Raw genomic sequence first — 54,930 nt, 5'->3', positions numbered from 1 at the left:
CGCCATCGCCGAGGCGGTGGGGGACCGGCGCCTGACCGCCATCGTGTGCACCCACGCCCACAACGACCACATCGACGCCGCCCCCGCGCTCGCCGAGCGCACCGGCGCCACCATCTGGCTGCACCCCGACGACCTGCAGCTGTGGAAGCAGACCCACCCCGACCGCGACCCCGACGCCTGGCTGGCCGACGGCCAGGTGATCGAGGCCGCCGGCGCCGACCTCACCGTGCTGCACACCCCCGGGCACGCGCCGGGCGCGGTCTGCCTCCACGACCCGGGGCTGGGAGCCGTGTTCACCGGCGACACCCTCTTCCAGGGCGGTCCCGGCGCCACCGGCCGCTCCTTCTCCCACTTCCCGACGATCATCGACTCGATCCGGGACCGGCTGCTGACCCTCCCGCCCGAGACGAAGGTCCTCACCGGTCACGGCGACTCCACCACCATCGGCGCGGAGGCCCCGCACCTGGAGGAGTGGATCGCGCGGGGCCACTGAGCGGGCCCGCCCGGGCGACCGCAGCGGAACGCGGCCGCACCGCGTGAAACCCGGGCGACCCGCGCGGAAAAGGTGACAGAAGATGTCCGGCTTCCCCGTCATCCTCGAAGCGAAGAGCCGAGCAGGGTGACAGGAGGCCGTACATGTCGGAGCAGCTGAAGGGCAGGGTCGCGCTGGTGGCCGGGGCGACCCGGGGAGCCGGACGGGGCATCGCCGTGGAACTGGGCGCGGCGGGCGCCACCGTGTACGTCACGGGCCGCAGCACCCGCGCCCGCCGCTCCGAGTACGACCGCCCCGAGACCATCGAGGACACCGCCGACCTGGTCACCGAGGCGGGCGGCACGGGGATCGCGGTACCGGCCGACCATCTCGACCCCGCGCAGGTCCGCGCACTCGTCGAGCGGATCGACGGCGAACAGGGCCGCCTGGACGTCCTCGTCAACGACGTCTGGGGCGGCGAGACGCTCTTCGCATGGGACGCGCCCGTCTGGGAGCACGACCTGGACAAGGGTCTGCGCCTGCTCCGTCTCGCGGTCGAGACCCACGCCATCACCAGCCATCACGCCCTGCCGCTGCTGCTGCGCCACCCCGGCGGACTGGTCGTCGAGGTCACCGACGGCACCGCCGACTACAACCGCGACACCTACCGCGTCTCGTTCTTCTACGACCTCGCCAAGTCCTCCGTGCTGCGCATGGCCTTCGCCCTCGGCCACGAACTCGGCCCGCGCGGCGCCACGGCGGTCGCCCTCACCCCGGGCTGGCTGCGCTCGGAGATGATGCTCGACCACTACGGTGTGCGCGAGGACAACTGGCGCGACGCCCTCGCCGGCGTCCCCCACTTCGCCATCTCGGAGACCCCGCGCTATGTCGGACGGGCCGTCACCGCCCTCGCCGCCGACCCGGACGTGGCCCGCTTCAACGGCACCTCACTCTCCAGCGGCGGCCTCGCCCGGGAGTACGGCTTCACCGACCTCGACGGCAGCCGCCCGGACGCCTGGCGCTACCTCGTCGAGGTCCAGGACCCGGGCAGGCCGGCCGACGTGACCGGCTACCGCTGATCCCGCCGGAAAACGCCTGCGGCGGTGATCGTCCGGCGGTTACCGTCACCCCATGACGACGGACACACGGCGCTTCGAGGGGTACGGGGTTCTCATCACCGGGGCGGCACGCGGCATCGGCGCGGCCACCGCCCGGCGGTTCGCCGAGGAGGGCGCCGGGGTCCTGGTGGCCGACGCGGACCCGGACGCGGCGCAGCGGACGGCATCGGCCCTGCGGGAGCGAGGGCTCACCGCGGAGGCCTTCACCTGCGACGTGACCGACCGCGCCACGGTCGACGCGGCCGTGGCGCACGCCGTGCGCGCCTTCGGTTCGCTCGACGTCCTGGTCAACAACGCCGCCCACTGCACACCGGACGCGCCCCGCTTCGAGGACGAGCCGGACGAGGAGTGGGCCGCGGACCTCGACGGCACCCTCACCGGCGCCTACCGCTGCTGCCGCGCCGCTCTGCCGCACCTCGCCGCCTCCGGCAGGGGAGCCATCGTCAGCGTCGGCTCCGTCAACGGCCTCCAGGACTTCGGCAATCACGCCTACAGCGCCGCCAAGGCGGGCCTGATCTCCCTCACCCGCACCCTCAGCGGGCACGCCGGGCCGCGCGGTGTCCGGGTCAACCTCGTCGCACCGGGGACCATCCGCACCCGCGCCTGGGCCGGGCGGGACGACGACCTCGAAGCGCTCCGCCGCGTCTACCCGCTGGGCCGCGTCGGCGAACCCGAGGACATCGCGGCCGCCGTCACCTTCCTCGCCTCCCGCGACGCGTCCTGGATCACCGGGACCACCCTCGTGGTCGACGGCGGGATCACCGCGGTGAACACGGGATTCGGCCGGGCGGTGCCCCGTCCCTCCGCTCCGGGCCGTACAACCGAATCCCCCGATGGGTCGTCTACCTGAGAGAGTGCGCCGGCCATGCGCACACCCACTGCGGAAAGGCAGGAACGACCATGGGGGACATACGGAGACGGAGTGCCGTCGTCCTGGGGGTCACCGGGCTGGTGGCCCCGCTCACCCTCGCGATCGGCGCGACTCCGGCGCAGGCCGCGAGCTGCACCACCTCGACGGGCCCGTATCAGAAGAAGGTGGAGAAGTTCCTCGGCCGCCCGGTGGACGGCAGGCAGTCCTCCGCCGACTGCAAGGCCATCCGCGCCTTCCAGACCAAGCACGGGATCAAGCCGAACATCGGGTACGCCGGCCCCGTCACCTGGGGCGTGATGGACCTGATGAACAAGCAGAAGGCCGTGGGGAAGAACCCGAACAAGGCGGGCAAGTGCCCCACCAACAAGGGCCGGATCGCCTGTGTGAACCTCACGCTCCAGCTCAGCTGGATCCAGGACGGCAAGAAGCTCGTGTACGGCCCCGTCCCGGTCCGTACCGGACGCAACGGGTACGAGACCCGCACCGGCCTGAAGAAGGTCTACTGGCGCAACATCGACCACGTCTCCACGATCTACGACGTGCCGATGCCCTACAGCCAGTTCTTCGACGGCGGCCAGGCCTTCCACTCGGCCGGCGTCAGCATGTGGAACCCGCCCGGCTCCCACGGCTGCGTCAACATGACCAGGACCACCGCCAAGAAGTACTGGTCGCTGCTGAAGAAGGGCGACGACGTCTACGTGTACGGCCGCAAGCCCGGCACCTGATCCCGACCCTCCGTCCCCCGGACCCGAGCGCGGGGTCCGGGGGCGGAGTGCTGTGAACTCGCCCACGTTCCACGGCAGATACGAAAGATGGACGTGATCAGCAACACTGTCGGAAATGTCCGATGCGCGTGCGATTACTCACAGCGTCTTCACCTCGGGCGCCGTATGCTTCACGGTATGTCCACCACTGTTGAACCCTCCTCCGAGCGATCGGCTGCCGAGGTCAACGAGGAGATCCGGGCCCTGTGGCTCCGGTCGGGCGGGACACTCAGCGTCGAACAGCGCGAGGAGTACCAGCGCCTGGTCCAGGAGTGGGCCTCGGCTCTCCCGCAGCCGGCCAGGGCCGCCTGAGTGATCCGTAGGCGGCCCGGGAATCGTCCGCCCGTCGCCGAATGGGTGCCCTTCTCGCACTGACCTCGGCCCTCTGCTACGGCATCGTCGTCCCCCGGTTCTCGGCTCCGCTCGAACCGGGAGGTGCCGGCGCGATGAGCGTGGTCGTTCCCGTGAGCGCCGTCACAGGTGTCGCGCTGTCCGTGCTCTGCGGTGTCCTCCTCCTCGGCGACCGCCCCGGCGCCCTGGCCTGAGCGGGGATCGCCATCACGGTGCCCGCCCTGTGGCGGGTGTCCGGCGGCGGCACCCGGCTCGGCCGCGCGGCGACCGACGGGCTCCTGGCGAGCCTCGGCGTCGCCGTGCAGTACGTCGCCCCGGGCCAGGCCGATCCGGGCAGCGGACTGTGGCCGGTCGCGGCGGGCCGGGCCGCCGCCGTCCTCGTGCTGCTCCCCGGCGCCGTCCGCCTCCCGCGCCTCCTGCGGCACCCGGCGCGGCCGGCCGCCCAGGCTCTGCTGATCGGTGCGGGCGCGGCCCTCGGCCTCGTCCTCTACCTGCTCGCCGCACAGCGGCGGCTGCTCTCCGTCGCCGTGGTGCTCGCCTCCCTCTACCCGGCCCTGCCGGTCGTCCTCGGACCGGCCGTGCTGCATGAACGCGTTTCCCGGCGGCGGACGGCCGGGCTGCCGGCCGCCGCACTGGCGACCGTGCTGCTCACCGTGGGCTGAGCGGTCCGCGCCCGCCCGGTCCGGTCAGCCCCACGTCGCCGAGTAGTGACGCCGGTACGCCTTGCGGTCCTGTTCCGCCCGTATCCACCGCGAGGCCACCAGCGCGATCAGACTGCCGCCCATCACCAGCAGGCCCGGGCCGACGTTCCGGGGGTCGGCCAGCCGCGACAGCAGCGTCGACGGGTCCGGGACGATCCCTCGCACCGGAGCCGACGAGCCCGGCGAGGCCTCGCCCGGAGCCGCCCCCGCCTCCGACGGCGCGGGGGACGGCGCCGTCGCGGCGCCGTCGGCCCCGGGCGCCACGATCAGCCGTACGTCGAGCTCCGTCAGCGCCTTCGTCACCGGCTGGAAGAACGTCGTACCGCCCGTGCCGCAGTCGCCGCTGCCACCGGAGGTGACACCGAGCGCGATCCCCTCGGAGAACATCGGACCGCCGCTGTCACCCGGTTCCGCGCACACGTCGGACTCGACGAGACCGCTGACGGTGCCCTCCGGGTAGTTCACCGTCGCGTTCAGGGCCGTCACCTCGCCGTCGCGCAGTCCGCTGGTGCTGCCGCTGCGGAAGATCCGCTGCCCGACCACCGGATCCGCCACGCCCGTGATCCGTACGCCCTTGCCGTCGCCGACCGCCACCACGCCCGCGCCCTCACCCGCCCGGCCACCGGCGTACTCGATGAGCGAGTAGTCGTCCCCGGGGAAGCTGCCACCGACCGTGGTGCCGACCTCCTGCTTGCCCGCGCTGTCGGCGAACCACACCGATCCGTCGGGCCCGCAGTGCCCGGCCGTGAGAATGAACTCCCGTTCGCCGTCGGTCACGTTGAAGCCGGCCGAGCACCGGCCGGCCGTCGACAGAATGGGCCGGGCGCCGTTGAGGCGGGTGGTGAACTCGCCCTCGGTCCGCTCCATGCGCACGAACCCGCCGATGCCGTTCGCCACTTCGGTCAGCTCGGACCAGTCGTCCGCGGACACCGTGATGTCGCCGCGGACCACCACCTCGTTGGACCGGTAGTCCATGACCCACGCGGTCCCGGGCACGCGCGGCGCCGAACCCAGCGTCTTTGTGGCGGACTTGAAGTCGTCCATGCTGTGGCGGACCATCCGCGCCTCGGCGCCCGCCTCGCGCACCTCGGCCGCCGCCTCCTCGTCGGTGACCGCGACCACCGTCCTGCCGTCGGCGCCGATCCAGCTGCCCGCCGTACGGGACGTGCCCAGCCGCGACACCAGGCCGGCGCCCGGCCCCACCGACGTCTCCTCGGCGGTGGAGAACGGCACCGCGTCGGGCACCTGCGGTTCACCGGCGACGGCGCGGGTGACCATCGTGGCCCCCAGGAGGAGTCCGCCGACGGCCGCCAGCCGTGTCACTCGCCGGACGGCCCGTCGTCGTGCGTGCCTCATGCATGGCTCCCGAACCTCTGCAGCGCGGTGCGAACACCGCGGGGCCTCCCCTGAGTCGAGTGCCCTCCGTCCATACGGGCCCGAAGCCCCGTGCGTTCAGCGCGGACGTGATCCACGGCGAGCCGGCCGCGAGCCGCCACCCACGGGCCTTTCTCGGATGCCCGCTCCCGCCGAGGCCGCCTATCGTGTGCTCATGACCAGGATCCCGCACGAGAAGTCCGGTGAACCGAATCCCCTGCAGGCCCTCACCCTCGACCGTCTGCGGCGCCGCACCAGCATGAAGTGGCGCACCCACCCCGAGGACGTGCTGCCGCTGTGGGTGGCCGAGATGGACGTGCCCCTCGCCGAACCGGTCGTGCGCGCCGTCACCGAGGCCATGGAACTCGGCGACACCGGCTACCCCGTCGGCAGCGCCTACGCCGAGGCGCTGGCCGCCTTCGCGGAGAAGCGGTGGGACTGGGCCGGGCTCGCCGTGGAGCGCACCGCGATCGTGCCCGACGTCATGCTGGGCGTGGTCGAGATGCTCAAGCTGGTCACCGGGTACGGCGATCCGGTCGTGGTGAACCCGCCCGTCTACCCGCCCTTCCACGACTTCGTCCGCCACCTGGACCGCGAGGTGGTCGAGGCTCCGCTGGGCGCCGGCGCGCGGATCGACCTCGACGTCCTGGAGGACACCTTCCGGCGTGTGACGACCGGCCGGCGGCGCGCCGCCTACCTGCTGTGCAGCCCGCACAACCCCACCGGCACCGTGCACACCGCCGAGGAGCTGGCCGCCGTCGCCGTCCTCGCCGAGCGGTACGGCGTCCGCGTCGTCGCCGACGAGATCCACGCCCCGCTGGTCGTCGGCGACACGCGCTTCGTGCCCTACCTCGGCGTGCCGGGCGGTGAGCGCGGACTGTCCCTCATGTCGGCGTCGAAGGCGTGGAACCTGGCCGGACTCAAGGCGGCCCTCGCCGTCGCCGGGCCCGGGGCCGCCGACGACCTGGCCCGGATGCCCGAGGAGGTCGGCCACGGCCCCAGCCATGTCGGCATCCTCGCCCACACCGCCGCCCTGCGCGACGGCGTCCCGTGGCTGGACGCCCTGCTCGCCGGAGTGGACGACAACCGCCGGCTGCTCGCCGCACTCCTGGCCGAGCGGCTTCCCGCGATCCGCTACCGCCCCGGGGACGCCACCTACCTCGCCTGGCTCGACTGCCGCGGCCTCGGCCTCGGCGACGACCCGGCCGAAGCCTTCCTGCGGCACGGCCGCGTGGCGCTCACCGGGGGTCTCCCCTTCGGCACGGGCGGCGCGGGCCACGCCCGCCTCAACCTCGCGGCCTCGCCCGAGGTGATCGACGAGGCGGTGCGGCGGATGGCGGTCGCCGTGGAACGCGCGGGCGGCGCCCGTGGCTGACGAGGCGTTCGGCGATCCACGGCTGGCCGCGCTCTACGATCCGCTCGATCCCGACCGCGGTGACCTCGACGCGTATCTGCGCATGGCGGAGGAGTCCGGCGCCCGGCGCGTGCTGGACATCGGCTGCGGCACAGGGGTGTTCGCGCTGCTCCTGGCCGACCGCGGGATCGAGGTGACCGCCGTCGATCCCGCCCGGGCCTCCCTCGACGTGGCGCGACACAAGCCGGGCGCCGCACGGGTCCGCTGGATCGAGGGCGACGCCACGGCCCTGCCCCCGCTGGAGGTCGACCTCGCGACCATGACCGCGAACGTCGCCCAGGCCATCGTCGCTCCGGACCGCTGGCACGGCACCCTCGAGGGCGCCCGTGCGGCACTGCGGCCCGGGGGACGGCTGGTGTTCGAGACCCGCGATCCGGCCCGGCGGGCGTGGCGGGAGTGGACCAGGGAGGAGTCGTACAGCAGGGCGGACGTACCCGGCGCCGGCACGGTCGCCAGCTGGCACGAGGTGACCGGCGTGGACGGCCCACTGGTGACGTTCCGCACCACCTACGTGTTCGCCTCGGACGGCACGGTGCTGACGTCGCGGTCGACGCTGCGTTTCCGTGAACGGGAGGAGGTCGAGGCGGACCTCGTCGCGCACGGCTACGCGGTCGAGGAGGTGCGGGACGCCCCGGACCGCCCGGGCCGCGAGTTCGTCTTCGTCGCCCGCCGCCCGTGACCGCCCGGTCCCTGAGATCGCGTCAGGGCCTAGACTTCCCGCATGGACGACGCGTCGCGGGACCGGCTCGGGGCCGGTAAGTACCTGTTGGTCACCAGCTACCGCAAGAACGGCACGCCGGTGGCCACGCCGGTGTGGGTGGTGCCGGACGGTGACGCGCTCGGGGTGTGGACCGTCGCCGACTCCTGGAAGGTGAAGCGCATCCGCGCCCGTGGCGACGTCCTCGTCGGCCCGTGCGACGTCCGCGGCAGACCGACCGGTGACCAGGTCCCCGCCACCGCCGAGATCTGCGACCCGGCCACCACCGCCCGCTACCGGCGGCTGCTCGCCCGCAAGTACGGCCTGCTGGGCCGGCTGACGCTCCTGGGCAGCCGCCTCCGGAGGGGGCTCGACGGCACGGTGGGCATCCGGATCACCCTCTGAAGCCGCGGGCCCGCCGGCGCGTCAGGTCCAGGCCCGGAACGGCTCGTCGATCAGCTGGAAGACCGGCTCGCCCCGCACCGGGTCCTTGGCCGTCGACAGCCGGACGCGGTCACCGCTGTGAATACCGATCGGCGGGCCCATGACCCGGCCGCGCACCACGAACCCCTCCGCCATCTCGATCAGGGAGATGTTGCGGGCCGCCGGTGTGTTGCGGTGCAGCACCGTGGAGTGGCGGACCGTGCCGACACCCTCGCTGCGTTCCGTACGCAGCTCGCTGCCCTGGCAGACCGGGCACAGCAGCCGGTGGTACATGGCGGTCCCGCACCAGGTGCAGCGTTGATAGACCATGGCCTCCGCGTGGTCGGTGCCCCGCGGATCGAGGACGCCCGTCGCGGAGCCGGCTGCCTGCTGAGCGACGCTTCCTGAGTGGTGGTACACGCTGGTCAACTCCCTGCGCTCGGCCGGAAATCCCACGTGCGCGGTCGCCCGGGCACGCCGGTGCCCGGTGGGCGGCGCCACCGTGCACGGCCACAGCGTATGGCACTCAGTGCCACTCGTAAAGGCACTCCGTACCCTCAATTGTGCGGGGGACCACCCGGCTCAGCCTCGGCCGAGCGCGGACTCCAGCTCCTGCACCACCCGCCACAGCGGCGCCCCGCGCCGCGAGACGATCACGACCACGTCCTCGGGGCCCCCGGTCACGGCGGGCGCCGGCTGGGCGCCGAACGCCGCCCGGACATGCCCCAGCGCATGGTCGACCGCAGCCTCCGCGTCCCCCCTGCCGTCCGAACGCAGCCAGGAGCGCAGCGCGTTGTTGTGCGCCGCGACCACGGCCGCCGCGATCACATCGGCGCGCAGGATGCCGTCCCGCAGTCCGGCGAACCGGTCCCGCAGATATCCCGCCAGGGCGCGCTCGTAGCGCCACACCACGGACAGTTCGTACTGCCGCAGCCCCGGCACCTGCTTGGTGAGCCGGTAGCGCTGCACGGAGAACGTCGGGTTCTCGGCGTACATCAGCAGCACCAGCCGGGCCGCGTCGCAGACCCTGCGCACCGGGTCCTCGTCACCGGGGCCCGCGGCCAGGAAGACCGTCATGTCGGCCAGACACCGTTCGTGGTCGGGGAAGACCACGTCCTCCTTGGACGGGAAGTAACGGAAGAAGGACCGCCGCCCCACTCCGGCGAGCGCCACGATGTCGTCCACCGTGGTCCGTTCGTAGCCCCGCTCCAGGAACAGCCGGAAGGCCGCCCCCACCAGGGCGTCCCGCATCGCCGGTCTCCCGGCCTTCCCGTCGCGGCCGAGAGCCGCACTGCTGGAGCTCATGCACGGAACGTAGCACCGGGGAACCGTCGATGGCACTCGGTGCACGCTCGCACGGAACTCAGTACCGTCGGGGTGCTCCGCGGCAGGTCGTGCCTATGATCGGGCACCCGCCGTCGCCGAGGAGCCCGTATGCCGCCCGCCCGTCCCCGCGTCCTCTACGTCACCGACCTCGCCTACCCGGCCCGCGGGCGCCGCTACTGCGACGAGGACATCCAGCTGAGCTCCCGGCTGCGCGAGCACTTCGACCTCGCCCTGTGCCACCCGCGCGACACCGTCGCCCTCATGGACGCCTTCGACGCCGTCGTGGTCCGCAACAGCGGCCCCGTCCTTGGGTACCAGGACGCCTACGACGCCTTCCGCGAGCGCGCCCTCGCCACCGGAACCCCCGTCTACAACCCGCTCACCGGGCGCGGCGACATGGCCGGCAAGCAGTACCTGCTCGACCTGACCGCGGCGGGCCGGCCGGTGATTCCCACCGTCGGCCGGCCCGAGGACCTGCACCTGCTGCCCGCCGCGGAACGGTACGTGGTCAAACCCCGGCGCGGTGCCGACTCGATGGGACTGCGCGTCGTCCCCGCGGACGAGGTGCGCGGCCTCGCCGGCGGCGACGTCCTGGTCCAGCCGCACATCGACTTCGCCTACGAGGTCTCCTTCTACTACGTCGACCACGCGTTCCAGTACGCCCTTCACGCCCCCGACCCCGGGCGGCGCTGGCAGCTGGAGCCCTACCGAGCCACCCCGGACGACCTGGACTTCGCCCTCGGCTTCATCGAGTGGAACACCCTCGGCCACGGCGTCCAGCGCGTCGACGCCTGCCGCGCACCCGGCGGTGAGCTGCTGCTGGTCGAACTGGAGGACCTCAACCCGTACCTGTCCCTCGACGCCCTCGACGACGCCGGCCGGGAGGCGTTCGTGTCGGCGATGGTGACCTCCCTGCGCGGCTTCCTCCGCGACACCGCGGCGGCGGCCGGCTGAACCCACCGGGTCCTCGGCGCGTATCTCCCTCCGTAGGCGGCTCAACTCCCCTCCACGGGACGGAAGGAGAGCGATGTGACGACACCGTCCGAGCCCGGTCGGCCGCCCGGCGGACCGCCCCTCGAACCCATCCGCGTGGTGCGCCCGCGCCGTACCGACGCGCTGGCGGAGCTGTTCCGGGAGTTCGAGCAGGACGTGCGGGGCGGCCGCGCACCGGTGCCGCCGCCCGGGTCGCAGGACAGGACCGGGGGACCCCCGCCCGTTCCCGCCGGCCGGCCGCCGAGGACAGCCCCGCGCCGCCGGGGAACGCGCCGTGCCCTGCCCGCGCTCGTCGTGACCGCCGCCGCGCTGACCGGCTTCGGCGGCGCGCTCCTGCTCACGGACCGCGGCACGGGCGAACGCGGGGCCCCCGCCCCGCCCGCCACCTCGCCGTCCACCCCCGCACCGCGCCCGCCCTCCGGCCCGGGTCTCCTCCGTGAGGGGGACTCGGGACCCGAGGTGAGCGAACTCCAGGAGCGGTTGCGGCGCATCCCGGACGTCTACCGGGCCGGCGCCACCGACGGCCGCTACGACGCCACCCTCTCGGCCGCCGTCGCCCGCTTCCAGCTCTGGTACGGCATCCGCGGCGACGAGACCGGCGTCTACGGCGACGACACCCGCCTCGCCCTCGAATCCCGCACGGACGACCCGGCGAACCGGCCCCGGACGCGGGCTGGTTAGACGTCGCGCGGCACCCGGATGTCCACCACGCACACGTCGTCGCGGCGTTCGTCCTCCAGCATCGACTCCAGCAGCGTTCCCAGGGACCCGGGGCCGGGACCGTCGCCCGGGCGGGGCGCCACGGCCCGCGCCAGCCGTTGGAGACCCGCGTCGATGATCTCCGGGGGCCGCTCCACCAGTCCGTCCGTGTACAGCAGCAGCCGGTCGCCCGGTTCCAGCCGGCACTCGGCGTCCTCGAAGTGCGGCGTGGCGCTCGCGCCGAGCAGCATGCCGGAGGGCCTGCGCAGATAGGTGACCTCGGCGTCGCGCATCAGCAGGGGCGGGGTGTGGCCCGCCTGGGCCCAGAGCAGCCGCCGGTCCCGGGGCCGGTACCGGGCCAGGACCATGGTCGCGGTGCCGCGGGTGTCCCGGGAGTGCAGCAGCAGGGTGTTGAGCCGGGAGAGGGCACCGGTGAGCGAGGAGCCGGTGATGACCATGCCCTTCGCGGTGAACCGCAGCAGGGCCATGGTGGCGACGGCGCCCACCCCGTGCCCGGCGACATCGCCGACGACGAACAGGGCGTCGCCGTCGGGCAGTTCGATGGCGCTGAACCAGTCGCCGCCGACGTGGATGCCGGACTGGGCGGGGAGGTAGGCCACCTCGACGCGCAGCCCGGCGAGGTTCACCGGCCGCTCCGGGAGGGGCAGCAGGGCGTTCTGCAGGCGGGCGACCAGGGTGCGCTCGGCCTGCAGCACGTCGTGCTGGGTGAGGATCGCCCGCTCGCTCTCCACCAGGGCGAGTTCGGCCCGCCGCCGCGCCGTCAGATCCTGGACGATGCCGTGCACCTCGGCGGGCGTGCCGTTCGCGTCGGCCACCACCTCGGCGACCAGACGCAGATGCCGGACGCCGTGCGCGCAGGGCACCCGGAACGAGACGTCGAACGGCTGCCCCTCGCCGGTCAGCGCCTCCACGGCGCGGCCGAGCGCCGGCCGGTCGTCGGGGAACGCGAGCCGGGGCAGGGCGGTGAGCGGGACCGGGCCGTCCGCCGGGTCCCGGTCGAGGATGGCGAACACCTGCGACGACCAGGAGGCCTCGTCCCTGACCAGGTTCCAGTTGGCCCAGCCGAGGTTGCCCAGCCGCTGGAGCACGGCGAGCCGCTGTTCCTGCCGGTCGGAGGAGGCGTGCCGGACCCAGGTGACGACCAGCGCGTCCTCCAGCCGGGTCACCCGTGCGGAGTAGGTGGACAGCTGGGCGACACCGTCCACCGTCTCCTGGTGGGCGAACGGCTCGCTCTCGTACGTACGCCCGCTCGCCAGGGCGTCCAGGCAGCCCGGCCACACCGGTGTGTCCGTCAGGTCCGGCCGGACCTCCAGCAGCCGCCGGCCGGCCGGGACGCCGCCGGTGCCGCCCAGCAGGTCGGCCGCCTGTGCCGTCGCCGCGTCGATCCGGAAGTCCTCGACGCCACCGGAGGGGCCGCGCAGCGGGGTCAGCAGCATCGCCGCGACCGGCAGTGCCGCGAACAGCGCCTGAACGGCGTCCGAGGGCGCGTCGGGCGCGGGTTCCGGCGGGGAGGCGAACGTCCGCAGCCGCCCGGCGCAGAGCCGGACGACGCCCCGCAGACGGAGCCGGTCGCGGGCGGTGAAGGGGCCAGGACGGCCGCGCAGCACACCGACGCAGACCTCGGAGCCGTCCCCGCCGGGCAGCGGCAGCCAGGCACGGGAACGCCACCGGTCGGGCGGTTCGCCGATCAGCGGGTACCGGGTGCCGTCGTCCTCGGTGATGTCCGCCGGCCGGCGGGGGTCACCCGCCTCCATGGCCGCCGGCACGGCGGCACCGCCGAAGGGGGGCACCCGCCGCCACCGGACGGCCAGGCGCTCGTCGATCCCGGCGTGCCCGAGCAGTTCGAGGTCTCCGCCGGCCCGGCGGGCGCAGACCATGACCGCGTCCGCGCCGAGGTCGGGTCCGAGGTGTTCCAGCAGGCAGCGGGCCAGGTCCTGGTGGGTGTCCACATGCACGAGGTCGCGGCCGAGGCGGCTGAGCGCGTCGGCGATGTCGTCCGGTGCGGACGGGGCCGCGGGGAGGTCGGCCTCGGGGAGTCGGGCGGTCGTGTCGTCCGGGTCGCCGCCGGACCGTGACGTGCCGTTGCCGGAACGGACCGGGGTCAGTTCGCCGAGGGTGATCCAGCACTCCTCGAGCAGCGTGCGGCGGGCGGCCTTGGCGCGCTGGAGCAGGGTCTCGCCGGCCGTGTCCGCGGAGCAGCCGGTCAGTGCGATCACGACGCCCTTGGCGCGTTCCACGACGGCCGAGGTCGCGGCCTGCTCGCGCAGCCGGTCCAGCTCGGCGCGCTGCCGGGCGACGACCCTGGCCAGCTCCACGAGGTCCGGTGCGCAACCGGATCCCACGGGGACGACGGGCTCCCTCTTCACGCGACGAGCATCGCACACCACTCCCGGTTCGTTGACCGGCTCGTTCCTCCCGGATTCCGGAACCGGCCGGGCCGCCGGACCGGTCGGGCGTACCCGGGCGCGGTCAGCGACCGGTCCCGGCCAGGGCCTGGGTGACCGCCCGCACGCTGCGGGCGATGTGCTGGAGCTGCATGACCTCGGCGGCGTAGAGCTTGATCGTGTGCTCGATGACCCCCTCGTGCAGTCCCGCCCGCGGCAGGTCGGCCCGGGCGGTCTGCAGGGCGGTGCGGGCCACCCGGATCTCGTGCTCGACCTGGATCTGGGCGTGCCGGCCCAGCAGAACGGGATGCCGGACGAACGCCGGGTAGCTCGCGTAGCGCGCAGGCACCAGCTCGCGCAGCCACTTGGCCGCCGAGCGTTCCCAGTCGTAGCTGCCGGGGGTCTTGACCTGGCAGGGCCAGTCGGGACTGGGGCGCGTGGACGTCAGGGACATGATCATCGCTTCCGGGTGTGCGGTGTCGCCGGCGGGGGCGACGGGGCGGGGCGGCCCCGGTCTGGGGGATGACCGGGGCCGCCACGAGTGGCCGGACCGGGGAAGCCCGGCCGAACACCCTGGTCGCCGGTGCGGGTAGGAGCCGGCGGCTTCGGGTGTTCGCTCAGGGGCCCGCGGTCCGGGAGCCGCCGGGCCGCGATCCGTGAGCAGTATTTATATATGCCGTGGGCTTGGCGAGACGTATGAAAACATTCATGCGCGCTTTGAAGGGGCCGTCCTCGGCGAGCCGGCCGGGCCGCGTACTCAGTCCCTGAGGAAGAAGTGGTGCTCGTCGGCCACGTGCTCGTACTCGTCGAGCCGTGCCTGCGTCCGCTCCGGATCCGCGTCGGTCATCGCCTGGAGCAGCGCCGCGCACATCACGCCCGGGGCGGCGTAGGAGTCGAACACCAGCCGCGAACCGGTCCCGGTGGCGAAGGTGACATCGGCCTCGTCCGCGACCGGCCCCAGCGCCAGGTCGGTGATGAGTGCGACCTTCAGGCCCGCGCTGCGCGCGACCCGCACCGCCGTCAGGGTCTCCTGCGCGTGCCGCGGCATGGAGAACGCCAGTACCCAGGTGCCGCCCGCTTCCCGCGACTGCAGCAGCGCGTCGTAGGCCACGCTGCCGCCCCGCGTCACCAGCCGTACGTCCGGGTGGATACGGCGGGCGGCGTAGGCGAAGTACTCGGCCAGGGAGACGGAGATGCGCAGTCCGAGCACGGTGAGCGGTGTGGAGGCCGACAGCCGGCGGCCCACCTCGATGAACCGGTCGGCGTCGGCGAAGTCCCGCCGCAGGTTCTCCAGGTTCTCGATCTCCGCGTCCACCGCCGCCTGGAGCTCGTTGCCGCGGATCTCCTCGGCGGGCCCGCCGGCCCGGGTGCCGAGGGTGATCGACTGGAGCCTCTCCCGCAGCGCGGGGTAGCCGCTGAAGCCGACCGCCGAGGCGAACCGGGTCACCGAGGGCTGGCTCACCCCGACCCGGTCCGCGAGATCCGTGATCGACAGGAACGCCGCCTCGGTGATGTGCTCGATCAGGTACTGGGCGATACGCCGCTGGCCGGGGGAGAGCCGGGGCCGGTCGAACAGCGTGCGGAGCTGGGCCGTCGGGGACACCTCCGAGTCCTGGCCCGCCTTCCCCGAGGTGATCGCGGATGCCTGTGCGCGTGCCCGCTGCGGCGATGGCACCGGTGCGCCTCCTTCGTCTCCCACGAGGGTTCAACATAGCCCACGCGGCGTGGCCGCCGGACGCTCCGCCGGAGCACACCGGCCCGTCCCCCGGGGGATATCCGGGCCTCCTCAGGGAACCCGCCGACACAGCGGAACAGGTGAACCACAGGAAACACGAGGAGCCACCGGACATGACCGTCCCCGAGGAGAACCGGCCGAAGACCCGGGACACCGACGAGATCATCGAGCAGCGGGAAGGCGACGAGACGCGAGCGCAGGGCGGCACCGGCCGCACGATGCGCGAGGCGCTGGAGGAGGCCGAGATCCGGCCCGACGACTACGAGGAGCGGTAGGGAGTACCGCTCGGACCACGCCGCGGGACCGGCGTCCCGAACGGGGCGCCGGCGTCACCCGCGGCCTGATCCGAACAGCATTCCCCGTGGCACCCGCCCGACCCCGACGTGACCATGTTTCGGCAGGTGAAAGCATGAGCGCCCTGAGCGCGCTGGAAGCAGCACTGGAGAACCGATGGGATGCGCTGTGGGCGCGGATGTCCGGCCGTGATCCGGTCGAACTCGTCGACGCCCTGCGACGCGAGTGCGACAGCAACGCGGTGGTGTGCCGGGCGGGCCGGGTGATGGTCCCCAACGCCTACGACGTGGAACTGGCCGACCCGGTCCACGAGGAGCTCACGCGCCGGGACGGCGGCGTGGGGCAGATGCTCACCGACCGGCTCGCCCGGCACGCCGCCCGCCACGGCTACGAGTGGGCCGGCCCGCTCGCCGTGCACGTCCGGCGCTCCGCCGAAGTGCCCAACGGCCGCTACCGCGTGGCCAGCAGCGTGATGCCGCACGTGAGCGCGGACGGCTTCCAGCGGGCGGCGGCACCGGGCAACGACTGACGGCACACCCGGGCGGACGCCCTCACACCGCCGCCGACGGAACCACCGCCCCTCGGCGCCGGGTTGGCCGGCAGCCTGCTTCTACGGGCGGCGTGCGAGGCGGTGTTGATGGGCGCCGCTTCGGGTTGCGCGGGGGAGCGGTGCTGTGGGGGCTGTGCGGTGGCGCCGTTCCCCGGCCGCCTGCTTCTACGGGCGGAGTGTGCAGCGGTGTTCAGCGTGGCCGCATCGGAACACGCGGGAAAGCGGCGTCGTTGGAGCCGTGCGGAGCCGCCGTCTCCGGTCGGTCCGGCAGCCGTGCGTACGGGGCCGGTCCGCGGTGGCGACTTCGCCTCACTTCGGGGACCCGGCGGCCGTGCCCGGGCCGGTACTCCCCGGTGGGCGGGACGCCGGCAGCGCGGATGCCGGCACCACGAGATCGGCCCGGCCCCGTGTCGAGGCGACCAGCTCGGCGTTGCGCCGGTCGGAGCGTTCGACCCAGGCCACCGCCTCCTCATGGCTCTTGCCGAACTCCTCGTGCCGGGCGATCAGACGGCGCACCCGCTCCTCCTCGTCCAGGGCACAGAACCACACCTCGTCCAGCCGCGCCCGTACCCGGGCCCAGGCACCGGTGTCCAGCAGCAGGTAGTTGCCCTCCGTCACCACCAGCCGGGCCGCCGCCGGCACCGGGACGGCCCCCGCGAGCGGTTGCTCCAGCGTCCGCTCGAAACCGGGCGCGTACACGACGTCGTCGTACGCCTCCTCCCGCAGCCGCTCCAGCAGCGCCGCGTATCCGGCGGCGTCGAAGGTGTCCGGGGCCCCCTTGCGGTCCCGGCGGCCCAGTCGGCCGAGTTCGGCGTCGGCGAGGTGGAAACCGTCCATGGGCACGTGCGCGGCCCACGGCTCGCCCGCCGCGTTCAGCTCCCGCACCAGCTGCCCGGCGAGCGTGGACTTGCCCGCGCCCGGACTGCCGGCGATGCCGAGGATCGCGCGCCGGCCGCCGCGCGGGAGGGAGCGGGCACGGCTCAGGAGGTCGTCGAAGGTCAGCGCCACAGGCACGAGTGTGTCACCCGGGCGGCGGACGTCCGGCCGCCATGTGGCCCGGGCCGCCCGCCGTCCGCCGCGGAACGGGGAACGTTCTCCCGTATGACGGATCCGGGTCTGCCCGACACCATCCTCGCCTGCCTCTTCGACCTCGACGGCGTCGTCACGAGGACGGCCACCGTCCACGCGGCCGCCTGGAAGGACCTGTTCGACGCCTTCCTCCGCGAGCGGGACGGCGACGCCTTCCGCCCCTTCACCGACGCCGACTACGACGCGTACGTCGACGGCCTGCCCCGCGCCGACGGCGTACGCTCCTTCCTCGCCTCCCGCGACATCGCGCTGCCCGAGGGCGGCCCCGGCGACCCGCCCGGCGCCCGCACCGTGCACGGCCTCGGCAACCGCAAGAACGAACTGCTGCTGGCGCGCATCCGCACCGACGGAGTCGCGGCCTACGACAGCACCCTGCGCTACGTCCGGGCGGTCCGCGCCCGGGGACTGCGCACCGCGATCGTCTCCTCGAGCGCCAACTGCCGTGACGTCCTGCGCTCGATCGGCGCCGAGGACCTCTTCGGCGTCCGGATCGACGGGGTGGTCGCCGCCGAACGCGGGCTGCCCGGCAAACCCGCCCCGGACACCTTCCTCGCCGCCGCCCGGGAACTCGGCGTGGAGCCGTCCCGCGCCGCCGTGTTCGAGGACGCCCTCGCCGGAATGGAGGCGGGCCGCGCCGGAGGCTTCGGGTACGTCGTCGGCGTGGACCGGACCGGCCGGGCCGACGCGCTGTACGCGCACGGCGCCGACCGGGTCGTGACCGACCTGGCGGAGCTGCTGACGTGAGACCCGGGCACACGGCGGCTCCCGGGCCGCATGGGACGGTTGGCTGTATATCGCCCTGCGCGCCCGCTCCGCCCGGGTTAGGTTGTCCATGATCTTCGAAAGCCCGGCCGGTTTCCGCCGCTCCCGACCCCGCGGCCCGTGAGACCCGGCAGCCACGACGCGAGAACGAAGGACGGACGATGACCGACGGCGCCGGCGCCCTCCTCGCCTCGGCACGGCGCCGCGAGCGGCGGCCCGGATCGGACGCCTCCCGGCGGGCGCACGGCCGCATGCCGCTCGCGGTGCTCGCCGCCGTCTTCGTCCTCGCCCAACTCGCCCTCGTACGGCCCGTACTGGGCCTCGGCTGGGACGAGATCGTCTACACCAGCCAGGTCACCACCCACCACCCCGCCGCCTTCTTCAGCGCACCCCGCTCCCGGGGCGTCTCCCTGCTGGTCGCGCCCGTCGCGTCCTGGTCCGACTCCACCGCGCTGCTGCGCGTCTACCTCGCCCTGCTCTCCGGCCTCGCCCTCTACCTGGCCCTGCGCACCTGGCGCGGCCTGTTCCCGACCCGGATCCTGGTCACCGCCGGCGCGTTCTTCGCCTCCCTGTGGGTGACCCTGTTCTACGGCCCCCAGGCCATGCCCAACTACTGGGTCGCCGTCGGCGCGCTGATCGCCGTCGGCGGCTTCCTGCGCCACCGCGCGGACCCCGCGCCGGGCGGACCGCTGTGGGCCGTGGTGGCGGGAACCGCGCTGATGGCCTGGATGCGCCCCACCGACGCCGTCTGGGTGGCGATCCCGCTCCTCGTCCTCGCCCTGGCCGGCCGCCAGGGGCGCGCCCTGCTCGCCCTGGCCGGCGGTCTCGCGGCGGGAGGGGCCGAGTGGGTGGTCGAGGCGTACACGGCCTTCGGGGGCCTCGGGGAGCGGCTGGCCGAGGCGTCCCGCATCCAGGGCGGCCTCGGCTGGCACATCGCCGTCGACGACCAGCTGCGCAGCCTGGGCGGGCGCGCCCTGTGCCGGCCGTGCACCGGGTCGATGCCGCACCCGGTGATCACCCTGTGGTGGTTCGTGCTGCCGCTGCTCGCCGTCCTCGGCCTGGTCGTCGCCGTACGCGCCGGCCGCACCCTGCGCACTCTGGTGCCGCTGGCCTGCGCCACGACCGCGGCGCTCCCGTACCTGTTCATGATCGAGTACGCGGCGCCCCGCTTCCTCCAGCCGGCCTACGCCCTGCTCGCGATCCCGGTCGCCGACGCGCTGTGGTACCTGGTCACGGCACCGCGCGGCAGGTGGCGGAAGGCCGCCCGGGTCCTCGTCGCGATCGCCGTGGCCGGCCATCTCACCGCACAGCTCACGGTCCTCGTGCACACCGTCGACCGCACCATCGACAGCCGCCGCGACTGGGCCCGCACGGCCGGCGAACTGCACCGGCTCGGCGTCCGCCCGCCCTGTCTGATCACCGGGTACGAGGCCATCCCCATCGGCTACTACACCGGCTGCTCCTCCGGCGCCACCTCCGGCAACAACGAGAACACCACGGTCACCGAGATCCTGGACACCGCGGACCGGCTCCCCGTCGCCACCCTCACCGGCCCCGGCGGCACCCCGCCCGGCTACGCCCGGCCCTGGCCGGTCCACCGGATCGGTGACCTCGAGGTCCGTGTCGCCCCGGCGCCGGGGTGACGACACGGCCGGACGGCCGGACGCACCGGCCCGGCCTCCGCGGCACCCGCCGGGCGGTCCGGCGTACGGGGTTAGAGATCACGTGACGGGAAACGCGGATCTGACACCGGATACCGGAATGTGCCGACGCAGCGTGACAGGGAGGATCCCATGGGCTCCGAACCGATGGCCGACGACGCCTACCAACCCACCGGGAGCAACGAGGAGCAGGAGGACGCCGCGCCGCTCGACATGCAGGACGCCCTCGACGAACGGACCTACGACGACACGCTCGACGAGGGCTACTCCCCGCCGGAGAAGCCGCTCGGCGTCACCAAGCACGGCACCACGGCCGCCGAACAGCACGACGGGGAGACCCTCGACCAGCGGCTGGCCCAGGAGGTGCCCGACGCCTCCGCGCCCGCCGGGGACGCGGTGGGCGACCTGCCGGGCGGCGAGGGCGAGCCGGTGGACCCGGAGGCGGGCACCAGCCGCGCCGGACGCCTGGTCGCCCCCGACGAGGGCGTCCGCACCGACACCACCAAGGAGACCGTCGCCGAGGACGTGGGCATCGACGGCGGGGCCGCCGGGGCGGAGGAGGCGGCGATGCACGTCGTCGAGGACGAGACGGCCCTCCCCGACGACACGGCCCTCCCCGACGACAGGGACAGAACCTGAGCGGACACGGCGGACGGCGCCGCCGGTCCGGTGCGCTCACGTACCGGACCGGCGGCGCCGTCCTGCCGCGGGCAGCGGCCGCTCAGGGAAGGATCTTGTCCAGGGCGGCGGGCCCCTCCTCCGCCAGCTTCCGCCTGGCCCACTCGAGGTTCTGCGGGGTGAGGTCCTTGCCGGAGGCCAGAACCAGGTCCTCCGGTGACACCTCGGTGCCGGTGCGGGCGTGGAGCAGGCTGTCCGGGGTGGCGCTGTCCTCGGGCTGCCGGGACGCGTCGGGCTGGGACGTCGACATCTTCTGGCTCCTCGGGTCCGGATCGCTGTTGCGGCCCCGGTGCTGTCATCGGGTCCGATACTCACCATTCAACGCGGGAGCCCGCCGTGCATCCGGAAGCGCTCGCGGCACCGCGGTGAGGGCCGCCTCCTGGATGCCGGGGTACCTTCCCCAGCCCCGGGGAAACCTGCCGGAACAGCGCGCCTAGAAGGGCGTGAGGGTCAGCCGCAGGCCGGTGGGGGCGGTGTCCTGGATGTACGAGGCGAAGTCGGCCACGTCGTCGAAGGCGAAGCCGTACGCCCTGCCGTCCTCGGTGGCCGTGTGCACGGCCCTGGAGTAGTGGTTGGTGAGCTCCGTGCGGTAGAAGACCGAGGCGTCGGCGGTCGGCTGGTCGGGGTGGCTGAGCAGCGTCGACCGGTTGAAGCCGGCGCCCAGCACCGCGGCGACCGGACCGGTGGTGCCGTCGTTGGGGGCGGCCAGGGCGCCGTCGCAGAAGAGGACGTCCCGGGTGGAGGGCCTGCCGAAGGAGACCCGGGCGGGCCCGTCGAAGGTGAACCTGTCCCCGCGGACCCGGCCGGTGAAGGTGCCGGCGTTGGTGGTGACCCTGAGGTCCCGGCCGGTGTAGGTGCTCCACACCTCGTCGATGTACGGGGCGAGGTAGTCCCCGGAGAACAGACCGGCGTCCAGACCGTGGCCGGGTGCGATGATCCGGGTGTCGTCCACGACCAGCCGGGAGAACGCCTCCACCTCCTTGACGGCGGCGAACGCGGCCGCTCGGCCGCCCTCGCGCACCGTGCCCGTCGTCTGCTCGTCGGAGCCGGTGAGCCGGATGCTCAGCGGCACGCTGAACATGTCGACCATCGTGGTGTTGCAGAACATGCCGGCGGAGTTGTAGGTGAACTCCGCGCAGTCGTGCAGCACACCGTGGTTGGGGTCGGAGGCGACCCAGCCGGCCGGGTACTGCAGCGCCGCGTCGCCGTTGCCGTCGGTGACGGCCCTGAACTTGAGCTTCGCGCCGAGGGAGACGTAGATCCGGCCGGACATGTGCGGCAGGGACAGCCTGGTCTCGCCGCTGCCGGACAGGCTGATCGCGTAGTCGGTGAAGCCGTCGGGACCGTTGTCGGAGGCGGCGATCGGGACGGCGGTCCCCTCGGGGGTGACCCGCACCTGGCGCCCGTCCGCGGTACCGACGATGTACAGGTGCACGTTCGCGTTGCCGAAGGAACCGCTGTCGTTGACGATCGTCAGCGGCAGGGCTCCCGCCGCCGCCGTGCCGGCCTTCCGCTCCCCGGACTGGCCGGCGAGGGCGTGCGGGGCGATCACCGCCGCCGCGGGCAGGGCCACGGCGGCGCCGCCGAGAGCGAAGAGGAGCTTGCGGCGGCCGAGGCGGCGCTGATGACGAGGAGTCATGTGGGGGTCTCCTGGGTGTGCTCGTCGGGTGCGTGACCGTGCCGGCCCGACGAGGGGGAGGACCCGAGAGAGCGCTCTCAGGCCGTACGTCAGGACCGGCGCGCGCCATCGATGCTAGGGACACCGAGCCGCCCCGCCAACGGTCCGACTTGTCCTCAACCGCCCCCTGACCTGCGGCTACGTGAGAAGTCGGCCGACTCCGCACGAGCGCTTAACCGGCCTTTAAGGGCCGCTTAAGCAGCTCCGCCCGCGGTCGGCACGCACCGCACCGGGGGCGCTGCACTGCGCAGTCGTCCGGCGGGTCACGACGGGCGCGGCCCGCCGTGCAGGAGCGCCTCCGCGGTGGCCAGCACCCGGGTCACCCGCAGGGCGAACGCGGCGTCACAGGCGTGCGGCACTCCGGTGCGGGCCGCGCCGAGGAGGGCGTCCACGGCCCGACCGAGAGCCGGGACGACCCCCTCCGAGGACTCCGGGAGGAGGGTGACGCCCGCGTCGCCGCGCAGTTCGACCACGGCCCCGGCCGCGGCCGGGGGTGCGGTCAGGCTCAGGGTGAGGCTGCTCGACGCGCCGCCCGCGTGGTCCAGGACGAGGTGGACGGTGTCGCCGGGGCCGTAGGCCGCCGCCGTCAGCCGCCGGGGCTCGCCGAGCACCGGAAGCAGGACGGACAGGGCGTGCGGGCCGACGTCCCACAGCGCGCCCTTCTCCCGGCGCCACGGGGAGGCGGCGAAAGGATTGCCCGGATCGCTGAACACCGCCCCGAGCCACTGCGCCCGTCCGGTGAACCAGCCTCCCACACGCGCCTGTTCGGTGATCCACGCCTCCCGCTCCGGCTGGAAGCGGGTGGTGAGGAAGACCACCGAGGCGACCCCGGCCTCCTCGGCCGCCCCGACCACGGCACGCCCCTGCCCGACCGTCGGCGCGAGCGGCTTGTCGAGCAGCAGATGGCACCCCGCCCGTGCCGCACGCACCGCCAGCTCCGCCTGCACCGCCGGGGGCAGCGCGACGGCGACCGCGTCCACGTCGGCCAACAGCGCGTCGACGTCGTCGTAGGCCCGGGTGCCGTGCAGACCGGCCAGTTCCTCGGCGGCGTCGGGACGGCGGCCCCACACACCGGTGAAGTCGAGGTCCGGGTGCCCGCTGAGCGCGGGGGCGTGTGCCGCCAGCGCCCAGGGTCCGGTGCCGAGCAGTCCGATCCGCATGCCGCCGCCTCTCCCGGTGCCCGGCGCCCGCCGCCGGACCGGTGTCCCGTGCGCGCGCTCCGCCGACGCGCTCCGGATCAGCACGATGATGCCCGGCGAAACGCCTGTCAACGGCCTGGTGACCGGCGGGAGAGGAGTGGCGGTCCGGACCGGGGCGACCGCGGGGCCGCGGGCCGGGGCTCAGCCCTGGGGCTGGTTGATGTTGACCATCCAGGGGATGCCGAAGCGGTCCGTGCACATGCCGAACACGTCACCCCACATCTGCTTCTCCAGCGGCACGGACACCGAGCCGCCACCGGAGAGCCGCTCCCAGAAGCCCCGCAGCGCGCCCTCGTCCTCGCCGCTGATGCTCACGGCGAAGTTGTTCCCCGGGGCGTACTCCATGCCCGGCGGTGTGTCGGCGCCCATGAGGGTGAAGCCGTCGGTGGTCGTCAGCATGCCGTGCATGATCTTGTCCGAGCCCTCGGCGCCGGGCTGCCCGGCATCGCCGAAGGTGTTGAGGCGCAGTTCCCCGCCGAAGACCTCCTGGTAGAACTCCATCGCCTGCCGGGCGTCCCCGTCGAAACTCAGGTAAGGGTTGAGGAGTGAGGCCATGATGTCCTCCCGGAACGGTGCGAAAGGTCGGCTTCGCGCAGCCTAACGCCGGGCACCGGCCCCCGCGCGGCGGCGAGGGACCGTCGAAAGGGCCGGATCCAGCAGCCGTCAGAATGCGAGCGTTTTCGGTCAAGTCCGGTCACTTGATCGCATCGGGTGAGTGCTTCCGCCTGGTTCGGGCATACGCAGCGAAAACCAGAGAGGGGCGCATTCGTGCTCGTACCGGATCCCAAGGTCGTCAGGCAGCTGCTGACGCGGTATGCCACGCTGCAGATCGCTCAGGCGGAGCGGCATTCGCCGACGGCGGCGCGTGAACTGGAGGACGTCTGCTACACGCTCTGCGTGATGATGGCGACGTCCGGCATCGACGAAGCGGTGGCGCGGGCGGACGCCCTGCTCGTCCGGCGGGCGCCGGAGCCCGGGCCCGGCCGGACCCCCGGGGCGGAGGCGGACGGCGAGAACGACCTGTCCCTGGCCGTCTGACGAACGGCCGCGCAGCCCCCCGCTACGAGCCGCTCGGGATGACGGCGCGCCGCCCGTTGAACGACGAGCGATAGGCGTGGGGAGTGGTGCCCACCACCTTGCGGAACCGCTCACGGAACGCCGTCGGCGAGCCGAAACCGGCCTGCTGGGCGATCCGCTCGACCGTGTAGTCGCTGGTCTCCAGCAGATACTGGGCGCGCCGCACCCGGGCCCGCAGCAGCCACTGCAGTGGTGTGGTGCCCGTCTGCTCGCGGAAACGGCGGCTGAACGTGCGCTCGCTCATCCCGGCGCGCGCCGCCATCGCCCCGAGCGTGACCTCGTGCGCCAGATGGTCCTCGATCCACTCCAGCAGCGGTTCCAGGTCCGACCCGCGCGGCACGGGCGGGTGCTCGTGCACGATGAACTGGGCCTGGCCGCCCTCCCGTTCCAGGGGCATCACCGACATGCGGGCCGCGTTCACGGCCACCGCCGAGCCCAGGTCCCGGCGGATCATGTGCAGGCACATGTCCAGCGCGGCGGCGGCGCCGGCCGAGGTGAGGATCTGGCCGTTGTCGACGTAGAGCACGTCCGGCTCCACGTCGACCAGCGGGAAGGCGCGGGCGAGTTGGCCGGCGGCCACCCAGTGGGTGGTGGCGCGGAGGCCGTCCAGCAGCCCCGCCTCCGCCAGCACGAAGGCGCCCACGCACACCGAGGCGATCCGTGCGCCCGCTCCCGCCGCCTGCCGCAGCGCGGCGAGGACCGCGGGGGAGGGCGGCGGGGCGCCCTCGGCGCGGCCCGGGACGATGACCGTGTCGGCGTCCGCCAGCGCCTCCAGCCCGCGGTCGACGCGCAGGGAGAAGCCGCAGTCCGCGGCCACCTCCGGCCGCTCGGCGCACAGCCGCACCCGGTAGGGGTGCCGGCCGTCGGGCAGCTGCGTCCAGTCGAAGACCTGCATGGGCGCCGCCATGTCGAACGGCACGACGCCATCGAGAACGAGAATCGCCACGGAGTGCATGAACCCCACGATAGGCGGATTCCCGCCACGCCCACGGGCCGGGGCATCCGGGCGGCGACGCGCCGGGGCCGTGGTGGAGCTGTTGGCGGGAATCCGTTGGAACCTGTCGATCCGGCCCCTGGGTGATCAGCCCGCCGGCCTCCTAGCGTGGGCCCGGCACCGCCCCCGATCACACCAAGGAAAGAGCTCCGGTGACCAAGCTTCTGCTGTCCCTCCACGTCCTGGCCGCCATCATCGCCGTCGGTCCCGTGACCGTCGCGGCCAGCATGTTCCCGCCGGCCGTACGCCGGGCCGCCCCGGGGGAGGGCGGCGGATCCGACCGGAGGGCGGTCACCACCGTCGCGCTGCTCCACCGCATCTGCAGGGTCTACGCCCGCGTGGGGATCGCCGTGCCCCTCCTCGGACTCGCCACCGCCCTGGCCATGGGGGTCCTGGGCGACGGCTGGCTCATCGCGTCGATCACCCTGACCGCGGTGGCCGCCGGAACGCTCCTCGCGTTCGTGCTGCCGCGTCAGGACGAACTTGTCGGGCAGGTGAGCGCGGACCGGCCCGTCGACCGGCAGAGTACCGTCCCACTCGCCATGTTCACCGGGGTGTTCAACCTCCTTTGGGCGACCGTCACCGTCCTGATGATCGTCCGCCCCGGCTCCACGACGGGCGCCTGACCGCCCGGATCGCCCACTTCACCCCGAACGGGCGCCTACACTCGGCCTTTGCGACCCCGCAGCGGGGCCGCCGAGCAGAAAGGCACGTTGAGGGTGTTCCAGGATTCCCCCATCTACGACCGACTCATCGCGGAGTGCGGCGACGTGCCCGCACAGGTCCGCCGCGAAGCCGAACGCGTGAGCAGGGAACTGGAGCTGGTCATGCGGCCTCTGCAGTCCCCCGGTTACGGTCCCGGCCTCGACCGGCCGCAGGCCCCGGGCAACGGCTGGCAGCGCACGGCACTGCTGCCGGGACCCAGGCCGCACTGACCCCCGTGCGGTGACGTCCGCTCAGTGCACCGTGGTGCTCGCGCCGTTGAGTTCCGCGGGCTCGTCGGGAATGGGACGGGACAGCCACTCGGCGATGCTCCGCGCGATCGGCTGTTCCGTCTCCACCTCCACGAACCCGAACTGCCCCGACTGATTGCACTCCAGGAACCACCACGTCCCGTCCGCGTCCTCGGCGAAGTCGAAGGCGCCGTAAGCCAGTTCGGCCCGGCGCATATAGGTGCGAACGGCGTCGGCGGTGCGCGCCGGGACCTCGACCGGCTCCCAGGGCGACCCGGGCGCGGTGAAACGCACGTCCACCTCCTGCGGATCCGCGTCCGCGGCCGTGGCCTTGCGGGCCGCCAGCAACCGCTCACCCACCACGGTCAGCCGGATGTCGGCCCGCTTGGCGACCCGCCGCTGCAGCAGCGTCGGGCCGTACGCGACCGCCGAGAAGTCCGTGTCCGGCGCCACCCTGCTGGTGGGGACCGCCCGCGGCGGATCCTGCGGATGCGCCCCCGACACCGGCTTGACCACCAGGTCCGGGAAGCGCTCCGCGAACTCCCGCGCGGCACGCGGGAACGTGGTGATCACCGTGGCCGGCACCGGCAGGCCGCAGCGCTGCGCCAGGCGCAGCTGCCACGGCTTGTGGCGCGCCTGCCGGGCCGCGTCCGGGTGATTCATCCAGCGCGCGTCGCAGCCGCGCAGCATGCCGTACAACGCCTGCGACGCCTCCTCGGACAGCCACGCGGACGGCTGCGGCGCGCGCCCGGCCGGGGTGCCCGGCCGGCGCACCCATACGGACCGCAGCCCGCCGATGCTCACCAGCCGCCCCCCGGCCGACAGATGGCCGCGGAAGCGGCCGTGGACGAACTCGCCGGACAGGGAGACGCCGCCGGTCAGGTCCGCCGGATCGAGGCGCACCACCGGCACGCCGGAGCCGTTCAGATGCACGACCACCATGTCGGCGGTCACATCCTCCTCACAGGTGAGGATCAGCACGGTCATTGTCTACGGTCCGCGTTCAGTCGTCGAAGTGGGTCTTGGAGCCCGCGGTGGACGTCGTCGTCCCCACCTCGCGCAACAGCGCGTGGTCGCAGGCCGCGATCCGCCCGTCACCGAGGACGTTCAACTGCATTCCGGAGTCATACGCGTACGGAGTGGCAACGGCCAACTCAACTGCCGGACGTGCGTAGTTGAGCGCGAACGGTTGCATCGTCTCTCCCTCGTCGGTGCTGCGCCGACCCGCAACGGCCCACTGTGCGCCGCGGCTTGGTCCGCCGACTTCTTTTGGCTTCCAGAGACTTATACGAATCGAACGGGTGGTTGGTTTCCTCACGGAGCGTAGTCATCGGCGGGTTGCCGTCCCGGGCGCCGCGAGGACGCCGGGGGCGGGGCCGCGCCGCAGGAACGACGCATGGTGCGCAGGGCGAGCAACAGGACGCCGATGTCGTCCAGGTAGACCGGGTCGGGCAGCAGATCGGCCGGCAGTACCAGATAGAGGACGGCGCCCCAGAAGACCCAGCGCGGCCCCGTGGGCAGACCCGCCCGCCGCAACTCCCGCCGGGTGCGGACCAGACGGACCAGTACGGCGACGGCGACGGCCAGCACCACGGCCGCGAGGACCGCGGCGACGGTCAGCAGCACGGTGGTCGAATCCACGTCACTGCCCTCCTCCGGACTACCGGAGTGCCGCGGCCCGACCTCGCGGCACAGCCTCCTTCGATCGGATGCCCGCTGACGGCCCCGGTATGACGGCGGGGACCGGCCATGCGCGCACGCGTCCGATGCCCCGTCGTGTCCCGGTGAAACGCCGGATCGGCGCAGGTCATCCCGGTGGAGCAGTCGAGTGGCAGTCACTTGCGGGGGCGCCTAGTAATGGTCATCAGCCTTCCCCATGGAGTCGATCATGACCACTTCCTCCGCCTCACCTCGCCCGAACGAGCCGGTCATACCCCCCGAGGCGGCCGGGGCCCCGCCCCTCGACACGACGGCCGCCGCGACCGGCACCCGGCACCCCGATCCGCCACCGACACCGCCCCTGGCGGTGGGCGGCGCGGATCCGGCGGACCCCGTCCGCCCACGCGATCCGGTCGCCACCGTCGATCTCGTGGACCCCGCCGCACGCCCCGACGCACCCGCGGCCCCGAAGCCGTACGGCGATCCGGTCGGCGACCTCGTGCACGCCGCCGTGGCGGACCGGCCCCTGGAGGAGGTCGTCGACCTCATCACCGCGCTGGAGCGGTCGCCCGAGCACACCAGGGCCGTGGTCGACGCGCTGCGCGCCGCCGGCGTCGACCGGTCGGTGGAGGACGTCACCCGCCTTGTCGCGCTGCTCACCCGTCCGCCCCGCGACGCCGGCAGCGCCGACGAGACGCTCCGCGCGGCGGCGGCGCACCGCTCCGTCGAGGACGTCACGCTCCTGGTGGCCCTGCTGCACAACGAGCCGCTGGCGCCCCACTGCCGCGAGGAGGCGCTGCGCGCCGCCGCGACCGGCCGCTCCGTCGACGAACTGGTCGAGCTGATCGACCGCCTGGCCATGCACCGGCCCCCCGAGCACCTCCTCCGGCCGGAGGCGCCGACGCCCCGGCCGGAGGCCGAGGACGGTCCGGCCCCGCGGGACGAGCGCCGGCCCGGCGGCACCCGCCGGGCCGCCCCGCACGGCGGCTTCCGGGTCGGCCGCCGGCGGCCGGCCGCCCGCGCCGCCGCCCGCCGGAACCGGCCCCCGCGCCGCCGCCCCGGCATCGCCGCCCGGAACCGTACGCCCCGGCCGGCCGCCAGGCCCGCGATCCTGTCGAGCCGGCTCGCCGCCGTGGGCCTCGCCGTGTGCGCGGTGACCCACTTCCCGCTGCAGCGCGACGGGGTCCCCCTCGGCCTGCACGCCTCCGCCGTCGGTCTGTCGGTACTCTGCACGGTGCTGGCGCTGATCCTGGTGGTGCGTCCCGGTGCGGTGGTGCTGACGGGCGCGGTCGTGGTCCCCGCGGTCCTGGCCGGTACCCACGCCTACGGCGGCTCCTACCCGTCGTCCGCCCTCTCCCGCGCGGTGGACCTCGCCCTCGCACCCGCCTGGCTCGCCCTCTCGTCCGCCGTCGCGGCCGCACTGCTGGCACTGGCGGCCCTCGTCGTCCGCGTGGCCTCCCCCCTCCCCGACGCCCGCTGGTCCCCCGGCCACCCCCCGAACCCCACGGGGTGACCCGCCTCAGGAGAGCGAGCGGCGCCTCACCCGACCGCGGGGTACGGACCGGTGACGGAAACCGGACGGTACCCGCGCACGGGAGAGCCGCCGCTCGGCCGCACACACACCGGGGCTCAGTGGTCGGACGGCGTCGGCTCGCGTTCCGGTGTCGGTTCGCCGGGCCGGCGGGTTCTCGGGCCGCCGCTCTTCAGGCGCTCCAGCGTGCGGGTCAGATGCTGGAGCGGGGAGGCGGGAGCCGTCCGGGGCGGGGGCGGCTTCCTGGTGGCCGCCGGGGTGCCGGAGGCCGCCTCCTGGTACGCGGCCAGGGCCTCGTGGGCGCTCTCGGCGGCCTCGCGGTACAGGTCGCGGGACTTCGTCATCGCCTCCAGGGCCTCCGCGTACATGGCCACCAGCGCCCGCTCACGGTCCAGTTCCTCCGCGAGGGTCAGCAGGTGCCAGTCCTCGCGCAACGCCTTCAGCGCGTCCCGCGCACCGTCCGGCAGCGGGCGCGGCAGCGCGTCGAAACGGGTCACCGCGTCGACGAGGCCGGCCGGTTCCGTACCGTCCAGGAACACCGCCCGCACGGCGAACGCGTCCGGCTCGTAGCCCTCCCGGGCCGGAGCGCCCGGCAGCACCACGGCGCCCCCGCGCGGGACCTGCACACCGAGCTCCCGCAGCGCCCAGTTCGCCACCCGGGACTGCTGCGGGGTGGCCCGGTGCTCGACGACCCGGTGCCGCAGCCCCGGCGGCAGCCAGTGCGCCAGCGGCACCCGGCCGCGTTCGTCCGTGGTCATCGCCTCATGGACGACGACATGGACGTGCCACGCGTCACGCGCGCAGTCGCGCAGCAGCCGCCGTACGGCCTTGTCGTCCTCCGGGAGCGGATTGATCTCACCCGGCCGCAGTCCCGTCGCCGCGTCGTGGTTCCAGTCGACGTCCCGCTCCCGCTCCCAGAACATCCCGGCCGGTGACGGCCAGCCCTGGTCCCAGGGCTGCTCCGCCTCCGCGACCAGGATCCAGTCCCGCCCCCCGTCCGTGCCGGGAGCGAGACTCAGCCGGGCGCGCACGGTGACCTCCCCGGCGACCCGCCGCCGGGACTCGAACACCAGGTCGGGAGAGGTGTCGGTGGCCGGGAGTTCGAGGAAGTCGTCGATGTCCCCGCTCTCCTTCAGGCGGCGCAGACCGCGGCGGAGCGTTTCGTCCGTCCTGCTGCCGGTGTGGCGGCCGCGGGCCGACCAGACCGTGGGAGGGAACGTGGCGTGGGCTGTGGGAGAGGTCGGCATGGGTCCAGTGGTGAGCGGGGGCGCGTGCCCTGCCAGTATCGTCGCCGTCGGCCGGTGACCCGACGCGGGGTTCCGCCGTCCGGCGGTCCCCGCCCGCCGCCTACCCGCCCCGCACGGGCCGCATGCGGGACGATCACCCGGCGTGTCGCGCGCGGGGTGTGCGCGGCGCACACACGATGAGGGGCCTTCACCCGTGGCCCCGCCGGTACGCCCCTCACCACAATGGCCGGGCGGGCGGGGCCGGCCCACCATCCGCATCGGGGTCGGGCCCGCCCGCACCACGCCCCGACGAACCGGCCCGCCGGGACGCGGAGGCGCGGACCCTACCAGCGGCCCGCCACCCCTGTCGCATATTCCCCCGGAAAACACCGAAGCTCCCACCTCGGCCGAGCACACACCGTAGCGTCGACGTCACGTTCGCGGTACAGCCGTGCGAGGAGGGGGATCCGGCGTGCCCGGAATCGACGAGAGCCTGCTGGAAGCCATGCGACTGCCCGGGGCGCGCGGAGCCCTCGTGGTCGACTGGATCAGCGGGCTCGCCCTGGGCGCGGTGGGCGAGGCCCCGGGCGACGACGCGGAGGCCACGGCAGCCGAGACCGCCGAACTCGCCCGCCAGGCCATGGAGAGCGGCACCCTCGCACCGGCCGGCGGCGGGCCCGGGACGGCCGGCAAGGAGCGCCCCGTCGAGGACCTGATCCTCACCGGCGCCGACTCCTACCACCTGCTGAGATTCGTCGTGACGACCTTCGACAGCACGGTCTTCCTCTACCTGTGGCTCGACCGCGCCGACGGCAACCTCGCCCTGGCCCGCATACGGCTGGCGGACATGGCGGACCGGCTGGTGCTCGGATGACCACAGCGCCCTGCACCGACGGATCCGCCCCCGACCTGCTCGGCACCCTCGCCGCCGACCACGCCACCGGCGCCCTCTCCACGCGCTCCGGGGTCTTCTACCTCTCGGCGGGACACGTCGTGCACGTCGAGTCCGCCCACAGCCCCGACCTCGGCGACCTGCTCACCCGCAGCGGCGCCCTCGCGCCGGCCGGCTGGTGGGAGGCCGTCCAGCGGGCGGGCGCGGTGCACCGCGTCGGCCGCCAGCTGGTGGACAGCGGACGCCTCACCGCCGGGGCCCTGGAACTGTGCCACCTGGGCGCCCTGTTCGACGCGGCGTACTTCGCGCTCGCCCACGACGGCAGCGCCCTCCGCTTCCGCCCCGGTGTCGCACACTGGTTCGGCGCGGTCCGTCCCGTACCGGTGGCGACGGTGCTGCGCGAATCGCGCCGCCGCCGCGACCTGCTGCACCGCATCTGGCCCGACCCGGCCGTCGACACCGCGCCGCTCACCCGCGCGGCCGGCGCCGACCCCGCCGAACTGCCGCCCCGCCGCGGGCGCACCCTCGCCCTGGTCGACGGCGGCCGCACCGCCGCACAGATCGCCTCGGCCCTCGCCTGCCGAACCTTCCACACCCTCGTCGAACTGCGCCGCCTGGCCGCCGACGGGCTGGTCACCCCCGCGCCACCCCCGCCCGCCACGCCCGTCCACTCCGTCCCCGACACGGGCGGCGCGGCGTGGGACGAGCCCGACACAGCGCTGCTGAGACGGCTCCTGGACGCCTTGGAGGCACTGTGATCCGCGCGCGCCGGCAGCGTGCCGAAAGGAGACTGCTCATGGCCGTCGAGACCGACGTGCTGGACGAACTGCGTCGGCTCCGCACCCGTGTACCCCGGCTCGCAGGCACCCTCGCGGCCACCGTCGACGGACTCGTCCTCGCCCACGACGTGCCCGGCACCGAACCGGAAGGGCTGGCCGCGCTCACCGCCGCCGCGCTCGGTGTCGCCCACCGCATGACGGACGCCGCCGCACGAGGCGACTTCCGCGAACTCCTGGTGCGCGGCAGCCTGGGCTACATCGCGACCTACGCGGCCGGCACCACCGCCGTCCTCACCCTCCTCGCCGACGACCGGGTCAACGTCGGCCGGCTGCACCTGGAGGGACGGCGCAGCGGCGCCCGCATCGCGGAACTGGTGGACACCCACATCGGCCCGGGCGGAGGACGGCACGCCGAGCGGCTCGCGCCCAGGGAACTGCCCGCACCGGCCCAGGACCCGGACCGGCCCATCGGCACCCTCCCGGTGCGGACCCCGCAGCTGCCCGCACACCGCCCCCGGACCCAGCCCGGCGGCTGACCCCGGCTTCTCCCCCCGGCCGGACGCCCGCACAGCACCCGGCGGCCGGCCCGAACCGCTCATTCATGACCGAAAGGACACCACTCATGGCCAACACCGAGACCTCGCTCAAGGAATGCCTCGCCTCCATCGACGGCGCGACGGCCGCCGCGCTCGTCGACTACACCAGCGGCATGGCCCTCGGCACGCTGGGCGGCGGCAAGGACTTCAACCTGGAGGTCGCCGCCGCCGGCAACACCGACGTCGTACGGTCCAAGCTGCGCACGATGGAACACCTGGGGCTGAACGAGGAGATCGAGGACATCCTCATCACCCTGAACAGCCAGTACCACATGATCCGTCTGCTCAAGGGACGCGGCGGCAACGGCCTCTTCCTCTACCTGGTGCTCGACGGGGCCCGGGCCAACCTCGCCATGGCACGGCACCAGCTGCGCCGTATCGAGGCCGAACTGGAGGTCTGAGAAACGGGCCGGGGGCCCCGCACGCCCCCCACGGCGCGCAGGGCCCCCGCTCCGGCCCGGCCGGGCTCAGGCGGCCTCGGGCAGCCAGAGGTCGGGGCCGAAGACCTCGTAGTGGACGGAGCGGGCGGGAACCCCGGCGGCGAGCAGCTCGCCGCGCACGGCGCGCATGAACGGCAGCGGGCCGCACAGGTACACCGTCGCGTCCGCCGGGACGTCGATCCCCTCCAGGCTCATCAGACCACTGCGGGCGTCCGGCTCCTCGGCGCCGGGACGCTCGTACCAGAACACCGCCTCCGCGTCGGGCAGTGCCCCGACGGTCTCGCGGGTCTCGGCGCGCAGGGCGTGCTCGGCGGGCGAACCGTCGGCGTGCAGCACGAGCACCCGCCGGGTCGAGCCGGTGGCCGCCAGCCGGGCGAGCATGCCGAGCATCGGGGTGCAGCCGATACCGGCCGAGACCAGGACCAGCGGGGTGTCCGCCTCGTCGAGCGCGACATCGCCGGCCGGCACGGACAGGGCGAGCTCGTCCCCCGTGCCGATCCGCTCGAACAGCAGGTTGGACACCTCGCCGTCCGGGGCGCCCGCCGCTCCCGCGACCCGCTTGACGGTGATGCGGCGCAGGTCGTCACCCGGGTCGGAGGACAGGCTGTACTGGCGCAGCTGGTCCACCCCGTCGGGCATGCGCAGCCGCACGCTGACGTACTGACCCGCCCGGGCCCGCGGGGCCGGGCGGCCGTCGGCGGGGCGCAGCAGGAACGACACCACGTCGTCCGTCTCCTCATGGCGCTCCACGACCGTCCACGGACGCCAGATGTCGCCCGCCGCCACCCCGGCCTCGTGGTACAGCCGGGCCTCCCGCGCGATGAGCGCGCCGGCCATCAGCCAGTACACCTCGTCCCAGGCCGCCGCCACGTCCGGTGTCACCGCGTCGCCCAGCACCTCGGCGATCGCGCCGAACAGGTACTTGTGCACGATCGTGTACTGGTCGTCGGTGATCCCGACCGCCACGTGCTTGTGGGCGATCCGGGCCAGCAGGGCGTCCGGCCGGCTGTCCGGGTCGTCGAGCAGCGCCTGGGCGAACCCGGCTATGGACCCGGCGAGCGCCCGGCGCTGCGCCCCGCTGGCCTGGTTGCCCCGGTTGAACAGGCCGTCCAGCAGCTCGGGCCGGTCGCGGAACATCGCACCGTAGAAACGCGTGGTGATCTCGTCGAGCGCCCCGGCCACGGCGGGCAGGGTGGCCCGCAGCACTGCGGCGGACTCTTCGGACAGCATGAGGACTCCCAAAGGCGGGATGGAACAAAGGGGTTGGACCGCGGGTCCGGACCGGCGGCAGAACCTGTATAGCAATCCGGAACGCCTGTTCCCGGGGGTAACGGGGCCCTCGGAGGCAACGCGGGACGGTCGACCCGCCGGAAGGGGACCTACGGCCCCGCCGGCGACCGCGGAACAGGGCCGGTCGGCCCATCCGCCCGCGGGCGCCGGACGGCGGTCCCCGCCCGACCCGCCGTCGGGCCGATGCCGTACCGTCGCCTTTACTGGACCGTTACCGGGGGCGCCGGCAGGGAGGCGACCGGGCGGGCGGTGCGTGCGATGGGGACAGGAGGCACACGGGTGAAGGGCTCCGAGCGGGACGACGACCCCCGCGTACGGCTACCTCAACTGAGGCTCGACGAACTGCTGGAGGAGCTCCAGGCCCGTATCGACGCGGCCCGCGGCACCCGCGACCGGGTGCACAGCCTGCTGGAGGCCGTCCTCTCGGTCGGCCGGGAGCTGGAGCTGGAGCAGGTGCTGCACAGCATCGTGGAGGCCGCCGCGGCGGTGGTGGACGCGCGGTACGCGGCCCTCGGCGTGATCGGCCCGGACGGCAGGCGGCTGTCCGCCTTCCACACCGTGGGCGTCAGCGAGGAGGAGATCGCCCGCATCGGCCCCTACCCCGAGGGGCACGGCATCCTCGGCGAACTGATCCGCCACCCGCAGCCGCTGCGGGTGGCGAAACTCTCCGACCACCCCGCCTCGTACGGATTCCCGCCGCACCACCCGCCGATGAACTCCTTCCTCGGCGTCCCCATCCGGGTCCGCGACCAGGTCTTCGGCAACCTGTACCTGACCGAGAAACGGGGCGGGGCGCAGTTCGACGAGGAGGACGAGTCGGTCCTGTCCACCCTCGCCGTCGCCGCCGGTGTCGCCATCGACAACGCCCGCCTCTACGAGGAGTCCCGGCAGCGCGAACGCTGGCTGCGGGCCAACGCCGAGATCACCCACGGCCTGATGTCCGGCAGCGAACGCGGCACGGCACTGCTGCTCATCGCCGAGCGCGCCCGGGAGATCACCGGCGCCGCCCTCGCCGTGGTCGCGGTGCCCATGGCCGGCACCGACTCGCTCACCGTGGAACTGGCCATCGGACAGGGCGCGGACACCCACCGCGGACTCGTCGTGCCCGTCGACGGCAGCCTGCTCGGCCGGGCCTTCACCACGGCCGCCCCGGTCACCAGCCCGGACATCACCAGCGACGACCGGGTCTTCCCCGGCCCGCAGAGCCTCGCGGAGCTCGGTCCGGCCGCCGCCGTGCCCATCGGGTCGGGCGCGAGCGTGCGCGGCATCGTCCTGCTGGCCCGGGCCGCCGACCGCAGCCCGTTCTCCGACAAGGAGATCGAACCGCTGCAGGGGTTCGCCGCGCAGGCGGCCGTGGCGATGGAGCTGGCCGAACGCCGCCGGGACGCCGAGCAGATCGCCGTGCTGGAGGACCGCGACCGCATCGCCCGCGACCTGCACGACCTGGCCATCCAACGGCTCTTCGCCACCGGTATGACCCTCCAGAGCGCCGGCCGGTTCATCGAGCACAAGGAGGCCTCGGAGCGGGTGCTGCGGGCCGTGGACGACCTCGACGAGACCATCAAGATCATCAGGTCCACCATCTTCGGCCTGCGCTCGACCGCCGACGAGGGCCAGGACGGACCCGGCCTGCGCGCCCGCGTCGTCCGGGTGGTCGGCGAGGCCGCGCCCGTGCTGGGCTTCCCCCCGAGCGTGCGGATGGAGGGCCTGATCGACACCCATGTGTCCAAGGAGGCCGCCGACCACCTGGTGGCCGTGCTCTCGGAGGCCCTGACCAACATCGCCCGGCACGCCCGCGCCGACCGCGCGCAGGTGGCCCTGGAGACCGACGGGCGCGAGGTGCGGCTGACGGTCGAGGACAACGGCGTGGGCGTCCCGTCCGGGGGCCGCCGCAGCGGGCTGCGCAACATGGCCGAACGCGCCGGGCAGCTCGGCGGCACGTTCGACGTCGCCGCACCCGCCGGCGGGGGCACCACGCTGCTGTGGCGGGTGCCGGTGGGCGACGAGTAGGACGCCCCGCCGCCCGGTGTGTGCCGCGCACCCGCCGGGGGTACTCGTGGACGGCCTTCGGCGGCGGTGGGAGGAGCGTCGAGTGACGGGCTGGACCTGGCAGTACGAGGGCTACGACCCCGACGGCGCGCGCCTGCGGGAGTCCCTGTGCACCCTCGGCAACGGCTACTTCGCCACCCGGGGAGCGCTGGCGGAGTGCTCCGCGGACGAGGTGCACTACCCGGGGACGTACGCGGCCGGCGTCTACAACCGGCTCACCTCCCGGGTGGCCGGACGGCAGGTCGACAACGAGGACATGGTCAACCTGCCCAACTGGCTCCCGCTGCGCTTCCGCCTGCCGGGGGAAGCCTGGCTCACCCCCGACACGGCGACCGTGCTCGACCACATGGTCACCCTGCACCTGTCCTCCGGGCTGCTGGAGCGCAGAACACGCTACGGCCTCGGCGAGGGGCGGGCGCTCCTCGTGCGCCAGCTCCGCTTCGTGCACATGGCCGACCCCCATCTCGCGGGGCTGCGCACCGAGTTCACCGCCGAGGGGTTCTCCGGCACCCTCGAGACGGAGGCGGCGCTCGACGGGGGTGTCACCAACGCCGGGGTGGCACGGTACGCGGACCTGGACGGCGGGCATCTGACCGATCTGCTCACCGGTACGACCGCCGCGGACCGGGTGTGGCTGTGCTGCCGCACCCGCACCTCCGACGTGCGGATCGCCCTCGCCGCCCGCCTGACCTCACCGGCGCCCGTCACGATCCGGCACGACCGCCCCCGCGCCGTCCAGACGACCCCGCTGGACCTGGCCGACGGGCACACCGTCACCGTCGACAAGCTCGTCGCCCTGCACACCTCCCGCGACCCGGCGATCAGCGATCCGCTGCACGCGGCCGTCGACCGGGTGAGCCGGGCGGGCGGCTTCGACGAGCTGCTGGGGCCGCACCTGACGGCCTGGGAGCAGCTGTGGCGCCGGGCCGACCTGGACGTGGCCGACGAGGCCGGGCGCATCCTGCGGCTGCACCTCTTCCACGTCCTGCAGACCCTGTCCCCGCACACCGCGGACCTCGACGTCGGGGTCCCGGCCCGGGGACTGCACGGCGAGGCCTACCGGGGGCACGTCTTCTGGGACGAGCTGTTCGTCCTGCCGTACCTGAACCTGCACTTCCCGGAGGTCTCCCGCGCGCTGCTGCACTACCGGCACCGGCGTCTGGAACGTGCCCGCACCGCCGCGCACGACGCGGGGCGCAGGGGTGCGATGTACCCGTGGCAGAGCGGCAGCGACGGACGGGAGGAGACCCAGCAGCTGCACCTCAATCCCCGCTCGGGCCGCTGGCTGCCCGACCACTCCCACCTCCAGCACCACGTGGGCTCGGCCATCGCCTACAACGTGTGGCAGTACTGCGAGGCCAGTGCTGACGAGGAGTTCCTGCACACCAAGGGCGCCGAGACGCTGCTGCAGATCTCCCGCTTCTGGGCGGACTCGGCGGGCTTCGACGAGGGGCTGGGCCGCTACCGCGTCAAGGGCGTCGTCGGCCCCGACGAGTACCACGACGCCTACCCGGACGCCCGTGAACCGGGCCTGGACGACAACGCGTACACCAATGTCACGGCCGCCTGGGTGCTCACCCGCACCCTGGAGGTGCTGCGCGGGCTGCCCGAGCCGAGGCGCCGGGAGCTGGCCGAGCGGACCGGACTGGACGAGGGCGAGCTGGAGGAGTGGGAGGAGATCTCCCGCACGCTGCACGTCCCCTTCCACGACGGTGTCATCAGCCAGTTCGAGGGCTACGGCGAACTGGCCGAGCTCGACTGGCGGGGCTACCGGCGGCGGTACGGCGACATCCGGCGCCTGGACCGGATCCTGGAGGCCGAGGGCGACAGCGTCAACCGCTACCAGGCGTCCAAGCAGGCGGACGTGCTGATGCTGGGGTACCTCTTCTCGCCCGCCGAACTCCAGGGCGTCTTCCACCGGCTGGGGCTGAGCCTGGACGAACGGACCTGGCGGCGCACGGTCGACCACTACCTGCACCGCACCAGTCACGGCTCCACCCTCAGCGGTCTGGTCCACGGCTGGGTCCTGGCCCGGGCCCGCCGCGCGGACGCCTGGAAGTTCTGCCAGGAGGCCCTCCAGGCGGACATCGCCGACATCCAGGGCGGCACCACCTCGGAGGGCATCCACCTCGGTGCCATGGCCGGCACCCTCGATCTGGTGCAGCGCGGACTGACCGGTCTCGAGACCCGCGGCGGAGCGCTGTGGCTCGACCCGGTGCCCCTGCCGGAGCTGTCCTCCTACGGCTTCACCCTGCGCTATCACGGCCACTGGGGTGTGCGGCTGCGGCTGGAGCACGGCCTGCTGGAGATCACCGTCCCCTCGTCGGGCCGCTCCCCGATCGAGGTGCACCTCCCGGACCGCCGCACGGTCCGCGTCGAGCCGGGCGAAACCGGCCGCCTGCTCCTCCCCGACTGACCGCCACCGCGGGCCTCCCGGCGGCGGACACCGAGCGGGACGCCCCGCCCCCCGCTCACCCGCCCGCGGGACGCCGGTGAGCTCTCCGCCCCCACCGCCGGCAGCGCGCGGCATGCCACCCTCCAGGGCCCCGGCCCCACCACGAGCCGACTGCGCGGACCGACCGGGCGGAGGTGAGGGGCCGTCGGCCCCCCTTACGGCCGCGGCATACAGCCGTCGGGGCCGGGCCCGTGGGTGACGGGCTGTCGCTCTGGCCGAGGCGGGTGCGAGCCGGCTGGGCGGGCCGGCCGGGCGGGGTGAGGGGGCGTGAGCGACCCTTGCCCCCGTCGGCCTTCACGGCCGGCCGGCCGCGGCGTACCGCCGCCGGGGCCGTCGAGCCGAGTCCGTCGGATGGGGGCCGTCGTTCCGGTCGGGGCCCGATGCGAGTCGGCTGGGCGGGGTGAGGGTCCCGCGAGCTGTCCATGCCGCCGTCGGGGCCGTGTCCATGGGCGAGGGTCCGGCGCGAGCGGGCGTGGGTAGGGGTCGTGGATGGCCCTTGCGTTTGTCGGGCCGTACGGCCGGCCGGGCGCGGCGTGGGGTCTTCGGGGGCCGTCGGGGTCGTGTCCGGCGACGCGGGCTGTCGTTCCGGCGGGAGCGCCCGGTGCGTGCCGGGGGCCTGAGTCACCCTTGCCCCCGTCGGCCGGCGCCGGCGGGTGGGCGCGGTGTGCCGTCCTCCGGGGTCGTCGGGGCCCAGTCCGGCTTCCGGCCGGGGTCCGGCGTGAGGCGGCGGTGCGGGCCGGGTGGGGCTGGGGGAGTCACCCTTGCCCCACCCGGCCCGCACCGCCGGTCAGGCGCTACGCGCCGCTCTCCCGCAGCATGTCCTCGCGCTCGACGATCTTCACGCGCTCGCGGCCCTGGGGCTCGCCCAGTGCCTTCTCCGCGGCGTCCAGGCGGTACCAGCCGTCCCACGTGGTGAAGCGGATCCCGCGCTCGGTGAGGAACGCGTCCACCGCCTCCGGGGCCGGCGACCCGGGCGTCAGCAGCCGCCCGCCCGCGTGGTCCTCCAGCAGGTTCGCCACGGTCTCGTTGGCGTCGCCCTTGGTGTGGCCGATCAGACCCACCGGACCGCGCCGGATCCAGCCGGTGACGTAGGTGGACGGCAGGTGCTCGCCGGTCTCCTGAAGGACCCGGCCGCCCTGGTCCGGGACCGTGCCGGAGTCGAGGTCCCAGGGCAGCTTGGGCAGCTTGTCGGAGAGGTAGCCGACGGCCCGGTAGACCGCGTCGACGTCCCAGTCCTTGAACTCGCCGGTGCCCTTGACGTTGCCGGTGCCGTCGAGCTCGGTGCGCTCGGTGCGCAGGCCGACGACCTTGCCGTCCTCGCCGAGGATCTCGGAGGGCGACTCGAAGAAGTGCAGGAACAGCTTGTGCGGACGGTCGCCGACGTCACGGATCGCCCAGTTCTCCAGCGTCTTGGCGACCATGTCGGCCTGCTTGTTGCCGCGCCGGGTGGCGATCGAGCCGTCGTCGTAGTCGATGTCCTCGGGGTCGACGATGACCTCGATGTTGGGGGAGTGGTCCAGCTCCCGCAGCTCCATCGGGCTGAACTTCGCCTGCGCCGGGCCGCGGCGCCCGAACACGTGCACCTCCAGGGCCTTGTTGCGCTTCAGCCCCTCGTACACGTTCGGCGGGATCTCCGTCGGCAGCAGCTCGTCGGCCGTCTTGGCGAGGACCCGGGCGATGTCGAGGGCGACGTTGCCGACGCCGAGCACGGCGACCTTCTCGGCCTCCAGGGGCCAGGTGCGCGGAACGTCGGGGTGGCCGTCGTACCAGGACACGAAGTCCGCGGCCCCGTAGGAGCCGTCGAGGTCGATGCCCGGGATCGGCAGCGCGCGGTCGGCCATGGCGCCGGTGGCGAAGATCACACCGTCGTAGAACGTGCGCAGATCGTCGAGGTGGAGGTCGGTGCCGTAGTCCACATTGCCGAACAGGCGGACCTGCGGCTTGTCGAGCACCTGGTGCAGGGCCGTGATGATGCCCTTGATCCGCGGGTGGTCGGGTGCGACGCCGTAACGGATCAGTCCGAACGGCGCGGGCATCCGCTCGAAGATGTCGATGGACACGCCCGGTTCGGCGGCCACGTCGGACTTGAGCAGGGCGTCGGCGGCGTAGATCCCGGCGGGGCCGGATCCGACGATGGCTACCCGCAGGGGGCGGGGCATGGTCAGGTTCCCTTCGAGCGATGACAGGCGTCTCGTGGGAAGCCTAAACTAAGGCATGCCTTACCTGGTACGCGGGTCCGGTCTATGGGGTCATAAGCCCCCCTTATGGCCACTCCCCAGGTGACCTTATGGCTCAGGGGTCTCAGGAGCCTCCGGGGCCTCGAGCGGCTCAGGGGATGGGCTGCTCCGCCCAGATGACCTTCCCGGCCGGCAGATAGCGGGTGCCCCAGCGTTCGGCGAGCTGGGCGACCAGGAACAGCCCCCGGCCGCCCTCGTCCGTCATGGTCGCGTACCGCAGATGGGGCGAGGTGCTGCTGCTGTCGTAGACCTCGCAGATCAGATTGCGGTCGTGCAGCATACGCACCTGGATCGGGCTGCCGCCGTAGCGCAGCGCGTTGGTGACCAGCTCGCTCAGGATCAGCTCGGTGCCGAACGTCAGCTCCTCCAGCCCCCACTCGGCCAGCTTCCGGGTGACCGCCGCCCGCACCTCGCCGACGGCCGCCGGGTCCGAGGGCACCGGCCACTCGGCGATCCGGTCGGCCGGCAGCGCCCGGGTCCGCGCCACGATCAGGGCGATGTCGTCCGCGGCCCTGGCCGGACGCCGGGACTCCAGGACGGTCCTGCAGGTGTCCTCGGGGCTGTCCCCCGAGCGGGCCAGCGCCTCGCGCAGCTGCTCCAGGCCGACGTCGATGTCGTGCTCCCGGTCCTCGACCAGGCCGTCGGTGTAGAGGACCAGCCGGCTGCCCTCCGGCAGCTCCAGGTCGGCCGACTCGAAGGGCAGACCGCCGAGCCCCAGCGGGGGACCGGCCGGCACCTCCGGGAACTCCACGCTGCGGTCCGGCCGGACCAGGGCCGGCGGGGGATGGCCCGCACGGGCGACGGTGCAGCGCCGCGAGACCGGGTCGTACACCGCGTACAGACAGGTCGCCCCGGTCACCAGGGCGCTGTGCTCGTCCTGCGCCTCGTCCTGGTCGATGCGGCCGACCAGCTCGTCGAGCAGACCGAGCAGCTCCCCGGGCGGCAGGTCCAGCGCGGAGAAGTTGTGCACCGCCGTGCGCAGCCGCCCCATGGTGGCCGCCGCGTGCAGACCGTGCCCGACGACGTCGCCGACCACCAGCGCGACCCGCGCACCGGACAGCGGCAGCACGTCGAACCAGTCGCCGCCCACCCCGGCCTGCGCCGGGAGGTAGCGGTAGGCGATCTCCAGGGCGCTCTGCTCGGGCAGGGTGCGCGGCAGCAGGCTCTGCTGGAGCGTCACCGCCATGTTGTGCTCACGCGTGTAGCGGCGGGCGTTGTCGATGGAGACCGCCGCCCGGGCCACCAGTTCCTCCGCCAGGGCCAGCTCGTCGTCGTCGAACGGCTCCGGCTTCCCCGAACGCCAGAAGCTGACCACGCCCAGCACCAGCGCCCCGGCCCGCAGCGGCACCGTGATCAGCGAGTGGATGCCGTACTCCACGACCTGCCCGGAACGCTCCTTGTCCTGCGCCTGCCAGCCCGGCGCCTCGCCCAGCCGGGGTTCCAGGACCGGCCGGCCGGTGGCGAGGCTCTGGCCCTGCGGGGATGACGCGACGAAGCGGATCTTCTCGCCCCTGGGGTACAGCGGAGCGTCCCCGGCGATGCCCGTCACGGCCGTGCGCCGCAGCGCGCCGCCCGCTTCCGGGTGGCCGCCGGCCAGCACCGGCTCGAACAGGTCCACCGTGACGAAGTCGGCGAACCGCGGCACGGCCAGCTCGGTGAGCTCCTCGGCCGTGCGGGTGACGTCCAGGCTGGTGCCGATGCCCACCCCGGCGTCGTACAGCATGTTGAGCTGCTCGCGGGAGGCCTCGGCCCGGCCGGACAGGGCCCGCAGCTCGGTGGAGTCGCGGACCGTGGCGACACTGCCGGGCGGTCCGCCCGCGCGGTCGGTGGGCCGCTGGTTGAGCGCCAGCAGCCGGCCGCCCACCCGGTGCACCTCGTCCGTGGCCACCCGGCCCGAGACCAGCAGGTCCGCGGTGCCCGGGTCCAGTCCGACGTCCAGTACGTGCCGGCCCTCGGCGTCCCCGGGAAGGCTGAACAGCCGGTGCGCCTCGTCGTTGGCGAGCATCAGGGTGCCGTCGCCGTCCACGATGAGCACCCCTTCGCGCACCGCGTGCAGCACCGCGTCGTGGTGTTCGTACATCCGGGTCATCTCGTGCGGGCCCAGGCCGTGGGTCTGGCGCAGCAGCCGTCTGCTGACCAGGGCGGCGCCCCCGGTGGCCAGGGCGAGCGCGGCGAGCGCCGCGCTCAGCACGAGCGGCAGCTGGTCCTCCGCGGCCCCGCCCACGTTCTCGGTCGTGATGCCCGCCGAGACGAGCCCCACCACCGTGCCGTCGGCGTCCTTGACCGGCACCACCGCCTGCACCAGCTCCCCGATGGTGCCCTCGATCTCCTCCACGACCGGCTCACCGGCGAGCGCCGGCTCGATGGTGCCGACGAACTGCTTGCCGATGCGGTCCGTCCTGGGATGCGTGTAGCGGATGCCGTCGGTGTTCATGACGACGACGAAGTCGACGTCGGCCAGTTCCCGCGCCGCCTCGGCGCGCGGCTGGAGCACGGCCGTGGGATCGGGGGACTCCAGCGCCTCGACCAGACCCGGCGCGCTGGCGAAGGTCTCGGCGACGGCGAGCGAGCGGTTACGGGCCTCCTGCGTGCTGTCCCGCTGCACCTGGAGCACCAGGGCCACCACGGCGGCCGCGACCAGCAGCAGCACGATCACCAAATGCAGCACGAACACCTGTCCGGCGACGCTGCGCCCGCTCAGCACCGACCGCAGTCCCGCCGCCGGATGCCACCCGGAGCGGCCGCCCCGCTGCTGCCGGTGCCGCGCCGACGCCGCGGCACCGGGCCGCTGGGGCGACCGGGTCTGGGATCGACCCCTGAGTCGGACCATGTGCCATGTCTACACTGCCGCGCCACGCGGGGCGAGGGGCGCACCCACCCGACCGGCGGGTAGGCGGCGCCGTGCGGGTTTCGCGGGTCGCGCGCGGCCTTCCCCCTCGGCCGCGCGCGACCCTCCCCCGGCGCGCGACTCGTCCCCCGAAGGTCGCGCGCGTTCCCGGCCGGGCCGCTCGCTTCGGGAGCGGCCCGGGCTTCAGTCGGCCAGTGCGCGGGCCAGTTCCGTGGTGGCCCGGGCGATCTCGGTGTCCGGCTCGTCGAGCAGCCGGTCCAGGTCGCCGCGCCGGGCGCGCACCGCCTGGCGGGCGGCCCGCTCCCACACCACCGGGTTCTCGCGCCGGCTGAGCAGCTTGGGATACGCGGCGGCGGTGCTCTCCCACTGCCGGGCGTCGGCGATGGCCTTGAGGAGCTGGATGATCCGGGCCCGGCAGGTGACGTGGGGGAGCTGGGCCAGCTCCCAGAGGAAGGGGACCGTGGCCGCGGTCGCCTGTTCCGTGACGAAGCCGTACTGGCAGATCCGTTTCCGCAGATCCTCCAGGGCGGCCAGGGCCGTGGCCGGGTCCCCCCAGGCGATGCCGTTGAGCAGCAGGGGGATGGCGGCCGCCGATCCGGTGGAGTCCTGCATCTCGGCCCACGGCACGCGGGACACCGCCGTGAGGGGCGTGGTCCGTGCCACTCCGGTGGGGGACGTGTGGCGCACAGGGCGCTCGCTGCTCGGCTGCTGTGTCGAAGCGCTGCGCATGGCGTGGGTGCCTTTCCGCGGCAGTCGTGTCAGATGGGCGGGTGGGTGGACAACCGGGCCCACACCGTCTTGCCGGCCGGGGCCGCGGGGGTCCAGCCCCACGTCTCGGACAGCGCGTCGACGATGTGCAGCCCCCGGCCGTGCTCCTGGAGACCGGAGCCGGGAGCGGGAGCGGGGACGGGCGGGTGGTCGTCGGGGTCGGAGACGGTGAGCAGCACGTGTGCCGGTTCCAGCCGGAACCCCAGCCGGACGTCCGGCACGTCCGCGCACCGCGGTGCCGCATGGGTGACGGCGTTGGCGGCGAGCTCGGTCATCACCAGCGTGGCGTCGTCGCAGCGGTGGCCGAGCGACCAGGCGCACAGGGTGTCCCGGGTGAAGGACCGCGCGCGGGCGAGGCCCTCCCGGCTGCACGGGATGCGCAGCGCCACCGGGGCGGACGCCGCGCGGACCGTCTCCGGCTCCGGACGGGGGGCCTCGTACGGCATCGCGGGGAACGGGGTGTGGGGGGAGGGCGGGACCGTGCCGGGGCCGCCCGCCCGTGCCGCCGCCGCGGTCGGCGGCCGGAGCACGGGTAACGCAGGTGATGACACGGCATCTCCTCGATGCGACGTCAGGACTGGGCGTCTACACGGAGGTTGACGCCACGGCTATTATCCACGCTGACAGCGCTCGCGTGCAATTGCACGAGAAATTGCGCGAGATTTTTCGCCATGCGCGGAGGGTAGCCGGGCGCGGGGAACGCGGACAGCAGGGAGACAGCGGTGCCAGGAGTGCGGAACGGAGTGCGGGCCAGCCAGTTGGACGCCCGCTGGATCAAGAGCCGGCACAGCAATGCCGAGGGCAACTGTGTCGAGGTGGCCCCGCTGACCGGCGGCGGCGTCGCGATGCGCAACTCCCGTGACCCCGACGGTCCCGCCCTCGTCTACACGGCCGCGGAGCTGGCGGCCTTCCTGGCCGGCGCGAAGGACGGCGAGTTCGACCACCTCGTCTGAGGACTTCCGGGAAGCCGGTGCCGGCCGCCCCGGGGCGGCGCCGGTGAAACGGAGTTCAACCACCTACTTCCGCGGGACTTCCCCGCGCCGATGCGGTGAGGCACTGTCAGATGCGATAGTGTGAATCGCCCTTGTGCCGGTCTGCTGGGAGTCAGGATGTCCGCCGCGTCGCATCGAATCTCCCGTCTGGAACCCTATCTGGACAGGTCCGAGCCCGCGCCGACCCTGCTGAAGATGCTGGTCGGCGTACAGCTGGCAGGCTTCCGGGAGGACGCCGGGCTGTCCCAGGACCAGGCTGCGCGCTCCGTCGGCTTCAGCGGGGCGAAGCTGTCCCGCATCGAGTCCGGCAAGAGCCGCCGCCCGCCCACCGAGAGCGATGTCCGGGCGCTGCTGACGCTGTACGGCACGGACGGCTACGAAGCCTCGGTGCTGCTGAAACTGCTGCGGCGGGCCGGAGAGCCGGGCTGGTGGCAGCGGTACGACAAGCGGCTGATGCCCGAGTGGTTCGACCGCCTGGTCGGTCTCCAGGAGGCCGCCGCCACCATCCGCACCTTCGAGATCCAGTACGTCCCCGGACTGCTGCAGACCGCCGCCTACACGCGCGCCGTGGTCGAGCGGGGCCTGCCCAACGCCCCGGCGGGCGAGGTGCAGCGGCGGGTCGAACTGCGCATGCGCCGCGCCGACCTGCTGCGGCGTGAGGCGGCGCCGCAGCTGTGGGCCGTCATCGACGAGTCGGTCCTCCTGCGCGTGCTGGGCTCCAAGGCGGTGATGCGCGAGCAGCTCGAGCACCTGGTGACGACGGCCGAGCGGCCCAATGTGACGGTGCAGATCGTGCCGCTGGACGTGACCAACGCGTCGGCCCCCGCCATCCCGGTGACCTATCTGCGCTTCGGCGGGCTCGACCTGCCCGACGTGGTCTACCTGGAGCACATCAGAAGCGCCAACTTCCTCGAGGACCGCGACGAGACGGAGGAGTACCGGATCGCGCTGGACCGTCTCGCCGACGAGGCGCTCAAGCCCCGTGACTCCCTGGAGCTGCTGCGCAGGACGATCGAGGAGCGCTACGCCACCCCGTAGCACCGGCCGGAGCGGGACCGTCCGCCGCCCGCCCCGGGAGGCCGCCGACCCCGGCTACAGCGGAAGCCGGCCCACACCGCCGAACTCGATCCACTCGTGGCTGAGCTGGCGGGGCGCCACCTCCGTGTCGGGACGCCAGGTCGACACCTCCACCAGGCCGGGATCCACTATCTCAAGACCCTCGAAGTAGGTCTCGACGTCCTTCCGCTCGCGCACCCGGCCCCACTGCCCCTGGGTCGCCCGGTCCATGAAGTCGGTGACGAACGAGCGGACCTCCGGGTCGTCGCTCACCAGCTGGCACATCACCATGAAGCTGCCCGGCGCCAGATGTTCACGCACCCGGCGGGCCACGGCGAGCGGGCCGTCGGTGTCGCTGTCCGGGATGCAGTGGAAGACCGAGTTGAACAGCACGCAGACCGGCTCCGAGAAGTCGATCAGACGCCGGGTCTCCGGGTGGCCCAGTATCCCGTCGGTGTCGCGCATGTCGGCCTGGATCACGACCGTGCGCTCGTCCTGCTCCAGCAGCGCCCGGCCGTGCACCAGCACCATCGGGTCGTTGTCGGTGTAGACCACGTGCGCGGTCGGGTCGATGCGCTGGGCGATCTGGTGCACGTTGTCCTGGGTGGGCAGGCCGGAACCGTGGTCCAGGTACTGCCGGATGCCGTACTCCTGGGTGAGGGTGCGGACCACCCGCTGGAGGAAGCGCCGGTTGTTCAGCGCCAGACGGCGGGTGCTCGGCACCACCTTGTCGAGTTCCTCGGTCGCCGCGCGGTCCGCGGCGTAGTTGTCCTTGCCGCCCAGGTAATAGTCGTACATGCGTGCGGCTGTCGGCACGGTGGCGTCGATCTCGGTGGACAGCTGCTTACCGGTGTGCATCGTTCCCCCTGCGGAGTACCGCGCCAACTGGGCTGGCTGGACAGGAAATACATCCTAGGGAGGGCCGCGCGGCCCGTGCCAGCCCGTCGGCGAAAGCGCTCGAAGGAATGGCGGACGCCCGCGCGCGTTACTACGGAGGGTGCACGTTCGGTAGCGTGGTGTGAGTGTCTGGTGGTTCGGGGAAGGGGTACCCGCGGGGGCGACGTCGATTCCGTGGGAGGCAGGACCGTGGACAGCTCGCCGGACCGGATCGCGAACCCCTGGGGCGCACGCACTCCTTACGCGCCCGGCACGCCGTGGCCGGTCCGCACCGACACGCATCTGGCGGACGGGCTCGCGGAGGAGGACGTGGAGCGGTGGGCGCGCTCCGCCTCCATCCTGCACTCCAACGGCGACGCGCTGGACATCGCGGTGCGCGACGGACGCATCGTGGGCGTCCGAGGCCGCGCCGTCGACCGGGTCAACCGCGGCCGGCTCGGCCCCAAGGACCTCTACGGCTGGCAGGCCAATCACTCACCGGACCGCCTCACCCGGCCCCTCGTCAGGGAGAACGGGCGGTTGGTGGAGTCCGACTGGGACACCGCCATGGAACGGATCACGTCCCGGACGAAGAGCCTGCTGGACGAACGGGGCCCCGGCTCCGTCGGCTTCTACACCACCGGCCAGCTCTTCCTGGAGGAGTACTACACCCTCGCCGTCCTCGCCCACGCCGGCATCCGCACCAACCACCTCGACGGCAACACCCGGCTGTGCACGGCGACGGCCGCCGAGGCCCTCAAGGAGACCTTCGGCTCCGACGGCCAGCCCGGCTCGTACGAGGACATCGACCACGCCGACACCATCGCGCTGTTCGGACACAACATGGCCGAGACGCAGACCGTGCTGTGGATGCGGATCCTGGACCGCCTGGAGGGCTCCGATCCGCCCCGGCTGCTGTGCGTCGACCCCCGGTACACCCCCGTGGCCCAGCGCGCCGAGGTGCATCTGGCCCCGCGTCCCGGCACCAACGTCGCGCTGCTCAACGCCCTGTTGCACGAGATCATCCGTACCGGCCGCATCGACCGCGACTACCTCGGCGCGCACACCGTCGGCTTCGACGAACTGGCCTCGCGCGTCGAGCCGTGCACCCCCGAGTGGGCGGCGAAGATCTGCGACGTCCCCGCCGCGCAGATCGAACGGGCGGCCGAGCTGCTCGGCGGCGCGCGGAGGCTGCTGTCCACCGTCCTCCAGGGCGTCTACCAGTCCCATCAGGCCTCCGCCGCCGCCGTCCAGGTCAACAACCTGCATCTGATCCGGGGCATGCTGGGCCGCCCCGGCTGCGGGCTGCTCCAGATGAACGGCCAGCCCACCGCCCAGAACACCCGCGAATGCGGAGCCGACGGCGACCTGCCGGGCTTCCGCAACTGGCAGAACGACCAGCACGTCGCGGAGCTCGCCGGGATCTGGAACGTCGAGCCGGACGCCATCCCGCACTACGGCCCGCCCACCCACGCCATGCAGATCTTCCGCTACGCCGAGCAGGGCTCGCTGGGCATGCTGTGGATCACCGGCACCAACCCGGCCGTCTCCCTGCCCGAACTCGCCAGGATCCGGTCGATCCTCGCGCAGGAACGCCTCTTCGTGGTGGTGCAGGACCTGTTCCTCACCGAGACCGCCCAGCTCGCCGACGTCGTCCTGCCGGCCGCGACCTGGGGCGAGAAGACCGGCACCTTCACCAACACCGACCGCACCGTGCACCTGTCCGAGAAGGCCGTCGAACCGCCCGGCGGGGCCCGGTCCGACCTCGACATCTTCCTCGACTTCGCCGCCCGCATGGACTTCCGCGACAAGGACGGCGGCCCGCTGATCGGCTGGCGCGACCCGCAGGGCGCGTTCGCCGCCTGGCAGCGGTGCAGCGCCGGACGCCCCTGCGACTACACCGGACTCAGCTACGACAAGCTGCGGCACGGCAGCGGCATCCAGTGGCCCTGCACCGAGGACGCCCCCGACGGCACCGCGCGCCTCTACACCGACGGCATCACCTACGCCCACCCCGACGCGTGCGAGAGCTACGGCAAGGACATGGTGACCGGTGCGACCGTCACCCCGGTCGAGTACCGCTCCCTCAACCCGGACGGCAAGGCGGTGATCAAGGCCGCCGAGTACCTCCCGCCCCACGAGGACAGCTCGCCCGAGTACCCCCTCCAGCTCATCACCGGCCGTACCGTGTACCACTTCCACACCCGCACCAAGACCGCCCGCGCACCCGAGCTCGACGCCGCCGCGCCGGACGTGTGGGCCGAGATCTCCCCGGCGGAGGCAGCCGCCCAGGGCCTCGCCGACGGCGACCTGGTCCAGGTCACGAGCGCGCGCGGGGCGATGCGGGCCCGGCTGCGGACCACCGCGATCCGTGACGGCGTGGTCTTCGTGCCGTTCCACTACGGCTACTGGGACACCCCGGAAGGACACCGGCCGCCCGACGACCGCCCCGGCCGCGCCGCCAACGAGACCACCATCACCGACTGGGACCCGCTCTCCAAACAACCCCTGTTCAAGACGTCCGCGGCCCGTATGACACTGGTCTCCCGCCGCGGCACCGGCACGGACACCACCGAGACGGCGGGGGGCACGGCATGAGAGGCGTCGGCATCACCCTGCGCACCCTGCACAACGGCGAACGCGACCTGGAACAGGACCTGCTGGCCGCCGCGGAACGCCACCGCGTCGAGCACGAGTTCCACCACGTCGCGACCGACGTCGCCCGCTGGTCCAGGGAACACGCCACACGGCTCGCCGCCCTCGGCCGCGACCACGGGCTGGACCTGTCCGGACCCCGCGAGCATCCCTCGCCCGGCGCGCTCGCCGCGCTGCGGGAGAAGGCGTCCCAGGCCCTCGGCCGCCGCCCGGAGACCGGTCTGCTCCTCCTGCACGACCTGCGGGACCTGCATCTGGCCGCCGCGGGCAACTCCCTGCACTGGGAGATGCTCGCCCAGGCGGCGCAGGCCACCCGGGACCGGGATCTCCTGGCGCTGGTCTCCGCCTGCCACCCGCAGACCCTGCGCCAGATGCGCTGGACCAACACGATGATCAAGGTGCTGTCCCCGCAGCTCCTCGTCAGCGTGTGAGCGCACCGGCGGCCGGATCCGCGCCGACGCCTGCGCGAGCGCCTGTGCCCCGCTATCGTCGGTTTCGTCCCCGCGGGGCGTCCGCCGCCGGCGCAGCAGCGGCCGGCCCCCGTCCGCTTCCGGGAGGCAGGCACCCATGGACGACTACTACGACCTCGGCCCCTACGGCCGGCCCGTGACCACCTCCTCCGCCACGGCCCAACTCTGGTTCGACCGGGGGCTGATGTGGACGTACGCGTTCAACCACGAGGAGGCGGTCGCCTGCTTCGAGAAGGCCGCCGAAGCCGACCCGGACTGCGCCATGGCCCACTGGGGCATCGCCTACGCCCTCGGCCCCAACTACAACAAACCCTGGGACGCCTTCGACGGCGAGGAACTCGCCCGCACCGTCGAACGCACCCACCGGGCGGTGGAACTGGCCCACGAGAAGTCCGCGCGGGCCACCCCCGTCGAACGCGCCCTCGTCGAGGCGCTGCGCGCCCGCTACCCCCAGGCACGGGCGGCGGACGACTGCTCGGTGTGGAACGAGCCGTACGCGGACCGGATGCTCGCCGTGTACGAGAGCGCCCCCGGCGATCCCGACGTGGCCGTCCTGTGCGCCGACGCCCTGATGAACCTCACCCCCTGGCAGCTGTGGGACCTCGGGACCGGGCGCCCCGCCGACGGCGCCCGGACGCTGGAGGCCAAGGAGATCCTCGACGGCGCGCTCGCCGGTGACGCCGGCCACCGGCACCCGGGCGTCCTGCACCTGTACATCCACCTGATGGAGATGTCCCCCACCCCGGAAGCGGCCCTCACCGTCGCCGACCGGCTGCGCGGAGCCGTGCCCGACGCCGGGCACCTGCACCACATGCCGTCACACCTGGAAGTGCTGTGCGGCGACTACCGGCGGGTCGTCTCGGACAACACCCTCGCCGTCGCCGCCGACGACAAGTACCTCCGGCGGGCCGGCGCCATGAACTTCTACACGCTCTACCGCGCCCACAACCACCACTTCAGGATCTACGGCGCCATGTTCGCCGGTCAGTCGGAGGTGGCCCTGGACGCCGCGGCCCGGCTCGAGGAGGCCATCCCCGAGAAACTGCTCCGGGTGCAGAGCCCGCCCATGGCCGACTGGCTCGAGGGATTCCTGGCGATGCGCTTCCACGTCCTGATCCGCTTCGGCCGCTGGGACGACATCCTGGCGCTGCCGTTCCCCGAGGATCCGGACCTGTACTGCGTGACCACCGCCATGCTGCACTACGCCCGGGGCGTCGCCCTCTCCGCCACCGGCGCCACCGACGGGGCCGAGGCCGAACGCGAGGAGTTCCGCGCCGCCGTCGGCCGCGTACCCGGCACCCGGATGCTCTTCAACAACACCTGCCACGACGTCCTCGCCATCGCGTCGGCGATGCTGGACGGCGAACTCGCCTACCGCAAGGGCGAGTACGACACCGCCTTCGCCGCGCTGGAGCGCTCCGTCCACCTGGACGACAACCTGCCCTACGACGAACCCTGGGGCTGGATGCAGCCCACCCGGCACGCCTACGGGGCGCTGCTCCTGGAGCAGGGCCGCGTCGCCGAGGCCGAGGCCGTCTACCGCGCGGACCTCGGACTGGACGCCACCCTGCCGAGGCCCCTGCAGCACCCGAACAACGTCTGGGCGCTGCACGGGTTCCACGAGTGCCTGCTGCGCGGCGGCAAGGCCGGAGAGGCCGCGATCGTCGCCCGGCAGCTCACCCAGGCGGCCGCGCTGGCGGACGTCCCCGTGGAGGCGTCCTGCTTCTGCCGCACCGGGACCGCCCGGCCGGCGGCCTCCGCCGGCGGTCACCCCTGTCACTGAGCGGGCCCGCCGGGGACGCGACCGCTGCGGACCGGCCGGTCCGCAGCGGTCCCGTCCCCGGCGGGCAGCCGGTCGGGGCCGAACCCTGCGCGCCGTCGCCCTCAGCGGGACGCCACGACGGCCTGGAACGACTGCATGCAGGAGAAGCAGTGCCGGTCCGTGGTGTCACGCCGCGGCGACTCCTCCTCCTTGTCCACTCCGCACAGTGTCGATGTCTTGTCCGGGGTGAGGACATGCCACACCGGCTCCCCCGAAGTGTCTGCACCGCACCACATCTCGTGCATTCCCAGCTCCCTCCGGGTAGGCATGGAGGCCGCTCCCATACGAGCACGGACCGGGCCCGGACCGCTCGTCCGGCGGGCCGGTCGGGTGACATCCGGGGCCGGGATGCATGACGGACGCCGCGGCCGGATGCTGGAGGGGTGAAGAAGGCGCCGATCGTGGTGCACCCGCCGCTCGGTTCGGGCGGGCGCCGGGTGACGGTGCGCGGCGAGATCGTCGGCCTCGCGGGTTCCGACCGTGACGTGGTGGAGTTCCTGCGCCGCGCGGGACTGCCGGACGGCGAACGGCTGCTGGACGATCCCGCCTGGGTGCGGTGGGCAGGCGGCCGGGCCCACGTCTACGACGCGGCCTGAAGCGACCCCCGCCGGGCACCCCTGAACGGATCCGCGCCCTCACGCACGGCGGTCACCGTCGGCGCCGACTCCGACGGTGACCGCGCCTGTCCGTGTACCCCCGCTTCTCCCCGGCACACCGGGTGTGCGGCCGGCTTCGCCGCGCACGCACGGCGCGGCGCACGAGACCGGTGAGATTGCCGGTCCGCACCGGCCCCCTCCTCTCCGACAGTGGCACCGCCAGTCCATCGGCGGCGCCCCCGGCCGGGCACGGCCCCCATCCCGCTCCATGATCCCGTGCCCCGGCCGGCCGGGCGGTCCGCCGCGACAGAGAGGACCACTCGTCGTGCAGCAGCACCCCCACACCCGCAGGCGCACGTCCGGCCGGTTCGCCGGACTGACCGCGGCCCTCGCCGCAGTCGTCGCCCTCGGCACCCTCGGCGGCCCCGGCGCGCACGCGGCGGACAACCCCTACGAGCGCGGCCCGGCACCGACCGAATCGAGCATCGAGGCACCGCGCGGCCCCTACGCCGTGTCGGACCTCTCCGTCTCCTCGCTCTCCGTCACCGGCTTCGGCGGCGGCACGATCCACTACCCGACCAGCACCGCCGACGGCACCTTCGGCGCGATCGCCGTCTCGCCCGGCTTCACGGCCTACGAGTCCTCCATCGCCTGGCTGGGCCCGCGCCTGGCCTCCCAGGGCTTCGTCGTCTTCACCATCGACACCAACACCACCCTCGACCAGCCCGCCTCCCGCGGCGACCAGCTGCTCGCCGCGCTCGACTACCTCACCCAGCGCAGCGCGGTGCGCGGACGGATCGACAGCAGCCGCCTCGGCGTCATGGGCCACTCGATGGGCGGCGGCGGCAGCCTCGAAGCCGCCAAGGACCGGCCCTCGCTCCAGGCCGCCATCCCGCTGACACCCTGGAACCTCGACAAGACCTGGCCCGAGGTGCGCACCCCCACCCTGATCTTCGGCGCCGACGGCGACACCATCGCCCCGGTCTCCAGCCACGCCGAGCCGCTCTACACGGGCCTGCCCTCCTCCCTGGACCGGGCCTACCTGGAGCTGAACGGCGCCGGCCACTTCACGCCCAACTCGTCCAACACGACGATCGCGAAGTACAGCGTGTCCTGGCTGAAGCGGTTCATCGACAACGACACCCGCTACGAGAAGTTCCTGTGCCCGCTGCCGCAGCGGAGCCTGACGATCGCGGAGTCCCGGGGCAACTGCCCGCACACCTCCTGACGTTCCGTGCACCCGGTGGCGGTCCGCGTACGGCGCGGGCCGCCGCCGGCGTTGTGCGGGGGCACCGCCGCACACCCGCCGGCTTGGGCCGCGGCACACTCCGCCCGGCCGGCCGGGCGGGAAGAGCCGCTGGTGAACCGGCAGTTGACCGTTCACCCAGGCATGGACGCGTTCCTTCCACCCGACC

The 54,930-nt window shown here is 73.6% G+C and carries 57 protein-coding genes (1 of these 57 cut by a window edge); 34 read left to right on the top strand and 23 right to left on the bottom strand.

Annotation, left to right across the window (positions count from 1 at the left end):
* The 7 genes from ACZ434_RS12620 to ACZ434_RS12590 all read left to right on the top strand — a co-directional run.
* On the top strand, positions 1-493 hold the 3' portion of the coding sequence (locus ACZ434_RS12620; RefSeq protein ID WP_468454739.1) for an MBL fold metallo-hydrolase. 137 nt of this gene lie to the left of the window's left edge; 493 of the gene's 630 nt are visible here — the last part of the coding sequence; the start codon falls outside the window, past its left edge; the stop codon is at positions 491-493.
* A gap of 143 nt (positions 494-636) precedes the next feature.
* Positions 637-1,551, top strand: a complete 915-nt coding sequence (locus ACZ434_RS12615) for an SDR family oxidoreductase (protein WP_468454737.1) — start codon at positions 637-639, stop codon at positions 1,549-1,551.
* A 52-nt stretch (positions 1,552-1,603) separates the two neighbouring features.
* Positions 1,604-2,440 carry an SDR family NAD(P)-dependent oxidoreductase gene (locus ACZ434_RS12610; RefSeq protein WP_468454734.1) on the top strand — a complete coding sequence of 279 codons (837 nt, stop codon included), beginning with the start codon at positions 1,604-1,606 and terminating at the stop codon, positions 2,438-2,440.
* Positions 2,441-2,490: 50 nt separating this feature from the next.
* Positions 2,491-3,186, top strand: a complete 696-nt coding sequence (locus ACZ434_RS12605; RefSeq protein WP_468454732.1) for a L,D-transpeptidase family protein — start codon at positions 2,491-2,493, stop codon at positions 3,184-3,186.
* Between the two features lie 165 nt (positions 3,187-3,351).
* Positions 3,352-3,537, top strand: coding sequence for a hypothetical protein (locus tag ACZ434_RS12600; protein ID WP_030863721.1), 186 nt, complete (start codon positions 3,352-3,354; stop codon positions 3,535-3,537).
* Between the two features lie 41 nt (positions 3,538-3,578).
* On the top strand, positions 3,579-3,770 hold the full coding sequence (locus ACZ434_RS12595) for a hypothetical protein (RefSeq protein WP_468454730.1): 192 nt from the start codon (positions 3,579-3,581) through the stop codon (positions 3,768-3,770).
* Positions 3,771-3,788: 18 nt separating this feature from the next.
* Entirely contained in the window at positions 3,789-4,238 is a 450-nt protein-coding gene (locus ACZ434_RS12590) for an EamA family transporter (RefSeq protein WP_468454727.1), read from the top strand.
* 24 nt (positions 4,239-4,262) lie between these two features.
* Here ACZ434_RS12590 and ACZ434_RS12585 read toward each other — a convergent pair whose 3' ends face one another.
* A complete protein-coding gene (locus ACZ434_RS12585) occupies positions 4,263-5,633 on the bottom strand; it encodes a S1 family peptidase (protein WP_468454725.1) in 1,371 nt (456 codons plus the stop codon).
* A gap of 193 nt (positions 5,634-5,826) precedes the next feature.
* Here ACZ434_RS12585 and ACZ434_RS12580 point away from each other — a divergent pair, with 193 nt between their 5' ends.
* The 3 genes from ACZ434_RS12580 to ACZ434_RS12570 are packed head-to-tail and all read left to right on the top strand — an operon-like array spanning position 5,827 to position 8,167.
* Positions 5,827-7,026: a MalY/PatB family protein gene (locus ACZ434_RS12580; RefSeq protein ID WP_468454723.1), complete on the top strand. Its 1,200-nt coding sequence runs from the start codon at positions 5,827-5,829 to the stop codon at positions 7,024-7,026.
* Positions 7,019-7,744, top strand: a complete 726-nt coding sequence (locus ACZ434_RS12575; protein ID WP_468454721.1) for a class I SAM-dependent methyltransferase — start codon at positions 7,019-7,021, stop codon at positions 7,742-7,744. Before ACZ434_RS12580 ends, ACZ434_RS12575 begins: the two co-directional genes overlap by 8 nt.
* Before the next feature lie 42 nt (positions 7,745-7,786).
* Entirely contained in the window at positions 7,787-8,167 is a 381-nt protein-coding gene (locus ACZ434_RS12570; protein WP_468454719.1) for a PPOX class F420-dependent oxidoreductase, read from the top strand.
* Between the two features lie 21 nt (positions 8,168-8,188).
* Here ACZ434_RS12570 and ACZ434_RS12565 read toward each other — a convergent pair whose 3' ends face one another.
* Both ACZ434_RS12565 and ACZ434_RS12560 read right to left on the bottom strand, forming a co-directional pair.
* Positions 8,189-8,605, bottom strand: coding sequence for a Zn-ribbon domain-containing OB-fold protein (locus ACZ434_RS12565; RefSeq protein ID WP_468454717.1), 417 nt, complete (start codon positions 8,603-8,605; stop codon positions 8,189-8,191).
* 162 nt (positions 8,606-8,767) lie between these two features.
* Complete coding sequence (locus ACZ434_RS12560; RefSeq protein WP_468454715.1) at positions 8,768-9,490, bottom strand: TetR family transcriptional regulator; 723 nt, start codon at positions 9,488-9,490, stop codon at positions 8,768-8,770.
* Positions 9,491-9,619: 129 nt separating this feature from the next.
* On the opposite strand from ACZ434_RS12560, the gene ACZ434_RS12555 reads away from it, so the two are divergent.
* The gene (locus ACZ434_RS12555; protein WP_468454713.1) at positions 9,620-10,465 is read left to right on the top strand and encodes an ATP-grasp domain-containing protein; all 846 of its coding nucleotides are present in this window, start codon (positions 9,620-9,622) and stop codon (positions 10,463-10,465) included.
* Between the two features lie 75 nt (positions 10,466-10,540).
* The gene (locus ACZ434_RS12550; protein WP_468454711.1) at positions 10,541-11,185 is read left to right on the top strand and encodes a peptidoglycan-binding domain-containing protein; all 645 of its coding nucleotides are present in this window, start codon (positions 10,541-10,543) and stop codon (positions 11,183-11,185) included.
* On the opposite strand, the gene ACZ434_RS12545 is transcribed toward ACZ434_RS12550, so the two are convergent.
* The 3 genes from ACZ434_RS12545 to ACZ434_RS12535 form a co-directional block, all read right to left on the bottom strand.
* Entirely contained in the window at positions 11,182-13,590 is a 2,409-nt protein-coding gene (locus tag ACZ434_RS12545; RefSeq protein ID WP_468454709.1) for a SpoIIE family protein phosphatase, read from the bottom strand. The two genes, ACZ434_RS12550 and ACZ434_RS12545, sit on opposite strands and share 4 nt — an antisense overlap.
* Before the next feature lie 103 nt (positions 13,591-13,693).
* Positions 13,694-14,068 carry a hypothetical protein gene (locus tag ACZ434_RS12540; protein ID WP_468454707.1) on the bottom strand — a complete coding sequence of 125 codons (375 nt, stop codon included), beginning with the start codon at positions 14,066-14,068 and terminating at the stop codon, positions 13,694-13,696.
* Between the two features lie 297 nt (positions 14,069-14,365).
* Positions 14,366-15,283 carry a MurR/RpiR family transcriptional regulator gene (locus ACZ434_RS12535; RefSeq protein WP_468454705.1) on the bottom strand — a complete coding sequence of 306 codons (918 nt, stop codon included), beginning with the start codon at positions 15,281-15,283 and terminating at the stop codon, positions 14,366-14,368.
* 173 nt (positions 15,284-15,456) lie between these two features.
* Here ACZ434_RS12535 and ACZ434_RS12530 point away from each other — a divergent pair, with 173 nt between their 5' ends.
* Both ACZ434_RS12530 and ACZ434_RS12525 read left to right on the top strand, forming a co-directional pair.
* The gene (locus ACZ434_RS12530) at positions 15,457-15,618 is read left to right on the top strand and encodes a hypothetical protein (protein WP_468454703.1); all 162 of its coding nucleotides are present in this window, start codon (positions 15,457-15,459) and stop codon (positions 15,616-15,618) included.
* 134 nt (positions 15,619-15,752) lie between these two features.
* Positions 15,753-16,166 (top strand): DUF3662 domain-containing protein, encoded by a 414-nt coding sequence (locus ACZ434_RS12525; protein ID WP_468454701.1) that lies wholly within the window; start codon positions 15,753-15,755, stop codon positions 16,164-16,166.
* 330 nt (positions 16,167-16,496) lie between these two features.
* On the opposite strand, the gene ACZ434_RS12520 is transcribed toward ACZ434_RS12525, so the two are convergent.
* Positions 16,497-17,195, bottom strand: coding sequence for a nucleoside/nucleotide kinase family protein (locus ACZ434_RS12520; RefSeq protein ID WP_468454699.1), 699 nt, complete (start codon positions 17,193-17,195; stop codon positions 16,497-16,499).
* A gap of 93 nt (positions 17,196-17,288) precedes the next feature.
* Here ACZ434_RS12520 and ACZ434_RS12515 point away from each other — a divergent pair, with 93 nt between their 5' ends.
* From ACZ434_RS12515 to ACZ434_RS12505, 3 genes are all read left to right on the top strand, one after another.
* A complete protein-coding gene (locus ACZ434_RS12515) occupies positions 17,289-18,020 on the top strand; it encodes an HAD family hydrolase (protein ID WP_468454697.1) in 732 nt (243 codons plus the stop codon).
* 179 nt (positions 18,021-18,199) lie between these two features.
* Positions 18,200-19,681 (top strand): hypothetical protein, encoded by a 1,482-nt coding sequence (locus ACZ434_RS12510; protein WP_468454695.1) that lies wholly within the window; start codon positions 18,200-18,202, stop codon positions 19,679-19,681.
* Between the two features lie 150 nt (positions 19,682-19,831).
* Positions 19,832-20,338 (top strand): DUF5709 domain-containing protein, encoded by a 507-nt coding sequence (locus ACZ434_RS12505; RefSeq protein WP_468454693.1) that lies wholly within the window; start codon positions 19,832-19,834, stop codon positions 20,336-20,338.
* Positions 20,339-20,420: 82 nt separating this feature from the next.
* On the opposite strand, the gene ACZ434_RS12500 is transcribed toward ACZ434_RS12505, so the two are convergent.
* From ACZ434_RS12500 to ACZ434_RS12485, 4 genes are all read right to left on the bottom strand, one after another.
* The gene (locus ACZ434_RS12500) at positions 20,421-20,627 is read right to left on the bottom strand and encodes a hypothetical protein (RefSeq protein WP_468454691.1); all 207 of its coding nucleotides are present in this window, start codon (positions 20,625-20,627) and stop codon (positions 20,421-20,423) included.
* Positions 20,628-20,810: 183 nt separating this feature from the next.
* Entirely contained in the window at positions 20,811-22,016 is a 1,206-nt protein-coding gene (locus tag ACZ434_RS12495; RefSeq protein ID WP_468454689.1) for a glycoside hydrolase family 64 protein, read from the bottom strand.
* Positions 22,017-22,318: 302 nt separating this feature from the next.
* Entirely contained in the window at positions 22,319-23,215 is an 897-nt protein-coding gene (locus ACZ434_RS12490) for a Gfo/Idh/MocA family protein (protein ID WP_468454687.1), read from the bottom strand.
* 180 nt (positions 23,216-23,395) lie between these two features.
* Positions 23,396-23,809 (bottom strand): VOC family protein, encoded by a 414-nt coding sequence (locus tag ACZ434_RS12485; protein WP_468454685.1) that lies wholly within the window; start codon positions 23,807-23,809, stop codon positions 23,396-23,398.
* 213 nt (positions 23,810-24,022) lie between these two features.
* On the opposite strand from ACZ434_RS12485, the gene ACZ434_RS12480 reads away from it, so the two are divergent.
* Positions 24,023-24,292 (top strand): DUF5133 domain-containing protein, encoded by a 270-nt coding sequence (locus tag ACZ434_RS12480; RefSeq protein WP_468454683.1) that lies wholly within the window; start codon positions 24,023-24,025, stop codon positions 24,290-24,292.
* A gap of 22 nt (positions 24,293-24,314) precedes the next feature.
* Here the strand turns inward: ACZ434_RS12480 and ACZ434_RS12475 are convergent, their stop codons facing one another.
* Entirely contained in the window at positions 24,315-25,286 is a 972-nt protein-coding gene (locus ACZ434_RS12475) for a GlxA family transcriptional regulator (protein WP_468454681.1), read from the bottom strand.
* Positions 25,287-25,477: 191 nt separating this feature from the next.
* On the opposite strand from ACZ434_RS12475, the gene ACZ434_RS12470 reads away from it, so the two are divergent.
* Both ACZ434_RS12470 and ACZ434_RS12465 read left to right on the top strand, forming a co-directional pair.
* Positions 25,478-25,951, top strand: a complete 474-nt coding sequence (locus ACZ434_RS12470; protein ID WP_468454679.1) for a hypothetical protein — start codon at positions 25,478-25,480, stop codon at positions 25,949-25,951.
* A gap of 93 nt (positions 25,952-26,044) precedes the next feature.
* Positions 26,045-26,260: a hypothetical protein gene (locus tag ACZ434_RS12465; RefSeq protein ID WP_468455294.1), complete on the top strand. Its 216-nt coding sequence runs from the start codon at positions 26,045-26,047 to the stop codon at positions 26,258-26,260.
* 21 nt (positions 26,261-26,281) lie between these two features.
* On the opposite strand, the gene tgmB is transcribed toward ACZ434_RS12465, so the two are convergent.
* The 3 genes from tgmB to ACZ434_RS12450 form a co-directional block, all read right to left on the bottom strand.
* Positions 26,282-27,265, bottom strand: a complete 984-nt coding sequence (gene tgmB, locus ACZ434_RS12460; RefSeq protein ID WP_468454677.1) for an ATP-grasp ribosomal peptide maturase — start codon at positions 27,263-27,265, stop codon at positions 26,282-26,284.
* Between the two features lie 16 nt (positions 27,266-27,281).
* Complete coding sequence (gene tgmA / locus ACZ434_RS12455; RefSeq protein ID WP_149548982.1) at positions 27,282-27,473, bottom strand: putative ATP-grasp-modified RiPP; 192 nt, start codon at positions 27,471-27,473, stop codon at positions 27,282-27,284.
* 119 nt (positions 27,474-27,592) lie between these two features.
* A complete protein-coding gene (locus ACZ434_RS12450; protein WP_468454674.1) occupies positions 27,593-27,919 on the bottom strand; it encodes a YkvA family protein in 327 nt (108 codons plus the stop codon).
* Between the two features lie 247 nt (positions 27,920-28,166).
* Here ACZ434_RS12450 and ACZ434_RS12445 point away from each other — a divergent pair, with 247 nt between their 5' ends.
* Positions 28,167-29,450 carry a hypothetical protein gene (locus ACZ434_RS12445; protein WP_468454672.1) on the top strand — a complete coding sequence of 428 codons (1,284 nt, stop codon included), beginning with the start codon at positions 28,167-28,169 and terminating at the stop codon, positions 29,448-29,450.
* 116 nt (positions 29,451-29,566) lie between these two features.
* Here ACZ434_RS12445 and ACZ434_RS12440 read toward each other — a convergent pair whose 3' ends face one another.
* Entirely contained in the window at positions 29,567-30,715 is a 1,149-nt protein-coding gene (locus tag ACZ434_RS12440) for a hypothetical protein (protein WP_468454670.1), read from the bottom strand.
* Positions 30,716-31,166: 451 nt separating this feature from the next.
* On the opposite strand from ACZ434_RS12440, the gene ACZ434_RS12435 reads away from it, so the two are divergent.
* The 4 genes from ACZ434_RS12435 (at position 31,167) to ACZ434_RS12420 (ending at position 33,362) form a co-directional block, all read left to right on the top strand.
* The gene (locus ACZ434_RS12435; protein WP_468454668.1) at positions 31,167-31,568 is read left to right on the top strand and encodes a hypothetical protein; all 402 of its coding nucleotides are present in this window, start codon (positions 31,167-31,169) and stop codon (positions 31,566-31,568) included.
* Entirely contained in the window at positions 31,565-32,344 is a 780-nt protein-coding gene (locus ACZ434_RS12430) for a hypothetical protein (protein WP_468454666.1), read from the top strand. Before ACZ434_RS12435 ends, ACZ434_RS12430 begins: the two co-directional genes overlap by 4 nt.
* A 38-nt stretch (positions 32,345-32,382) precedes the next feature.
* Positions 32,383-32,901, top strand: a complete 519-nt coding sequence (locus tag ACZ434_RS12425) for a roadblock/LC7 domain-containing protein (RefSeq protein ID WP_468454664.1) — start codon at positions 32,383-32,385, stop codon at positions 32,899-32,901.
* A gap of 86 nt (positions 32,902-32,987) precedes the next feature.
* The gene (locus ACZ434_RS12420; protein WP_468454662.1) at positions 32,988-33,362 is read left to right on the top strand and encodes a roadblock/LC7 domain-containing protein; all 375 of its coding nucleotides are present in this window, start codon (positions 32,988-32,990) and stop codon (positions 33,360-33,362) included.
* A gap of 66 nt (positions 33,363-33,428) precedes the next feature.
* Here ACZ434_RS12420 and ACZ434_RS12415 read toward each other — a convergent pair whose 3' ends face one another.
* Positions 33,429-34,631, bottom strand: coding sequence for a globin domain-containing protein (locus ACZ434_RS12415; protein WP_468454660.1), 1,203 nt, complete (start codon positions 34,629-34,631; stop codon positions 33,429-33,431).
* 318 nt (positions 34,632-34,949) lie between these two features.
* On the opposite strand from ACZ434_RS12415, the gene ACZ434_RS12410 reads away from it, so the two are divergent.
* A complete protein-coding gene (locus ACZ434_RS12410; protein ID WP_468454658.1) occupies positions 34,950-36,701 on the top strand; it encodes a sensor histidine kinase in 1,752 nt (583 codons plus the stop codon).
* A gap of 82 nt (positions 36,702-36,783) precedes the next feature.
* Positions 36,784-39,156: a glycoside hydrolase family 65 protein gene (locus tag ACZ434_RS12405; protein ID WP_468454656.1), complete on the top strand. Its 2,373-nt coding sequence runs from the start codon at positions 36,784-36,786 to the stop codon at positions 39,154-39,156.
* Between the two features lie 833 nt (positions 39,157-39,989).
* Here ACZ434_RS12405 and ACZ434_RS12400 read toward each other — a convergent pair.
* From ACZ434_RS12400 to ACZ434_RS12385, 4 genes are all read right to left on the bottom strand, one after another.
* Positions 39,990-41,354 carry an FAD-dependent oxidoreductase gene (locus tag ACZ434_RS12400; RefSeq protein WP_468454654.1) on the bottom strand — a complete coding sequence of 455 codons (1,365 nt, stop codon included), beginning with the start codon at positions 41,352-41,354 and terminating at the stop codon, positions 39,990-39,992.
* A gap of 169 nt (positions 41,355-41,523) precedes the next feature.
* Positions 41,524-44,262: a SpoIIE family protein phosphatase gene (locus ACZ434_RS12395; protein ID WP_468454652.1), complete on the bottom strand. Its 2,739-nt coding sequence runs from the start codon at positions 44,260-44,262 to the stop codon at positions 41,524-41,526.
* Between the two features lie 201 nt (positions 44,263-44,463).
* A complete protein-coding gene (locus ACZ434_RS12390; protein WP_468454650.1) occupies positions 44,464-45,009 on the bottom strand; it encodes a hypothetical protein in 546 nt (181 codons plus the stop codon).
* A 29-nt stretch (positions 45,010-45,038) separates the two neighbouring features.
* Complete coding sequence (locus ACZ434_RS12385; RefSeq protein ID WP_468455292.1) at positions 45,039-45,623, bottom strand: ATP-binding protein; 585 nt, start codon at positions 45,621-45,623, stop codon at positions 45,039-45,041.
* A 147-nt stretch (positions 45,624-45,770) separates the two neighbouring features.
* Between ACZ434_RS12385 and ACZ434_RS12380 the strand changes: the two genes are divergently transcribed.
* On the top strand, positions 45,771-46,001 hold the full coding sequence (locus tag ACZ434_RS12380) for a DUF397 domain-containing protein (RefSeq protein WP_468454648.1): 231 nt from the start codon (positions 45,771-45,773) through the stop codon (positions 45,999-46,001).
* A gap of 156 nt (positions 46,002-46,157) precedes the next feature.
* Positions 46,158-47,078 carry a helix-turn-helix domain-containing protein gene (locus ACZ434_RS12375; protein ID WP_468454646.1) on the top strand — a complete coding sequence of 307 codons (921 nt, stop codon included), beginning with the start codon at positions 46,158-46,160 and terminating at the stop codon, positions 47,076-47,078.
* A gap of 54 nt (positions 47,079-47,132) precedes the next feature.
* On the opposite strand, the gene ACZ434_RS12370 is transcribed toward ACZ434_RS12375, so the two are convergent.
* Positions 47,133-47,954: an SAM-dependent methyltransferase gene (locus ACZ434_RS12370; protein ID WP_468454644.1), complete on the bottom strand. Its 822-nt coding sequence runs from the start codon at positions 47,952-47,954 to the stop codon at positions 47,133-47,135.
* A 228-nt stretch (positions 47,955-48,182) separates the two neighbouring features.
* On the opposite strand from ACZ434_RS12370, the gene ACZ434_RS12365 reads away from it, so the two are divergent.
* The 3 genes from ACZ434_RS12365 (at position 48,183) to ACZ434_RS12355 (ending at position 52,880) form a co-directional block, all read left to right on the top strand.
* Complete coding sequence (locus ACZ434_RS12365; RefSeq protein WP_468454642.1) at positions 48,183-50,570, top strand: molybdopterin oxidoreductase family protein; 2,388 nt, start codon at positions 48,183-48,185, stop codon at positions 50,568-50,570.
* Positions 50,567-51,058: a hypothetical protein gene (locus ACZ434_RS12360; RefSeq protein WP_468454640.1), complete on the top strand. Its 492-nt coding sequence runs from the start codon at positions 50,567-50,569 to the stop codon at positions 51,056-51,058. Before ACZ434_RS12365 ends, ACZ434_RS12360 begins: the two co-directional genes overlap by 4 nt.
* A gap of 136 nt (positions 51,059-51,194) precedes the next feature.
* Positions 51,195-52,880 (top strand): hypothetical protein, encoded by a 1,686-nt coding sequence (locus ACZ434_RS12355; protein WP_468454638.1) that lies wholly within the window; start codon positions 51,195-51,197, stop codon positions 52,878-52,880.
* A 101-nt stretch (positions 52,881-52,981) separates the two neighbouring features.
* Here the strand turns inward: ACZ434_RS12355 and ACZ434_RS12350 are convergent, their stop codons facing one another.
* Positions 52,982-53,164: a hypothetical protein gene (locus ACZ434_RS12350; protein ID WP_229846694.1), complete on the bottom strand. Its 183-nt coding sequence runs from the start codon at positions 53,162-53,164 to the stop codon at positions 52,982-52,984.
* A gap of 156 nt (positions 53,165-53,320) precedes the next feature.
* On the opposite strand from ACZ434_RS12350, the gene ACZ434_RS12345 reads away from it, so the two are divergent.
* Positions 53,321-53,515: a hypothetical protein gene (locus tag ACZ434_RS12345; protein ID WP_468455290.1), complete on the top strand. Its 195-nt coding sequence runs from the start codon at positions 53,321-53,323 to the stop codon at positions 53,513-53,515.
* Between the two features lie 325 nt (positions 53,516-53,840).
* A complete protein-coding gene (gene bdeA, locus ACZ434_RS12340) occupies positions 53,841-54,743 on the top strand; it encodes a bis(hydroxyethyl) terephthalate hydrolase (RefSeq protein ID WP_468454635.1) in 903 nt (300 codons plus the stop codon).
* Positions 54,744-54,930: the final 187 nt, after the last annotated feature.

The sequence above is a fragment of the Streptomyces sp. NPDC030893 genome (assembly GCF_055571535.1).
Note: the sequence above shows the minus strand (reverse complement) of the source record. Positions and strands in the feature narration are given on the sequence as shown.

What these genes read in the sequence shown, in the direction of transcription:
- ACZ434_RS12510 (WP_468454695.1), top strand. Translation starts at nt 18,200, where the DNA reads ATGACCGACGGCGCCGGCGCCCTCCTCGCCTCGGCACGGCGCCGCGAG.
- ACZ434_RS12515 (WP_468454697.1), top strand. Translation starts at nt 17,289, where the DNA reads ATGACGGATCCGGGTCTGCCCGACACCATCCTCGCCTGCCTCTTCGAC.
- ACZ434_RS12445 (WP_468454672.1), top strand. Translation starts at nt 28,167, where the DNA reads ATGACCACTTCCTCCGCCTCACCTCGCCCGAACGAGCCGGTCATACCC.
- ACZ434_RS12585 (WP_468454725.1), bottom strand. Translation starts at nt 5,633, where the DNA reads ATGAGGCACGCACGACGACGGGCCGTCCGGCGAGTGACACGGCTGGCG.
- ACZ434_RS12440 (WP_468454670.1), bottom strand. Translation starts at nt 30,715, where the DNA reads ATGCCGACCTCTCCCACAGCCCACGCCACGTTCCCTCCCACGGTCTGG.
- tgmB (WP_468454677.1), bottom strand. Translation starts at nt 27,265, where the DNA reads ATGACCGTGCTGATCCTCACCTGTGAGGAGGATGTGACCGCCGACATG.
- ACZ434_RS12555 (WP_468454713.1), top strand. Translation starts at nt 9,620, where the DNA reads ATGCCGCCCGCCCGTCCCCGCGTCCTCTACGTCACCGACCTCGCCTAC.
- ACZ434_RS12425 (WP_468454664.1), top strand. Translation starts at nt 32,383, where the DNA reads ATGGCCGTCGAGACCGACGTGCTGGACGAACTGCGTCGGCTCCGCACC.
- ACZ434_RS12595 (WP_468454730.1), top strand. Translation starts at nt 3,579, where the DNA reads ATGGGTGCCCTTCTCGCACTGACCTCGGCCCTCTGCTACGGCATCGTC.
- ACZ434_RS12580 (WP_468454723.1), top strand. Translation starts at nt 5,827, where the DNA reads ATGACCAGGATCCCGCACGAGAAGTCCGGTGAACCGAATCCCCTGCAG.
- ACZ434_RS12610 (WP_468454734.1), top strand. Translation starts at nt 1,604, where the DNA reads ATGACGACGGACACACGGCGCTTCGAGGGGTACGGGGTTCTCATCACC.
- ACZ434_RS12350 (WP_229846694.1), bottom strand. Translation starts at nt 53,164, where the DNA reads ATGCACGAGATGTGGTGCGGTGCAGACACTTCGGGGGAGCCGGTGTGG.
- ACZ434_RS12360 (WP_468454640.1), top strand. Translation starts at nt 50,567, where the DNA reads ATGAGAGGCGTCGGCATCACCCTGCGCACCCTGCACAACGGCGAACGC.
- ACZ434_RS12355 (WP_468454638.1), top strand. Translation starts at nt 51,195, where the DNA reads ATGGACGACTACTACGACCTCGGCCCCTACGGCCGGCCCGTGACCACC.
- ACZ434_RS12605 (WP_468454732.1), top strand. Translation starts at nt 2,491, where the DNA reads ATGGGGGACATACGGAGACGGAGTGCCGTCGTCCTGGGGGTCACCGGG.
- ACZ434_RS12390 (WP_468454650.1), bottom strand. Translation starts at nt 45,009, where the DNA reads ATGCGCAGCGCTTCGACACAGCAGCCGAGCAGCGAGCGCCCTGTGCGC.
- ACZ434_RS12615 (WP_468454737.1), top strand. Translation starts at nt 637, where the DNA reads ATGTCGGAGCAGCTGAAGGGCAGGGTCGCGCTGGTGGCCGGGGCGACC.
- ACZ434_RS12495 (WP_468454689.1), bottom strand. Translation starts at nt 22,016, where the DNA reads ATGACTCCTCGTCATCAGCGCCGCCTCGGCCGCCGCAAGCTCCTCTTC.
- ACZ434_RS12530 (WP_468454703.1), top strand. Translation starts at nt 15,457, where the DNA reads ATGACCGTCCCCGAGGAGAACCGGCCGAAGACCCGGGACACCGACGAG.
- ACZ434_RS12410 (WP_468454658.1), top strand. Translation starts at nt 34,950, where the DNA reads ATGGGGACAGGAGGCACACGGGTGAAGGGCTCCGAGCGGGACGACGAC.
- ACZ434_RS12490 (WP_468454687.1), bottom strand. Translation starts at nt 23,215, where the DNA reads ATGCGGATCGGACTGCTCGGCACCGGACCCTGGGCGCTGGCGGCACAC.
- tgmA (WP_149548982.1), bottom strand. Translation starts at nt 27,473, where the DNA reads ATGCAACCGTTCGCGCTCAACTACGCACGTCCGGCAGTTGAGTTGGCC.
- ACZ434_RS12505 (WP_468454693.1), top strand. Translation starts at nt 19,832, where the DNA reads ATGGGCTCCGAACCGATGGCCGACGACGCCTACCAACCCACCGGGAGC.
- ACZ434_RS12375 (WP_468454646.1), top strand. Translation starts at nt 46,158, where the DNA reads ATGTCCGCCGCGTCGCATCGAATCTCCCGTCTGGAACCCTATCTGGAC.
- ACZ434_RS12415 (WP_468454660.1), bottom strand. Translation starts at nt 34,631, where the DNA reads ATGCTGTCCGAAGAGTCCGCCGCAGTGCTGCGGGCCACCCTGCCCGCC.
- ACZ434_RS12400 (WP_468454654.1), bottom strand. Translation starts at nt 41,354, where the DNA reads ATGCCCCGCCCCCTGCGGGTAGCCATCGTCGGATCCGGCCCCGCCGGG.
- ACZ434_RS12500 (WP_468454691.1), bottom strand. Translation starts at nt 20,627, where the DNA reads ATGTCGACGTCCCAGCCCGACGCGTCCCGGCAGCCCGAGGACAGCGCC.
- ACZ434_RS12430 (WP_468454666.1), top strand. Translation starts at nt 31,565, where the DNA reads ATGACCACAGCGCCCTGCACCGACGGATCCGCCCCCGACCTGCTCGGC.
- ACZ434_RS12525 (WP_468454701.1), top strand. Translation starts at nt 15,753, where the DNA reads ATGAGCGCCCTGAGCGCGCTGGAAGCAGCACTGGAGAACCGATGGGAT.
- ACZ434_RS12570 (WP_468454719.1), top strand. Translation starts at nt 7,787, where the DNA reads ATGGACGACGCGTCGCGGGACCGGCTCGGGGCCGGTAAGTACCTGTTG.
- ACZ434_RS12600 (WP_030863721.1), top strand. Translation starts at nt 3,352, where the DNA reads ATGCTTCACGGTATGTCCACCACTGTTGAACCCTCCTCCGAGCGATCG.
- ACZ434_RS12560 (WP_468454715.1), bottom strand. Translation starts at nt 9,490, where the DNA reads ATGAGCTCCAGCAGTGCGGCTCTCGGCCGCGACGGGAAGGCCGGGAGA.
- ACZ434_RS12370 (WP_468454644.1), bottom strand. Translation starts at nt 47,954, where the DNA reads ATGCACACCGGTAAGCAGCTGTCCACCGAGATCGACGCCACCGTGCCG.
- ACZ434_RS12475 (WP_468454681.1), bottom strand. Translation starts at nt 25,286, where the DNA reads ATGCACTCCGTGGCGATTCTCGTTCTCGATGGCGTCGTGCCGTTCGAC.
- ACZ434_RS12420 (WP_468454662.1), top strand. Translation starts at nt 32,988, where the DNA reads ATGGCCAACACCGAGACCTCGCTCAAGGAATGCCTCGCCTCCATCGAC.
- ACZ434_RS12485 (WP_468454685.1), bottom strand. Translation starts at nt 23,809, where the DNA reads ATGGCCTCACTCCTCAACCCTTACCTGAGTTTCGACGGGGACGCCCGG.
- ACZ434_RS12540 (WP_468454707.1), bottom strand. Translation starts at nt 14,068, where the DNA reads ATGATCATGTCCCTGACGTCCACGCGCCCCAGTCCCGACTGGCCCTGC.
- ACZ434_RS12395 (WP_468454652.1), bottom strand. Translation starts at nt 44,262, where the DNA reads ATGGTCCGACTCAGGGGTCGATCCCAGACCCGGTCGCCCCAGCGGCCC.